Source organism: Gymnodinialimonas sp. JB5-7, from assembly GCF_055693405.1.
In genome coordinates, this window is the sequence record NZ_JBVFUX010000012.1 from 2,857,646 (window position 1) to 2,915,316 (window position 57,671).

Consider the following 57,671-nt stretch of genomic DNA (forward strand, 5'->3'; position numbering starts at 1 on the left):
CCATGCTCGACGGCTGGTTCCGCGGCAAGCGCGCAGGCTCCGGAACAAGCATCTGGGAAGGGCGCCGTCTGCTTGCAAAAGGTGAGATAGATTACAATGAATTCATGGAGTTAGCCTGCGCTTCGTCCCCCTCTCTGGGTCACTGTAACACCATGGGCACGGCCTCCACGATGAATGCTCTCGCCGAAACGCTCGGCATGACGTTGCCCGGTGCCGCCGCGATCCCAGCGCCCTTCCGCGAGCGGATGGAGATGGCCTACCTGACAGGCCGCCGCGCCGTTGAAATGGTCGAGGAAGACCTCAAACCTTCCGACATCCTCACCCGCCAAGCCTTTGAAAACGCGATAAAAGTCAACACAGCCATTGGTGGCTCCACCAACGCGCCACCCCATCTGCAAGCCCTCGCGCGCCATGCGGGCGTCGAACTTCATGTCACCGATTGGGAAAAGATCGGCCACAAGCTCCCGCTTCTCGTCAACATGCAACCTGCTGGCGAATATCTCGGCGAAAGCTTCTTCCGCGCTGGCGGCGTCCCGGCCGTGATGGGTGAATTGATGGCCGAAGGCCAGCTGGACGGCTCCGTGATGACGGCGTCTGGCAAACCGCTCAGCGAAGTACTTGGCGAAATTCGCTCGTTGGATCAAGATGTTATCCGCCCCGTCTCCAACCCGATGCGGGAAGAGGCGGGCTTCGCGGTTCTGTCGGGCAACCTCTTCGATAGCGCACTGATGAAGACCTCCGTCATCTCCGAGGATTTCCGCACCCGCTTTCTGAAGGACAACCAATTCGAAGGCCGTGCCATCGTTTTCGAAGGCCCTGAGGATTACCACGACCGCGTCAACGACCCAGAGCTCGCGATCGATGACCGCTCGATCCTGTTCATCCGCGGTGTAGGGTGCGTGGGCTACCCCGGTTCGGCCGAGGTGGTCAACATGCAACCCCCTGATATGCTTATCAAAGAGGGCATCAAACACCTGCCCACGGTTGGCGATGGGCGTCAGTCTGGCACCTCGGAATCCCCGTCAATCCTGAACGCTTCCCCGGAGTCGGTCGTGGGTGGGGGCCTCGCTTACCTGCAAACCGGGGACATGGTCCGCCTTGATCTCAACGAAGGCACTCTCGACGCCCTTGTCCCGGAGGATGAATGGGAGGCGCGGAAAGCCGCTTGGACGCCGCCCGAAATCACGCACCAAACGCCGTGGCAAGAGCTCTACCGGAAGCATGTTGGCCAATTGGCCGATGGCGGATGCCTCGAACTGGCGACGGCTTACCAGCGGATCGCCAAGGACTTGCCACGGGACAATCACTGACCAAAGGTCCAACAACAGGCCCTTGTCTTCCATTGGTCCAAAATACCTTCGGGGGGGCTGCGGTACGCAGCGGGGGGCGAGACAGCCCCCTCACCATCCGCCTGCATCGCGCGCCGCTTGGGTTTTCGCCGCAAATTTCCCTTGGAAATTTGCCACCGGCGATTTGCGAAGCAAAGCGCAACCCCTCAGATCCGGGACAGAGCAACCTCAAGGTCTCCGAAGCCGGTAAAGCGGCGTTCAAAAGCCAACCCCAGGGCCTCTGCATGGGCTTTGGCCTTCTCGGTCAACGCGGGGTCGTCCACCTGCGCCTGATAGACCAGTTTCTCGTAATTACCGAAGTACATGTCCTGCAGTTCCGGGAACCTGTCCAACCCGAGGGGCTTTGTGACGAAAGGCATCGAATTGCTTCACCAGAAAGTCGGTCAAATAGAACGCCGTCATCTCATCGCGGGCCTCAAACGCCTGATTCCCCTCGAAGAAGCTGTAACAATGCGGGCCTTCGAGCATCTCGACCCCCAGCTCCGCACAGCGCGCCTGTAACAATCCGCCGGTCCCGCAATCGGCATAGAGGACATAGACCTGCGCATATGCACCCTTGCGTGCGCGGACCGCAGATCCGACCGCATCTGGGATCTGGTCCGGGGTGTTGTGCAATTTCGCGGGCAAGCAATGCAGATCAAGGTGATCCCAGCCGTTTAATTCTTTTAAAGCAATCACTTCGTGGGCCAGTGCGCCGCACGCCAGCAGAAGGATCTGCCCCTTGTTGGGTGCGTCCATGCCAAGCTCGACCAGTTTTTCGTCATCCACGTGCATTGAAACACCTTCTCACAGGCCCGTGCGCTCACGGGGCCGTCAATTGAGCGGAGCCGCATTCGCGGAGATGGTCCCCGCAGAGATCACTCACGGCGACACCGCCACCGACACTATAGAAAAGGGACCCGACAAAATGGCAACTGCAACCACAAATCCAGCCTCGGCCGCGCTGCCGCGCATCAACCTTGATACGATTGTCCTGATCGCTCTGGCAGGGTCCGCAGGGACGATGGCCTTTGACATCTGGGGCAAGACCATTGCACCGCTGCTTGGCCTTGGCGGGCTGGCGCCTGTGGGCCTCGCCCGCGGCTTTCTGGGTGCGCTTGGCCTGCCCAATGGTGCGCCTTATGGCAACCTGATGCACCTGTTCCTGGTCGGCGTGATCGCCTACCCGGTCGGGTGGCTGTTCATCGCGCGTCCGCTCTTCAACAAGGTCGTCCCGGGCCTGCATTGGACCATCGCTTCGGCCCTTTACGGTGCAGCACTTTGGGTCTTTGCCATCGGCTTCATCGCATGGTTCGCCGGAAACCCTGCGTTCCTTGGTTTTGCACGCATCACCTGGGTCGCCCTGGCCGGTCACGTCTTGTACGGCGTCGTTGCGGCGGCCACCATCGTCTACATGGAAAAGCGCACATCATAAATCTGGTATCGTAGTGAGTATCGGCGGGCCGCAAACGTGCGGCCCGCCTTGTTTTTACAGGGCTAGAGCTTGCGCACGAAGCTGTAGGACACGAGGCTCAGCATCGCGCCCACGCCCAATGGGGCGGCCATCGCCCAGAAGCCATTGCCCCAGGCCAGAGCCAGCCACAGAAGCAGGCCGGAGCCTGCAAGCGCCACAAAGAAAAGCCCGAAAAGGATGCGGAATTGGATGCTCATATCTGGTCGTCCTCAAGTTGTTGTCGAGGCGCGAAATGGAGCGATTTTTAGGGGCGCCAAGCGCGGCGGATTAACGCGGGCGTGTAAGGCGGGGCGCAAGGACAGCCAATCCGATGCCACATAGGATCACGACGCCAAAAAGGGCTTCCGCCCCGGAGATACGTTCACCGAGAATGACGGCGGCTGTCACAATGCCGATCACGGGGATACCGAGGGCAAATGGCGTGACCTGGGCGGCCGGGTGACGCGACAGAAGGGCGCCCCAGATCGAATAGCCGATGATGGTGGAGGCGATGGCGACGTAAAGGACAGCGCCCCATCCGGCAGGGCTCAGCATGGTTAGGGTGGCAAGAGGGTTGGGGCCCTCAACAACAGTCGATAGGCCAAGCATCGGCAGCGGTGGGATCAAACTGGCCCAGACAAAGAGGGCCAGCATATTCACGCCGGGCAATCGGCGCAGGATCAGGTTGCCGCACGCCCAGGACAGCGCCCCGCACAATACCAGTGTCAGGCCCCAAGCCGTGATGTTCCCGCCACCGTTTAGGGCAAAGCCTGCAACTCCAGCGCAGGCCAGCGCGATGCCCGCGGCTTGCAGGATTGTGACGCGCTCTCCGTACACAAGTGCTGCCAGTAGGATGGTCAGGGGCGCCTGGCTTTGCAGCAGGAGCGAGGCAAGCCCCGCAGATGCATCTGCGCGCATGGCCGAGAACAGGAAGGCGAATTGGCCCATGTTCAGAAGCGCGCCAACGCCGATGATGGCAAGCCATGATGCGGGGCGTTTGAAGACAAGGATCAAGGGGATGAGGATCGCGAACCGCAGGCCGACGAAAAGAAGTGGTGGCAATTCCTCAAGCGCCAGCTTCATCGCCGTGAAGTTCGTGCCCCACACGATTATCACGACCATTGCCAACAGGATGTCGCGCGGGGGCATCATGGGGTGTCGAGGCTTCCCGTAAACATCGCCAGCCGTTCCCCGGAACGCTCCCATCCCAGGCTCGTGTAGAACCCTTCGGCCATGTCGGTTGGATCGGCGACCACCCAGATCTCGGTGCAGGCAAGCGTGCGGGCGTGTCCTGAAAGGCTGCGGATTAGGGCTGTGGCAATGCCCCGTCTGCGGAACGGCTCGGCCACGCCAAGCTCATTGATCCACATCTGGGGCGGTTTGTCGGGGTGGTGGTAGTGCATGCCGGAGATCATCCCGACGATCTGCCCATCGATGCGGGAGACGGCCATGTGCAGGCGCGGGTCCGCCAGATAGCTTTGCAACAGCTCGGGCTGCGGCGGGCCATCAAAGACGTCTTCGTGCAAATTGTCGAACAGGGGCGCGTCGTTCGGCCCGGTCAGGATGATCTGCATGTGCGCCCCAAATGAAAAAGCCCGCGCCGGGGATATCCCGCGCGGGCTTCATGTTAGGCGTGGTCCGGCTCAGGCGCCAGCGGCCAGCTGGTTGTGCTTGCGGGCCACGAACTGCTTGGCGGTTTCCACGGCAACCGCGGCATCCCGGCAATAGGCGTCCGCGCCGATGGCTTTGCCGAATTCCTCGTTCAGGGGCGCGCCACCGACAAGGACGATGTAGTCGTCGCGGATGCCCTGTTCGACCATCGTGTCGATCACGACCTTCATGTAGGGCATTGTCGTGGTCAAAAGGGCGGACATTCCCAGGATGTCCGGGCCTTCGGTCTCCAGGGCTTCAAGATAGGCCTCAACTGCGTTGTTGATGCCCAGGTCCACAACCTCGAAGCCTGCGCCCTCCATCATCATCGACACAAGGTTCTTGCCGATGTCGTGGATGTCGCCCTTCACGGTGCCGATCACCATCTTGCCTACCCGCGGCGCGCCGGTTTCGGCCAGCAGGGGCTTCAGAATGGCCATGCCGCCTTTCATGGCGTTGGCGGCCATCAGAACCTCGGGCACGAACAAGATACCGTCGCGGAAGTCGTTTCCGACGATGGTCATGCCACCCACAAGCGCTTCGGTGAGAACGCGGTAAGGCTCCCATCCACGTTCCAGCAGGATGTTTACGCCTTCTTCGATCTCCTCTTTGAGGCCATCGTAGAGGTCATCGAACATCTGGGCGACGAGATCTTCGTCGTTGAGTTCGGACAGGACGATATCGTCTTCTTCGTCAGACATGGGGCTTCTCCATGACGGGTCCATCACGCACGTGGACCGTGGGCTTTTGAGAATTGGTAATCTTTTCCGGACGCTGGACATGGCGAATTGCGACATGGGGCGTCTGCGCCGCGACCTGCCTTGCGGATGTTCTATTTTTGTTCCATGTTTGGGCATGGCATCCCCAAACGCATCCAGGCCTGTTGGCCGCGCCTCGCTCAGCAATGATGTCGGCCGGTTTGAACGGCACGCGCGGGAGGCGGTGGATGACGGGTGGGATATTGTAGAAGAAGTTAGCCCGCTGCGGACGGAGGTGACGGAGGAGGTGCCGCGCTCGGTGATCACCAAGAACACCTCGCCTGACATATCCTTTGATCGCTCGATCAATCCCTATCGCGGGTGCGAACATGGCTGCATCTACTGCTTTGCGCGCCCCACGCACGCCTATCTGGGCCTGTCGCCGGGGCTGGATTTTGAAACGCAACTGATCGCGCGCCCCGATGCGCCGCGCGTGTTGGAGGCGGAGTTGCGGCGCAAAAGCTACCGGTGCGACGTGATCGCTATTGGCACCAACACGGATGCCTACCAACCGATCGAGAAAGAGCGGCGCGTGATGCGCGGCATTCTTGAAGTCTTGCACAGGTTTCGCCACCCGGTCGGGATCGCGACGAAAGGCACTCTGGTTGAACGGGACACCGATATTCTGGCTGAGATGGCGCAGGCAGGGCTGGTGCGTGTGGGCATGTCTGTCACGACCTTGCAAACTGATCTGGCCCGCAAGATGGAGCCACGCGTGCCGTCGCCCGCGCGCCGTCTGCAGGCGATTGAGCGGCTGAGCAAAGCGGGCATTCCGGTGCGCGTGATGGTCTCGCCAATCGTTCCGGGCCTGACAGATCATGAGATCGAGGACATCGTGTCTGCCGCGCGCGATGCGGGTGCTGTTGCGGCCAGCATGATTCCGCTTCGGCTGCCACTTGAGGTCTCGCAGCTTTGGCAAGATTGGCTGGCAGAGCACTATCCGGAGCGGGTTGGCCGGGTCATGTCCAAACTGCGCGATATGCATGGCGGGAAAGACTACGATGCAGAATTCGGCAAGCGGATGCGGGAGAGGGGATTTGGGCCGATCTTCTGCAACAGCGCTTCGCGCGCGCAATCCGGTCGGCGGGCATGGCCGAAAAGCTGCCCGCGCTGCGCACGGACTTGTTCGAGGTTCCGTTGGCCCACGGGGATCAACTCGCGTTGTTCTGAGAGTCGACGCTAGCCATTCTTGCCAGGCGACTTGGACGCAAAGGCAATCAGAAAGAACAGCGCCGTTATCCCGCCGGGGATCAAAACCATCATCGTCAGATCTTCTGAATTGAGGTCCCATGGGGCCAGCGTCGTGCAATTGCTCGAAACGCTCCCGAACGCGCAGGCCATGCTGGCGATGAACTGATACCAGAGATACCAGGCGACAGCGGATATGCAGCCAAGGATGATAAAGACGGTGCGCATTGGGAGGCGAGCTTAGGTCAAGCGCGGGCGCGGCGTCGACCCCGACGCTCTCGCACCGGGCCGCCGCCAGCCTCGGTCCCATCCACATCGGACGAAAAGCCACCAAGTGCCGCCGTAATGGCCTCAAGGCTCGGGCGATCACCGCGCGGTGTTGCTTCAAGGGCGCGGCGCATCTTGGACAAATGCTCAGGTGTGGTGCCGCAGCAACCGCCGATAATGGTCGCGCCGGCGTTGCGGGCGAGGCAAGCATAATGCGCCATCAGCTCGGGCGTGCCGTCATAGTGAATATGGCCATCGACGTATTTCGGAATGCCGGCATTGCCCTTGGCAATGATCGGACGGTCCGTGCCGCTGGCGGCAAAGCCAAGAACGGTGCGCAGAAGATCGGACGCCCCGACACCGCAATTGGCACCGAAGGCGACGGGCTTGTGATCCAGCCGTTCGACCATCGTGGCCATCGCAGCCGAGGTCAGGCCCATCATGGTGCGGCCGGCTGTGTCAAAGCTCATCGTGCCGCAGAATGGCATATCCGCCAGTTTCGCGGCCTCGAGCCGCAGCCTTGTATTCCTCGGGCGCGCTGATCGTTTCGACCCACAGAACATCTGCGCCGCCCGCCTTGAGCCCCTCGGCCTGTTCGTGAAACATCTCAACGGCCAGTTCGTGGGTGAGGGCGCCCATAGGGGCCATGATTTCGCCGGTTGGGTCCCACCGATCCCGCAACGATCACGGGCCGGCGCGCGGCATCTGCAACCTCGCGCCCAATCTCGGCCCCCGCCTTGTTGAGTTCAAAGACGCGATTTTGTGCGTCGTGCAGTTTCAAGCGAGCCGCGGTACCGCCAAAGGTGTTCGTCAAAAAGAGGTCTGAACCGGCATTGACGGCGCCACTTATAGAGCCTGGCGATGCGATCCGGATGGTCGACATTCCACAGTTCTGGCGCATCGCCCGACTGCAGGCCCATGTTGAACAAGGTCGTTCCGGTCGCGCCATCGGCAAGCAGCCAGTCGCGGGTTTGCAGAAGGCGGGAGAGAGGATCGGACATGGAAAGGCCTTGTTGAGCGCGCATGTAGGGCTCGTGTGCCCGCAGGTTGCATTATGAACAAGGCAGAAAATCTGCATGATTTTCATGAGGTAGATTCAATAAAGGCGGGCGCCGTATGGGCCCGCCTTGAAAGGAGGTCGTATCTCGGCGTGAGCGGCGCTTACGCCTCGTCCATCAACTGGGCTTTTGCAACGGACAGCAATGTTTCATATTTTGCGCGCACGTCAGTCTCTGCCAACTTGCCGTCCAGGTCGCCAAGCACCTTGCGCATAACGTCTTCGTGGCCCGCTTCCTCGAAATCGGCCTTGACCACCTCGGCAGCATAGGCGGTGGCGTCATCGCCGGATTTGCCGAGCGCTTCGGCAACCCAAAGGCCCATCAACTTGTTGCGGCGGGCTTCGGCCTTGAATTGCATCTCGGCGTCGTGGGCGAATTTGTTCTCGAAGGCATTTTCGCGTTCATCGAAGGTGGACATGAAAGTCGCTCCATTCAGGATTGTGTCGTTTGCTCAGAGCATATCCCCCCGCGCCAGAGGGCCGCAAGCCGAACCCTGCGCGTGTGCTTGCGACACAAAGCGCGATGACCTATAGCCAGCGCATGATTGCGTGGGCGCACAGGGCCCGCGCCACCTGATGGGACAGCATCCATGGCACGCCGCAAGAAGGTCTACGAAGGTAAGGCCAAGGTCCTCTACGAAGGCCCTGAACCCGGAACTCTGGTGCAGTATTTCAAGGACGATGCCACGGCGTTCAACGCCGAAAAGCGCGACGTGATTGATGGCAAAGGCGTGTTGAACAACCGCCTGAGCGAGTTTTTCATGAACGGGCTGACTGCAATTGGCGTGCCGAACCACTTTATCAAGCGCATCAACATGCGCGAGCAGTTGATCCGCGCCGTTGAGATCATTCCCCTGGAAGTGGTCGTGCGCAATATCGCGGCAGGCTCTATCTGTCCGCGTCTGGGGCTGGAAGAAGGCACGCCCATGCCGCGGCCCATCGTCGAATTCTACTTCAAGAACGACGATCTGGGCGATCCGATTGTCAGCGAAGAGCATATCATCGCCTTTCAATGGGCAAGCCAGCAGGACATGGACGACATGGTCAGTCTGGCTTTGCGCGTGAATGACTTCATGAGCGGGCTGATGTTGGGGGTCGGCATCAAACTGGTCGATTTCAAGATCGAGATCGGCCGCGTCTGGGACGGTGATTTCATGCGTCTGATTGTGGCTGATGAGATCAGCCCGGACAGCTGCCGCCTGTGGGATATCGAGACGGGCCGCAAGCTCGACAAGGATGTGTTCCGCCGTGATCTGGGTGATCTGGCGGATGCCTATACGGAAGTAGCACGGCGTTTGGGTGTCATGCCGCAAGGCCCGTCAGGCGTGTCGAAACCGACGCTCATCAATTGAGGTTCGCGCCCGGCTTTGGGTGTGGGATTTGCATATTTTGGGAACAAAGAGGGCAGGGGCGATGAAAGCAACCGTCACCGTGATGCTGAAACAAGGCGTTCTGGATCCACAGGGCGAGGCGGTGAAATCCGCACTCGGCTCAATGGGATTCGAGGGCGTTGGCGGCGTTCGGCAGGGCAAGCTGATCGAGTTGGATCTGGCCGATGGCACGACCGAAGCGCAAGTGACGGAGATGTGCGAAAAGCTTCTCGCGAACACGGTTATTGAAAGCTACCGGGTGGAGATGGGCGCGTGAAGGCCGCCGTCCTTCAATTCCCGGGCTCCAACTGTGACCGCGACATGGTCGAAGGGTTCCGGCTGGCCGGTTTCGCGGCCGAGACGGTTTGGCACAAAGAAACCGCGCTGCCTCGACGGCGTTGACGTCGTCGGCGTTCCGGGCGGCTTTTCCTATGGCGACTATCTGCGCTGCGGCGCCATTGCCGCGCAATCGCCGATCATGCGTGCGGTGGCGGACTTTGCAGCAAAGGGCGGCCACGTCCTGGGCGTTTGCAACGGTTTCCAGGTTCTGTGCGAAACGCGTCTGTTGCCGGGTGTCTTGATGCGCAATGCCGGGTTGAAATTCGTTTGCCGGGCAGAACCGCTCACGGTCGCCACGACAGACAGCCCGTTCACCTCCGAATATGGACCGGGCCAAAGCGTTACGGTGCCGATCGCCCATCACGATGGGAATTACCAGATCGATGATGAGGGGCTTGCGGCGCTCCGCGCCGAAGATCGCATTGCGTTTACCTATCAGGACAACCCCAATGGCTCGCGCGCGAATATTGCCGGTGTCCTCAGCGCCAATCGCCGCGTCCTTGGCATGATGCCGCATCCCGAGCGCGCGGTTGAAGATACGCAAGGCGGCACCGATGGCGCGCCGCTTTTTGCAGCATTGGCCAGCGCGTTGGTGGCGGCCTGAGTCCATCGGCCTTGAGCGATGGCGCAGTGCAGCCTACGCTTTGCCCATGAGTGTGACGGAGCGTACCCCCGGGCCTCGGGGCCTTTCTCGCTGGCGGCCGTGGTATTTGCGCGGATTGCTGGTGGTTTTTCTGGTCGCGGCCGTCAGTGTCATCTGGATTTCAAATATCTGGCTGACGGAACGGTTCACGGAAACCACGCGCAACCGGGCCGAGCTTCGCCTGGCGATTTACTCCGGATCCGTCCTGTCGGAGATCCAACGCCACCAAGTTGTGCCCTTGCTGCTGAGCCGCGACCCGTCGTTGATCCGTTCGCTGGAAGCGAATGACTACACGAACACGTCGCAGTATCTGATCTCGTATGTCGAAGACATTGGCGCCGCCTCAATCCTGTTGCTGGACCGCGAAGGGCGGGTTGTGGCGGCCACAGACCGTGCCCGCATCGCTGAGCGACGCGATGCAGATCCTTTTTTCGTTGAGGCGACACGCAGTTCCGACACTGTTTTCACCTCAAACGAACCTGAAACAGGGCGGTTTGATTTCACCTTCTCACGCGTGATCGAGAACGGGGATGGCTTGCTTGGGGTCATTCTTGTGGAGATCGACCTTGCGCGCCTCGTTGATCGGTGGCGCGGAACGTCCGAGGCCGTCTTTCTGACCAACAGCACCGGCGAGATCATCTTGTCGACCGAGGCGCGCTGGCGCGGACGGACGGAGACCGAGGCTATGTCTCTGCGCACGCCACCCAACGCAATTCAACGCGCGCTTGAGGCGACGGGAGATTGGGCCTTTGGCGATCCGGGGCCCAACTTCTTTGGCTCTGCCACGATCCGCCTCGAAAGCCGCATTCCATTCCGCGGTTGGCGGATTGTCAGCTACACCGCCTATACCAGTGTGCGGGAGCGGGTGAATGGGGTCCTGGCGCTGGAAATCATGGGATTCGCCCTGCTGCTGGCGGGCGGTTTCTATGTTCTGAGCCGCCGTGCCCGGATGCAAAGCGCTGTTCTGGCACGGGAATCGGCGGAACTGCGCCGCCTCAATGCAAGGCTACAGCGGGAAATTGCCGAGCGTCAGAGGGTCGAACGGACCCTGGAGGAGGCCGAACAGAGCCTTCAGCAGAGCCAGAAGCTGGCCGCGTTGGGTGAGATGTCAGCCGCCGTCAGCCACGAGCTGAATCAACCGCTTGCCGCAATGAAGACTTACCTTGCTGGAGCACGGCTGTTGCTTCAGCGCAAACGGACGGAAGAGGCGGCCTCCAGCTTCCAGCGGATCGACGACCTGATCGAGCGTATGGGCGCGATCACCAGACAGCTGAAAAGCTATGCCAGAAAGGGTGGAGACGCGCTTGAACCAGTCGATATGCGCGATGCGCTTGAAGGGCGCGCTGACCATGATGGAGCCGCAACTCAGAACCGATACGATCGAGATCACGCAGAGCCTGCCGCGCAAGCCCGCGATGGTGATGGCCGACCGGTTGCGGTTGGAGCAGGTGATCATCAACCTTTTGCGCAATGCGTTGGACGCGATGAAGGGGTCCGAGCGACGGGAATTGGACCTGATGATCGTGGAAGGAGATGAGGTCATGTTGTCGGTCCGCGACAGCGGAGACGGTATTGACGATCTGGAGGCTTTGTTCGAGCCATTCTACACGACGAAGCAACCCGGCGAGGGGGTTGGCCTTGGACTGGCGATCTCTTCTGGGATTGTGAAAGACCTTGGCGGACGGCTGAGCGCGCGCAATTCCGAGCGCGCCGGCGCGGTCTTTGAAGTGCGCCTCCCGGCATTGACCGAGGGGCAGGGCGGCCAGACGGCTGCTGAGTGAGTTGAAGATGCCTGCGCCCCTGCACGCTTGGGGCGCGGATTACCAATTCCCGCATGCGCACAGCGAACGGGACACCAACAAAGGATCTGCGGCATGAAGATCGCGATTGTAGATGATGAGCAGGATATGCGGCAGTCGATCAGCCAGTGGCTGGCGCTGTCGGGGTTTGACACGGAAACCTATGCCAGCGCCGAAGATGCGCTGAAGGGCATAGGCTCGGATTTTCCCGGCGTTGTTGTCACCGACGTCAAGATGCCGGGTATGGATGGGATGGCGTTCCTGAAGCGCCTTATGGGGGTCGATAGTGGTATTCCTGTGATCCTGATCACCGGCCATGGCGATGTGCCTATGGCGGTGGAGGCGATGCGGATCGGCGCCTATGATTTCCTGGAGAAGCCCTTCAACCCCGATCGGATGACGGACCTTGCCAAGCGGGCTGGGCAGCAGCGGCGTCTGACGCTCGACAACCGGGCGCTGCGCAAGGAGCTGAGCGACGGAACCGTTCTGATGCGCAAGCTGATCGGTTCCTCGCCGGTGATGGAGCGGCTGCGGGAGGACATCCTCGATCTGGGGCAGGCCGATGGTCATGTGCTGATTACGGGCGAGACGGGGACAGGCAAGACGCTGGTGGCCCATGCGCTTCACGCCGTGGGGCCGCGCGCGGGCAAGCATTTTGTTGTGCTCTCCTGTGCGGCCCATGAAGAAGAGGAACTTGCGGCCAAGCTTTTTGGCCCGGTGGGCGAAGATCAGGACAAGCCGCTGGTCGAGCAAGCCCGTGGCGGGACGCTGGTGCTGGAGGATATCGAAAGCCTGAGCCAAAGCCTGCAAGCGCGTCTGCTGACCTTTATCAATGATCAGGGCACGCCGGCGGAGACCCGGATCGTCGCCATCTGCAATGCGCCTGAGCCGGACCAATGCGAAGGGTCGCTGAGGCCGGATCTGTTCTACCGCTTGGCCGCGATGCGAATTGATTTGCCGCCCTTGCGCCAGCGCGGCGAAGACATTCTGACGCTGTTCACCCGCTTTGGAGAGCAGTTCAGCGAGGAATATGGGACAGACGCCCCGCAAGTCACCGCGCAAGAGGCAGCTCAGCTGTTGCAGGCGCCCTGGCCCGGCAATGTGCGCCAGCTCGATCAACATCGCTGAACGCGCGATCTTGCAGCAGCGCCGTGGGTCGGGGACGATTGCCTCGCTCCTGATGTCGGACAACACGCAGATTGCGCCGCAAGCGATTGGCGAAGGCAAGCCGCTGAAGGAATATGTGGAGGCGTTCGAGCGGATGCTGATCGACAACACGATGCGGCGACACCGCGGCTCGATTGCGAGCGTGATGGATGAGCTGTGCCTGCCGCGCCGGACGTTGAACGAGAAGATGGCGAAGTACGGGTTGAGCCGGTCGGACTACCTCTGAGCGGGGTCTAAGCGAGACCGTCGGCACATGTTTGCCGACGGTGTATGCTTCTGCATACCATCTCCGAAGATGCTCTGTTACGTCTATTGGCGCACACTTCCGGCGTGCGTCTTCAAGGTGCACGGGCCCTGAACGGCGGCACGCCAGCTTTCTTGGAGTCGACCATGCTCAGCCTGCAATTCCTTGGCGACCCCACCGGTCGCCCGGTTCTCTTTCTGCATCCCGGCAACGCCACTGGTGAGTCGTGGAAGAGATGTTGTGGATCGATTGCCGGGCGTTAAGGCTGTCTGTCCAGATCTTCCGGGCTTCGGCGGCAGCGCACACATTCCGCTCACGAATTTCGAAGACAGCGCCGACCATCTTGCGCGCCTTATGGAAGCGGAGGGATTGGGTCCAATGCCCGTCGTCGGCTATTCGCTCGGGGCGTATACCGGTATGATGCTCGCCCTGCGCCATCCGCATTTGGTGGAACGCGCGCTTTTGACCAGTTTTCAGATCATGCCGCTGAAGGGGCGCTGGTATCTGGTGCCGTTCTTGAATGCCATTTCGCCAATAATGACGACCTTCCGTGCCCGCAAGGCAGCGTTCAGTGGTATGGGCATTGCAGAAGGCGGCTCATGGGCCGTGACGCAGAACGCGCCTTGCAATGCGCGAACTCTACGCAGCATCGGACGCTTAGCCTTCGATTTCGACATTCGCGACCAGATCGGTAATCTGGCGCGTCCCACGCTGGTTCTGGCTGGCGACGAAGAGATGGAGAGCATTCGTGACAGCGTGGTCCTTGTTGCCGAGGCCTCGTCGATGGCCAAAGGGGCTTTTGCGCCAGGCGGGCATGGCTGGCCGGTGCTAGCGGCGGACGTCTTCGTCGACACGATCAATGCCTGGCTTGGAGATGCCCCGCTGCCGGAGGCGCTGGAACCGATCTGATTGCCCCCCCAGGCGTGTGAATAGTTCTGCGATCCGCGGTTTCCCCATTGTCTTTCTGTCGCACCCTCCCTTAATGTGAAGGAACTGGCCGTAAGCCAGCGATCAGTTTCTCTGCACCTTTGTCCCGGTGCCGCGCATATGACGCGACGGGGGAGGGCCGCAGGTCACTTGGTCTGACGCGCGCATCTATATTCTCGCGCCCGTCAGAACCGCACGTAACCGCGCCACTTGGCGCATGAATGGATGGCGAAACACGAATGTTTCAGCTATCGGAGACAGACGCGATGCCCTGCCCAGGTGCACAAACGGACACGCTTTCAGGGCCCTTGGCCCTGTCCGTCCGGACCGGGCCCATCGCGCTATCAGTACAACGCCCAATGAAATTTGCAGCGCCACCGGGGTCCGCCCCGCCGACGCGCGTGTTCGGTGGGCGAGCAAGGATACCATGGCAAAAAAGATGCTCATCGATGCCACCCACGCGGAGGAAACCCGCGTTGTGGTGGCAGACGGCAATCGGGTTGAGGAATTCGACTTTGAGTCGCTGAACAAACGGCAACTCGCAGGCAATATATATCTGGCAAAAGTAACGCGGGTCGAACCCTCGCTTCAGGCGGCTTTTGTGGATTATGGCGGGAACCGGCACGGCTTCCTCGCGTTCTCGGAAATCCATCCTGACTATTACCAAATCCCTGTCGCGGACCGTGAGGCCCTGCTGGCGGAAGAGCGCGCCTATGCCGAGCAGCAGGCGCGCGAGGACGAAGAAGAAGCGCCCAAGCCAAAGCGGCGCCGTCGTCGGCGCAAGCCTGCCGGGACCAAGGCCGAAGAGACTGGCGTTGATGCGGTGACGTCCGAGGCGCCGTCTGGCATGGATGTCGTGGACCTCGACGAAAGTGACGCTGAGGATAACGCGGCTGAGGCGGATGATGCATCGGTTGAAGGCCTGTCTCCGATGGAGCTTGTCGCCGAAACGCCTGTTGAAGAGCCTACCGACGACGCGGGTGCGCCGGATGACGGACACCGAGCAAACGGCCGATGAAGACGGCGCTGACATCGAGGATGACGGCGACGACAGCGATGCGGAAACTGTCGCCGATGACGATGATGAGGAAGAAATCCGCCCGGCGCGCAAGCCGCGGCCGCGCAAGTACAAGATCCAGGAAGTCGTAAAAGTCCGCCAGATCCTGCTGGTGCAGGTCGTCAAGGAAGAGCGTGGCAACAAGGGCGCTGCGCTGACAACCTACCTTTCGCTTGCCGGGCGCTATTGCGTTTTGATGCCAAACACCGCGCGCGGCGGCGGGATCAGCCGCAAGATCACCAACGCATCGGATCGCAAGAAGCTCAAGGAAATCGCTACTGCTTTGGACGTGCCACAGGGCGCGGGCCTTATTGTGCGCACCGCTGGTGCACAGCGCACCAAGACCGAGATCAAGCGCGACTACGAATACCTGCAACGCCAATGGGAGCAGATCCGTGAGCTGACGCTGAAATCGATTGCGCCGGCCCCGATCTACCAGGAAGGCGACCTGATCCACCGCACGATCCGCGACCTCTACAACCGTGATATCGGTGAGGTTCTGGTCGAAGGTGAGGCTGGCTACCGGCACGCCAAGAACTTCATGAAAATGATCATGCCGAGCCACGCGAAGAACGTGAAGCAGCATACCGACCCCATGCCGCTTTTCGCCAAGCACAAGGTCGAAGGCTACCTGGCCGACATGTTCAACCCGACGGTTCAGTTGAAGTCGGGTGGCTACATCGTGATCGGCGTGACCGAAGCGCTTGTGGCGATCGACGTGAACTCTGGTCGGGCCACCAAAGAAGGCTCGATCGAAGAAACCGCGCTGAAAACGAACCTTGAGGCTGCCGAAGAAGTGGCGCGCCAGTTGCGCCTGCGTGACCTCGCGGGTCTGATCGTGATCGACTTCATCGACATGGACGAACGGCGCAACAACAACGCCGTTGAGAAGCGCATCAAGGACAAGCTGAAGACAGATCGCGCGCGTATTCAGGTGGGCCGTATCTCAAGCTTCGGACTGATGGAAATGTCGCGCCAGCGCCTGCGCCCCGGCATGTTGGAGGCCACCACGCAGGCGTGCCATCACTGCCATGGGACCGGCCTTGTGCGTTCAGACGACAGCCTTGCGCTATCGATCCTGCGCCAGTTGGAAGAAGAAGGCACACGCGGACGCTCGAAAGAGGTGCTGTTGACCGCGCCCGTCGGCATCGTGAACTTCCTGTTCAACTTCAAGCGCGAGACGTTGGATGCCATCGAAGCGCGCTCAGGCATGGCGATCCGGATCGAAGCGGACGCTTCGCTGGTGGTGCCGGACTTCAAGATCGAGAAGTTCAAGACGGCCACGCGCAAGATCACGGCAACTGCACCGGTGATCTCGATGGATGCCGCGTTGATGGATGATATCGACGAGGATGCCGAGACGCAGGTTGAGGTCGAGACGCCGGAAGACGAGGACCAGCCCAAGAAGAAGCGCCGTCGGCGTCGCGGTGGCCGTGGGCGTCGCCGGAGCGGTGAAGGAGCCGAGGACGCGCAAAGCGCGGAAGAGGCAGCTGAAGGTCAGACTGAGGAAGCGCCAAGCGCAGAAGACGGCGCGCAGGCCGATCCAGAGGCGGCACCTGAGGCGGCAGAGGGCGAAGAAGACCAACCGAAGAAGCGCCGCCGTTCGCGTCGCGGTGGCCGCGGACGCAAATCGGCAGAAGCCGAGGCAGAGGTTACGCAAGAGCAGTCTGATGCGGATGCAGAGACCCCTGCCGACGAACCGCCCGTTGTCGCGGAGGAAGCAGCGCCGGAGCCGGAGGTCGCTGACGAACCGGAGGCAGAGCCTGTAGCATCGGAGCCCGAACCTACACCCGAGCCCGAGCCAGAACCAATCGCAGAACCTGAGCCCGAACCGGTTGGCGCCGAAGCGGCGCCTGAGCCAGCGCCAGAAGAACCCGCCAAGCCAAAACGGCGCGGCTGGTGGTCGCGCGGCTGATCCAGATAGCAAAAAGGGCGCCCCGGATGGCGCCCTTTTCGTCTTGGGATGCGGGTCAGCTGATTACTGCGCCGTTTCGCGCAAAATGGCGACGATCTCTTGCATGTTTGCCAGCGGCACATAGCCCTGCACCAATTGATCTCCGAACACGAAAGACGGTGTGCCCGTGATCCCCATGCGGGCGGCAAGGTCGCGATTGTAGTTGATCGTGGCTTCCACCAGCGGATCATCAATAGCTGCGAAAATCGCTTCGCTATCAAGGCCCAGATCCGTCGCGAGCCGCGCCAGCGACAACTCGGTCACATCGGCGCGCATGCTGATCAAGCCCTCGTTCATTAGCTCGTAGGCCTGCCCCCCAAGCGCGATGCGCGTGGCAATGGCAAAGCGGCTGGCAAGTTCAGACTGTTCGCCGAGGATGGGGAATTCCTTGGTGATGATCCGGATATTGCCATCGGTCTCGACCAACTCTGTCACCTCCGGATGCGCCCTGCGACAGAAGGAGCAGCGGTAGTCGAGGAACTCGACGATGACGATGTCGCCGTCTGGGTTGCCTCCCACATGATCAAAAGCAGAATTGAACAAGGCGTCTTCGTTTTCAACCACGGCGAGCGCCTGCGCCTCAGCCTCCAATTCGGCCTGGCGCTGTTCTAAAACCCCGAAGGCTTCCATCAGAACCTCCGGATTCTCAAGCAGATAGGCACGAACCTCCTCGCGGAAGATTTCGCGCTCAGCCTCGGACAGGTCGTTCAAATCGGTGGCCATGGCCGGGCCCGCAATCAGAGCTGAAAGAGCCGCGCCCAACAAATACTTTTTCATCAGAAATCTCCGTTGTTCGGATTTGCCATTACCTACCACATCCGCTCGTGCCCGCCACCATTGACGACACCGGCTTGGCCTGTTTTCAACCTGCGCAAGGATGTGAGGTGAAAAATGCGCCATTCAAAACGTGCACTGGTGGATCCGTTCATTGTGATGGACGTGATGGAAGCCGCCAAGAGCTGCAGAAGAAGCCGGACGCCACATTATTCATATGGAAGTGGGCCAGCCCGGATCAGGCGCGCCTGCGGCGGCCCGTGCAAGATTGGCCGCCGAGATGGAAGCGGGACCATTGGGCTATACCGTGGCATTGGGGCGCCCGGATCTTCGCGCGGGCATCGCGGCGCTTTATCAGGAGTGGTATGGCATCGACCTGGATCCATCCCGCGTAGTCCTCACCGCCGGAGCGTCCGGGGCCTTCATTCTTGCCTTCACGGCGCTTTTCGATGCGGGCGCAAAGGTAGCCTTGGGGGAGCCATGCTATCCGTCCTACCGACAGATCCTCTCGGCCCTCTCGCTTGAGCCCGTGGGCCTGCAAACGCATGCTGAATCGCGTTACCAACCAACGCCAGACCATCTGACCGATGATACTTGGCGGGCTGATTGTCGCCAGCCCCGCCAACCCGACTGGAACCATGCTGTTCGAGGGTGAGATGCGCGCTCTGGCAGATGCATGCATATCGCGTGGTATCTCCCTGATTTCCGACGAGATTTACCATGGCTTGCAGTATGAAGGGCGGGCCGTATCGGCGTTGGAAGTGACGGATGATGTCTATGTCATCAACTCGTTCTCCAAATACTTCTCGATGACGGGCTGGCGGTTGGGGTGGATGGTTGTGCCACCCGATCATGTCCGGATCATCGAGCGCCTGGCACAGAACATGTTCATCTGTCCCTCGCACACAGCGCAGGTTGCGGCAATTGGCGCACTATCGCCGGATGGGCGCGCGGAGCTGGACCAGCATCGCGAAACCTATGCAAAGAACCGTACGATCTTGCTGCAAGGCCTTGCGGAAGCGGGGCTGACGAAAACCGCGCCTGCAGATGGCGCGTTTTACGTCTATGCCGATGTGTCGGACTTCACAGATGATGCGCGCGCCTTTGCAGACGAAGTCCTCGACAAGGCCGGGGTTGCGGTGACGCCAGGGCTCGATTTCGACAAGGCCCGCGGGGCAGGCACGCTACGCTTCTCCTATGCGCGGTCGACTGATGATATTGTCGAGGGTGTCGCGCGCTTGATCTCGTTCATGGACGCCCGAAAAGGGTAGGAGGGTCGCGTTGGATAAGCTATAAAGCAGCCAACCAAGAGGGAATATCCCCGTGATCCGAGCAGTCCTGATTATCGCCCTTCTCTGGCTTCCGCTTCCCGTCCTGTCACAAGGATTTGGGGCATTGGCCCGCGCGCTGCCGGACGACAGCCACCTGACCGGCAATCGGCGCGGGGCTGAGTTGGAATTGGCGCTTAGTCAGGCCGTTCCGTTCCGTGTGTTTACCTTGTCCGACCCTATGCGCGTGGTCGTCGATTTCAGAGAGGTCGATTTCGGCGCGTTGCCCGAGGGTTTCAACCGCGCGCGAACCGTAGAAGCGCTCGCCTATGGTGGTGCATCGACCCCGGGTTGGTCGCGGATGGTGTTGACCTTGAATGCGCCCATGTTGCCAGAGATTGCGGCCATGGAAACGGATGATGCCACTGGCGAAGCTGTGGTGCGGCTGTCGCTGCAACCCGTTGAGGAAGAAGCCTTTTTGGCAGCGGCCGGTGCCCCGCCGGGGGTAAGCGGCGTGCTGTTGCCGGTGGTAACCGCCGCGGCCGCTCCAGCCAATGACGACACATTGCTGATTGTTCTCGATCCCGGCCATGGTGGGGTTGATCCAGGTGCTGTTCGAAACGGCTATACCGAAGCGGATCTGATGTTGTCTTTCGCCCGCGAGTTGCGCGAAATCATGCGGCGCACCGGCGATATCGAGGTCGTCATGACCCGCGATGCAGATCTTTTCGTTCCATTACCGACACGGGTGACGGTTGCAAGGGCGGCGGGTGCGGACCTGTTCATTTCCCTCCATGCCGATGCGATAGCCGAGGGGCGTGCGCAAGGAGCAACGGTGTACACATTGGCCGAAGAGGCGACGGATGCCGCGACGGCTGCCCTTGCTGAGCAGCACGACCGGGCCGACCTGTTGCAAGGGATCGATCTGTCGGGAAGCGATGACGAGGTGGTCAGCGTACTTCTTGATCTTGCACGCATCGAGAACGCTCCTCGCAGCCGCGCGTTTGCCGATATTCTGGTCCAAGCCATCGACACGACCGGGTTAGAGTTGCATGCCCGTCCGCGGGGCGAGGGGGCCTTTTCGGTCCTAAAAGCGGCTGATTTTCCAGCGGCCTTGCTGGAAGTTGGTTTCTTGAGCGATGGCGGCGATCTTCAGAACATTCTGGACCCAAGCTGGCGGGCCCGGATGCAGGCCGCAATCACCGGTGCAGTGGTGGCTTGGGCACAAGCCGATGCTGCGGCAGACGCCCTCAGGCGCCAGTAAATTCGGCCAACCAAACCGAATGACCGTTCAGAGCGGCATCGTCGGGGCGGAACCAACACTCCGTAAAGCCATGCTGTTTAAGCAACGTGCGATAGGCCGTAGGGGCGAGGCTCATGTGGTAGACCTCGGACGAGCCGACCGTTCCCCAGACCTCGCCATGGCTCGGGGCCGGAGGTGAAAAGCAGACGCGTCCCGGGCTTGGCATGGGCTGCAAAGATCGGAAACATTGCCCGCTGATCCGCTTCGCTCAGATGAAAAAAACTGTTGAACGCCAATATGATATCGAAAGCCTGATCTAACCCGAGGCCGCGCATGTCCGCACAAATCGCGCGGGCCGAAGGGACCCGATCTCTCAGCTCCGTAATCATCGAATTTGCGCCATCTACGCCGGTTACATGATCACCACGCCGTACAAACCATTCCGCAATCGGCTGGCCAGACCCGCAGCCAAGGTCCAACACCTCCAAACCTGGATCGCGTCCGGCCACGCAGGCCTCAAGCAACGGCCGCTCCCACAGCGATGTGTCGCGGCGTTCGGCCCAAACCGATGCCTCGCGCTCATAGGTGGTCAAAATGTGATCCGGTTTGCTTCGCATTTCCCCGTAATAACACGGCAAATTCCCGCCGTCGTGTTTTGACCGCCCCTCGCGCGCGCGTATACAGATGCAAGACTTGGGGACGACGAGCATAACATGCGATTCATAATCGGTATTTTCGGCGCGATTTTCAGCGCGATTACTTTGGGTTTGGTCTTTGCAGCGCTTGGCGTGGGCGGGCTGATCTTCATGTATTCGCGCGGCTTGCCAGACCATGAAACACTGGCGAACTACACGCCGCCGACCATCAGCCGGATTTACTCGCGCCAAGGCATGATCGTGGATGAGTTCGCATCCGAACGGCGGCTTTTCACGCCTGCCGATGAGATCCCGGATTTGGTGGCTTATGCCTTTGTTTCGGCGGAAGATCGCAACTTCTACAACCATGCCGGGTATGATCCGCGCGCCATCGCGGCGGCTTTCGTCGAAGCGATCCGGTCGCGGGGTCGCGACGTGCGCGGCGCCTCGACCATCACACAGCAGGTGATGAAGAACTTCTTGCTCGATGGCTCGCGGACCGTTGAGCGGAAGGTGCGCGAAATCATTCTGGCGGCCCGGATTGAACGCACATTGTCGAAGGACCGCATCCTTGAGCTCTACCTCAATGAGATTTTCCTGGGCCAGAACTCCTATGGCGTGACGGCAGCAGCGCAGACTTATTTCAATGCGACGCTGGAAGATTTGACGCTGGAACAAGTGGCCTATTTGGCAGCACTGCCGCAGGCCCCATCGCGGTTTCATCCGGTCAACGACTACGAGCGCGCGATCAGCCGGCGCAACTACGTGCTGCGCGAGATGTACGAGAATGGCTATATCTCTGAGCAAGAGATGGAGGAGGCGCAGGCCACCGCATTGGAAACGGTGCAGGGTGGCCATATCGAAGCCTTCCGCCTGTCCCGTCCGCCACGCAACTATTTCACCGACGAAATCCGCCGACAGTTGAGCGCTGAATACGGCGCAGATGAGTTCTTCTCCGGTGGCTATGCCGTTCGGTCGACCATGGACGAGAGCCTTCAGGAGGTCGCCGAGTCTGCGTTGCGTCGTGCGTTGGAACGCTATGATCGTAATCTGGGCACGTGGCGCGGGGCGTACACGACGATTGACGCGGCTGATCTTGGCGCGGGCGATGAAGCCACTTGGCGCGCAGCCTTGGCCGATGCCGATATCCCCCGCGATATTGACGGCTGGTTTGCCGCCGTGGTGCTGGAGGTCGGAGACAGTTCCGCCCGGATTGGGATCGAAGGCGTCGAAGAAGACGAAGACGGCCACTTCATCCCGGCAGAAGATGTCCAATGGGCCCGGCCGTTGCGTGAAGACGGCTCGCGCGGGAACACCGCGCGCGTGGCGGGCGATTTGCTCAGCGTTGGTGACGTTGTGCATGTCCGCCGGATGACGCGTGATAGCGACGGCTCGTTCATTCGCTGGACCCTGCGCCAAATTCCGGAAGTGCAGGGCGGGTTCATGGCCATGGACGTCCATACGGGGCGCGTTCTGGCGATGCAGGGTGGGTTCAGCTACCAGCATTCGTCGTTTAACCGGGCGACCCAAGCGACACGACAGCCCGGTTCGTCGTTCAAGCCCTTCGTCTACGCGGCGGCATTGGATTCGGGCTACAGCCCCAACACCATCGTCATCGATGCGCCGATTGAGGTGCGCACAGGGGAAGGGATCTGGCGGCCACAGAACGCCTCGAACCAATTCTATGGCCCATCGCCCTTGCGCACAGGGATCGAACGGTCGCGGAACCTGATGACCGTCCGTCTGGCGCAGGAAGTCGGGATGGACACCATCGCGCGTTATGCGGAACGGTTCGGCGTCTACGATGAGATGCAGCCGTTCCTCGCCAATTCTCTTGGCTCGCAGGAAACCACGCTGTTCCGCATGGTGGCTGCCTACGCGATGTTTGCCAATGGCGGCGAACGGGTGGAACCAACGCTCGTGGACCGCATTCAGAACCGCTATGGCGAAACGGTGTACCGCCACGACCAACGTCTTTGCCCGGACTGCGAATTGGCCTCGTTGGAGCCCGGCGTGGCGCCGCGGATCGTGTCGACGCGGGAACGGGTGATGGACCCAATCACCGCTTACCAGCTGACCTCTATGATGCGTGGCGTGGTGCAGCGTGGCACGGCGTCGAGCACGGTGAATCTGCCAGTGCCTACGGCGGGCAAGACGGGCACGACCAACGAGGCGCGCGATGTCTGGTTTGTGGGCTTCACATCGAACATCGCGGCGGGTTGTTACATCGGATATGACCAGCCGGAACCGTTGGGACGCGGCGCGTCGGGCGGCGGCATGTGCGGCCCGGTTTTCCAGCGCTTCATGCTTGAAGCGATTGAGGAATATGGCGGGGGCGACTTCCCTGTGCCGGAAGGCGGTCAGTTCTTCCCTATCGACCGCTATTCAGGGGCGCGTCTGCCCGCAGGCTCGTCCGGTGATCACGTCGTCTACGAGACTCTTCCGCGAAGGTGAAGAGCCATATCAAGGCTTGCTGTCCGTGATCGATGGCGGGTGGGCGATGTCGTCTGATATTCCGATCTTCTCCCGTCCTGGCGATTCAGGTGGCGGTGGCGGTCAGGGCGTTCTTGTAGAGACGTCTGACGGAGACACAGCACGTGTCCCCACGGCAACCGGCTTTGGCACCCTCAGCTCAGGCGGGCTTTACTGACCCAGCACATGATTGCAGAGCCGTCGTTGGCTCTGCATCCGCAATGCGGCAACCCGCTTGAGGGCCGCCGGGTGATCCACTACATCTGCGACACACCTATCCTGAAAGCCCTTATCCATGCGCGCCGAGACCCAAGCCAATATCGAAAAGATCCAGAATTCTCTGACCCTGCTGGGTCAGCGTATGGATATCGAGACGGCGCCCCATCGCCTTGAGGAATTCAACGCGATGGTGGAGGACCCGAACCTGTGGAACGATCAGGAAAAAGCGCAAAAGCTGATGCGCGATCGTCAGGTCCTGGTCGACAAGCTCAAGACCTACGAGGCCATCAAGCAGGGTGTTGAGGATAACGCAGAGCTGATCGAACTGGGTGAGATGGAAGGCGATGACGAGGTCGTCGCAGAGGCGGAAGCCGCGATTGCCGCGCTGGTTGAAGAGGCCGCCGCGAAGGAGCTTGAGGCGCTTCTTGATGGCGAGGCCGATGCCAATGATACGTTTCTTGAGATCAACTCAGGCGCTGGCGGCACGGAAAGCTGTGATTGGGCCAGCATGTTGGCGCGGATGTACACGCGGTGGGCCGAGAAGCAGGGATATGATGTCGACCTGCAAAGCTTTAGCCCCGGTGAAGAGGCCGGCATCAAATCAGCCGTCTACAAGATCAGTGGCCACAACGCGTACGGCTGGATGAAATCGGAATCCGGCGTGCATCGTCTTGTGCGGATCAGCCCATTCGACAGCGCCGCGAAGCGCCACACGTCGTTCACGTCCGTAAAAGTGTATCCTGTCGTTGACGACAATATCGAGATCGAGGTGAACCCAAGCGACATTCGCATCGATACCTATCGCTCCTCCGGCGCGGGCGGTCAGCACGTCAACACGACCGACTCGGCTGTGCGGATCACACACCATCCCACGGGTATCGTCGTGACCTCGTCCGAGAAGTCCCAGCACCAGAACCGCGACATCGCCATGAAGGCGCTCAAGTCGCGGCTCTACCAGATGGAGTTGGACAAACGTTCGGCGCTGGTGAACGAAGTCCACGAGGCCGCCGGTGACGCCGGATGGGGCAATCAGATCCGGTCCTACGTGTTGCAGCCCTACCAGATGGTGAAGGACCTGCGGACGTCCTACGAGACGTCGGACACCCAAGGCGTCTTGGACGGAAACCTCGATGGCTTGATGGCATCCGTCCTGGCCCATGGCGTATCGGGCAAGGGCCGGGCAGAGGCGCAAAGCGAAGACTAACTTCTGGCCGCATCGCCTGTGGCCAAGCCTGGGTTTTTGCATTTTCATGGAACAAAGATAGGCAGGGAGGGCCTGGAATGGCGGAGCTGTGGGCGCTTGGCGCTGGTGATCTGGCACGTTTGATCGCGAAGCGCGATCTGTCCCCTGTTGAGCTGATGCGCGAGACCCTTGCCCGGATTGACGCGGTAAACAGCGACGTAAACGCAATCGTGTCTTTGCGCGACCGCGAGGCCCTGATGGGCGAAGCGCGCCTTGCAGAGGCTATGCCACCCAAGGGGTGGCTGCATGGCATCCCAGTGGCGATCAAGGATTTGGTGGCCACCAAGGGGCTACGCTCCACGTCTGGCTCCCCGTTATTTGCGGACAACGTCCCGGATGAAGATGATGGTCTGGCGCGCCGCATGAAGGCTGCAGGTGCGCTTGTGATTGGCAAGACCAACGTGCCGCAGTTCGGACTGGGCTCACACTCGACCAATCCGGTTTTTGGGGTGACGAGAAATCCGTTCGATCTTTCCCTTACAGCTGGCGGCTCATCAGGCGGGGCAGGGGCCGCGTTGGCGACTGGCATGCTAAGCGTCGCCGACGGCTCGGACATGATGGGCAGTCTCCGCAACCCAGCAGCGTGGAATGACGTGTACGGCTTACGCCCAAGTGTCGGCCTGGTACCGGGTGAACCCGGCGAAAAGGCGTTGCTGCACCGGCTGTCGACCCATGGCCCCATGGCCCGAACCGTCGATGACTTAGAGGCCTTGCTTGGCACACTGTCAGACGGGCGTCATTGTCCTTTAAACGCCGAATTGCGTGCTCCGAAGATTGGGTGGTTGGCCGATTGTGGCGGCGCCTATCCCATGGAGCAGGGGTTGCTCGACGCGGGCGCTGCCACTTTGGAGCGCGTGGGGTTAGATCTTGGTTGGAAGATCGACGCCGTTTCCTTGCCCGCCCCGGTGGAAATGATTTGGGACAATTGGACCACGCTGCGATCTTTCGTTGTGGCGATGGAACTGGGCGGGCATTGGCGTTTGCACGAGGAGCGGAGCCAGTTGAACGCCCAAGCAATCTGGGAAATCGAACGCGGCTTTGCGATGACGGGCGACGCGGTCGAAGCGGCGCTGGAGCAGCGCCGGACCTGGCTGGCGATCTTGTCCGAGCTTTTCTCGCGATACGATGCCTTGATGCTCCCCTCGACGCAGATATGGCCGTTTCCGGCTGAATGGGATTGGCCCCGATCGATTGCGGGGCAGGACATGGATACCTATCACCGATGGATGGAGGTCGTCGTGCCAGCAAGCCTTGCCGGAGTGCCGGCCCTCGCCTTGCCGGCGGGCCATCACGCAGACACGGGTTTGCCCCACGGGCTTCAGATGTTGGGTCCCCACGGAGCGGACGCGAAGCTGCTTGCACTCGGTCGCGCTTGGGAGCGCGCGGTTGGCTCGCGAGCCTGCCATGATCCGCGCCGTTTTGCACGCAAGGGTTGAACACGCTACACTGTTCGCGGGAGGAACATGCGCCATGTCAGATATGACAAGCCATCCGGTGGGCGAGGGCGCCCCGTCCATTCGCGACATGCAGGTCCCTGATCTTTGGCCAGTGCTGCGCGCGGGCGCAGAGGATTTTCGTCGAAAACCTGCATTCGGCCTGTTCTTCGCCGCCGTCTATGTGGTTGGCGGTTGGACGATCTATTGGATGTTGTTTCAGGCGCATCTTGAATGGCTGGCTATCCCGCTAACATTCGGGTTCCCCCTGATCGGGCCGTTTCTGGCTGTGGGCCTCTACGAGGTGTCCCGGCGCCTCGAAGCGGGACTTGAGGATTGGAAAGCAGCGGACATCTTCGCCGTTGTTTGGCGTCAGAGGCTCCGGCAATTGCCCACGATGGCGTGGGTGATCATCGTCTACTTTCTGTTTTGGTCCTTCTTCGCTCATATGCTGTTTGCGCTGTTTCTGGGCCCGTCGGCCCTGACCAATGTCACCACATCATATGCCTATCTTCTGGAACCGGAGGGGCTTTCCATGTTGCTGGTTGGCGCCGCATTTGGGGCAGTCTTCGCCTTCGTGCTGTTCACGTTGACCGTGGTATCGCTGCCGCTGTTGCTGGACCGCGAAGTTGATTTCGTGACGGCAATGATCACATCCGTAGCGGTGGTTCGACAAAACCCTAGGGCGATGTTGGTCTGGGCCTTTACGATCGCCGCCCTGACGTTTTTGGCCATGGTGCCGGGGTTACTTGGCTTGATGGTTGTTCTCCCGGTCCTCGGCCATGCCTCTTGGCACCTCTACCGCTCGGTCACTGTGACAGGGGAAGACGATCCCGCGGTTGTAGCTACGACCTGACATAAAAAAACCGGGCGCTTGGCCCGGTTCTTTCGAATTCATATCCGCTTCGGTTCAGCTGTCGGACTTTGCCGAAGGCTGAGGAACTGGGCCGGCTGCGGCCGGGCGCGGGATTGATGGCGAAGAGGGGGCCTCAGCGACAGACGACGACGCGCTGCCGCCGGTGGTGATCGGCGTGCGTGGCGCTGCGTTGTTTGCACCCGTCGACAGCGGATCTTCCGCACGCTGAACGGAGCCTTCGAAATGCGCACCAGACTCGATTGCGATCGTCTTGTGGATGATGTCCCCTTCGACGCGCGCGGTCGAGGTCAGGCGCACCTTAAGGCCACGCACACGTCCGACAACGCGGCCCGTGACAACGATATCGTCGGCAACGATCTCACCCTCTATGTTGGCGCTCTCGCCAACTGTAAGAAGATGTGCGCGGATGTCGCCCTGAACGGTGCCTTCCACTTGGATATCACCCGTCGTGCGCAGATTGCCCACGATGGTCAGGTCGGACGACAGCATGGATGGCTGAGGTTTCGACTTGGCGCCAGATGCTGCGGATGTGGATTTGTTCATGGTGTCTCCAGAAGTCGTGCCCGCCGCGGGGCTTTCACCGTCGGAACCATCGGACGCGCCGCCCTGCTTGGGTCCGGGTTCGTTGATCTTGGATTTAGAAAACATTGCGTCCTGCCCTTATGAACGTCATCGGATTTACGCGTGTCCCATCGCGATGCACTTCGTAGTGCAGATGCACGCCCGTGCTCCGACCGGTGGTTCCCATATCACCGATAAGTTCGCCACGCGAGACCCTTTCCCCTTCGCTGACCCGCAGTCTGCTCATGTGGGCGTAGCGCGTCATGAAACCGTTGCTGTGCCTGATTTCAACTGTAAGTCCGTAGCCATTTTGACGGCCAGCGAATTCGACAACGCCTGCGCCACCGGCAACAATTGGCGTACCGCGCGCGCCCGCGAAATCGAGGCCGTTGTGCATACGGGTGCCGCCGTTGATCGGGTCACGTCGCGGGCCGAAGCCCGAAGTCTGGCGATAACTACCGTTGACCGGGTTGCCGAACGGCAAACGTTCAGCCGCAATGCGCCAAAGGTTAATTTCGTCAAGCTCCTGCAACAGCTGGTTGGCACGATCCGACAAGGGGTCCGGGCCGCTGCCGGACGTCGAGATAATTGGTGTCAGAGGCCCGCCCTGGCCGGAATATCCACGACGCACGCTTTCAATCAGGTCATCGGTATCAAGCCCGGCAGCGCTGAACATTTCATCAAGCGGTTCCATCGAGACGGCGACGGCTTCTTCCAATTGGCGGAAAACGCGGTTTTGACGTTCTTCCGTCAGGGCCGCTTCGAAATTCAGTCGGTTGATCTCGTCAACGGCCTGCGCCATCAACGAGTGCCCTTCGTCGCGTTCACCAGCCGTCAGCTCAAGCGCTTCGCTGAGGAAGGCGAGCGTTTGCTGCAGTTCCCATTCCCGTTCCGCAGCGGTCTGCACCGTGCCGGTATTGGCCTGAAGCTCATTCTGGAAGGCGGCGGCGGCGATGCGCGCCTCGTCGCGTTCATCGATGGTCCGGCGCAATGTGGCCTGGATGACGTCAACGGCCGTCTCCAACTCGCGACGCCGCTCCTCGGAATCGAGAAGGCGGGTCTGCATTTCCGAAACCTGGTCCATCGCCAGCGCGAAGCGGTCTTGCGCGGCCGCAGCCGCCGCCGCCCGGGCATCGCGTTCCAATGCCATGGCATTCAGCCGGTCCTGGAACATCGCCTGCTCGCGCTGCGCGAGGTCGCGGGCATTGCCCGCAGAGATGGTATCAATAAGAAATATGGAGGTCACAATGACCGTCCAGCCAACGAACACGGCAGATCCAAGGATCATGCTGGCCTGGGTGACGGGACGCAGCCTGATAAAGCGCGTTCCTTCTTCCGATTTCAGGAAGAGCCGTTGTTCTGGCAAATGCCGTTCAAGCGCCGCATTCACGCGACTCAAAAGCCGAGATGTCACTGTCCTTACGCCTCGCTTCCCCTTGTGTTTATCCGCGCCACCGTCTTGTCCCCAGTGGCGGCTGCGGCGTGCTTGGGGATAAGCTACGCCGCCTTTCATGCCAACATAGTAATCTTAATGTGTGGAAAAGGCACCAAAAAAGCGCGCAAATCTGGCGGAAATCCGCCGATCGCTCAGGCGTTCTTCTAGCAGAGCGAAAAATCAACCAGCCAATGGCCAGTAGAAGTCGGGCGGCAGGCCTGCCTCGGCACGTTTTTCTTCGTTGAACGGCGGCTTCAGAGCGCCGTGGAAATAGCGCCCGACAAGGCCGTGAAAGGCTTCTTTCGGATCAATGTCATGGCGTCCACACAGGAAGTGGAACCATTTCGACCCATAGGCGACATGGTGGACCTCTTCCGCATAGATGACCTTCAAGGCGTCGACTGCCTGAACCGCCGCTGGATCATCTTTCGCCTTCTGGAAGGTCGCGATCATCGACGGCGTCACATCCAACCCGCGCGCCTCCAGAACCATGGGCACAACCGCCAAGCGCCCCATGAGATCGTCCGCCGTATCTTCCGCTGCGCGCCACATCCCTGCATGGGCGGGCATCGCGCCATATTGGCTGCCCATGGCGTTGAGGCAATCGGCCATCAAGTTGAAATGCTTAGATTCTTCGTCTGCGGCCTTCACCCAGTCGTCAAAGAAACCGATGGGCATCGGGGTCGCGCTGAAACGCGCGATGATGTCCCAGTGAAGGTCCACGGCATTCAACTCGATATGTGCCACCGCATGCAGGATCGCCATGCGCCCGGCGGCGGAGCCCGGTTTGCGGCGCGGGACATCGCGGGGGTCCAGTAGCTCAGGCGCATCAGGGCGCGCGGGCTGATCCGGTGGCGACGCTGTACCAATATCTGGCACCTCACCGGCCACCCGGGCAGCCTGCCACTGTGCCGCGTAGTCCCGAGACAACGCGGTCTTTTCCCGCGCGCCTGCGGTACGCAAGACATCGTCGGCCATTTGGGCAAGAGGTTTCATAGGCTTCGTCTCTGCTTTGTTGCCGCGTCGGTCAAGGAGGCAGGCGGGACTTCTAGACGCCCCGCCATCGATCAAAGCGCTCTTGCAGCTTCCAACACAGCCTCGGCATGTCCTGGCACCTTCACCTTGCGCCAGACCTGCACAACACTGCCTGTCCCATCGATCAGGAACGTCGCTCGCTCGATCCCCATGGATTTCTTGCCGTACATGTTTTTCTCAACCCAAACGCTGTATTGCTCACACACATCGCTTTCCGCGTCTGAGGCCAGTGCGACACCCAATTCGTGCTTCGCGATGAATTTCTCATGCTTGGCGACGGTGTCTTTGGAAATTCCGATGACTTGCGTGTTTGCAGCATCGAACTCTGCCCCAAGTCCGGTAAAGGCGATTGCTTCTTTTGTGCAGCCCGGTGTGTCATCGCGTGGGTAGAAATAGAGGACCACATTCTTTGGGCGCAGGGACGACAGACTGATTGAGCCCCCGCCGTCGCGTGGAAGGTCGAAATCTGGGGCGGTGTCACCAACAACGGGCATGGGCGTATCCTTTTTTCTGCGCGGCACTGGTGCCGGTCGGAATTGCAAGCTAGGCGGTTTGCAGACAGATTAAAGGGTAACTCAACAACGGATGGTAGGGCCGCGCGCGCGGATGGAGCAGACCGAAGCCACCCAACCCAAGAACCTCAGGCCACGGCGGCGGTTATGGCTCCGCGCGCTGTTTGTGGCTTTGTTCGTGTTGCTGTTGCCGATCGGGGCACTCTGGCTTCGATTATTTGTGGCGCCGATGGCGCTGCCGGACAGCATTCAAAGCCGGATTGAAGCGCGCATCAACGATGCGATGACGATTGGCGATGTGAGCGTCGGTGATATGGTGCTTGCCCTGCCACAAGGGGCGCGCGCCAGCATTCGAGTTTCGGGACGTTGCCGTCACCACGCCGGAAGGGGAGTTGCGCGCAGCCTTTCCCGGTTTGCGCGTCCGTGTCGCGCCCGGCCCGCTGCTGGCTGGCCAGATGCGTGTGCGCCGGATCGTCGTCACAGATGCAGGGCTCAACCTGCGTCGCAGCGCGGACGGGCAGCTCGATCTGGATTTTGGCGGCGCGGCAGACACTGAGGCGGCTGGTGCCGGGTCTGGTGACAGTGAGCATTGTCGACACATTGTCGCGCCTTGATCAAATGTTCTCAGCGCCCGTTTTTTCCCAACTGCAGGAAGTGCGCGGCGAGGGGATGGAGGTCAGTCTGACCGATGATCTGGTCGGTCGTGACCTGAGGCTGCACGAAGCCGTTATGCGATTGGAGCGGCAACGAGGGAGCCTTGCCCTTTCGGTCGGGGGTCGGTTGGCCGGTAGCCGCGATGCAGTCATTGATATTGCGCTGATCCGCAACGCGCGTGCAGGCGAAACCGAAGTTTCGATGGAATTTGAAAATCTTGCAGCCCGCGACCTCGCGGCCAGCAGTCCTGCGCTTGGCTGGCTTGATCTGATGCGGGCCCCCATCGAAGGGGCGCTTTCTGCAACGATGGCCGATGATGGGACGCTCGGCGCGGTCGACGGCCAGCTGCAGATCGCAGCGGGCGTGTTGAGCTTGCCGGGGCAGGAAGAGCCGACGCCATTCGACGCGATGACAGCGCGGATCACCTATGACCCTGCGGCGCGCCGGGCCATCCTTCAGGATGTTATGCTGGCCTCCCAACAGCTGTCCTTCACCGGCAGTGGCCATGCGGATGTCGCACCGGATGGTTCGCACTACACGGGGCAGTTCACGCTCAGCAACATTGCCGCCGATCCGGACGGGCTGTTTGACGCTCCGCTCGATATCGACGGCGCCGCCATAGATCTCCGACTGTCGCTTGGCGAAACGGTCGTGGCCGAGATTGGCCGGGCCGTTGTCTATGATGGCGATCTACGCGCGATGGTTGATGGCACCCTAACCGCGGCGCCCGAAGGGCTGAGCCTTGCACTCAACGCGCAGCTCGCCGAAGCCGATCTTGAGACGATCCTTGCCTATTGGCCGCGTCAGGCCATCCCCAACACCCGTTGGTGGGTCACGGAGCGGATGATCGCAGGCCGCACTGAAGGGGTGGATTTCGCCTTTCGTCGCACGCCAGAGACCGCCGATCGGCTTGAATTGTCCTTCGATTTTCTTGCGGCCGATATTCGCGCCTTGCCCGCCGGTCCGCCCATTCGGGATGCATCTGGTTTCCTGAGTTTGCAGGATACGCGCCTTGTCGTGGGCCTCGATGCGGGCACTGTCTTTGCGGAAGAGCAGGCGGGCGGCGCGGGACTAGCCGGCTCACACATGGTGATCGAGGATGTTTCGGTCCCAGGCCCCCTTGCCGCGTTCGATCTTTCTATCGCGGGCGATTTGACGGATGTGATGCACGTTCTCGCCGGGCCGCCGTTCGCCGTGCTCGAAACCAGTGGGTACGCCGCGGAAGAGATTGGAACTGGGCAAATCAGTGCCCGCGTTCAACTGGCCACGCATCTTGTGGAGCGTGATGCCGATGCTGGCCTGGACGGGCTTGATATCGATGTCGATGGGGTTGTGACCGGCTTCCGCGCGACTGAGCTGGTCCCCGACCGCACGCTTGTTTCGGATCGCATGACCATACGGATGAATCCCGAAGAGCTTGCGATTGGGGGTCGTGCCGCCCTCGATGGAGTGCCGGTCAGTGGGCAATGGTCCGTCCGGTTGGCGGCAGACGCTGATCCCGGCAGTCTGGTCCAGGCGCGCGCAACGTTGAACAGGCAGTCGCTTGCGGCCTTTGGCGTGGCGCTTCCCGATTGGCTGATGTCAGGGCAGGGGGCGGCTGACCTAACGGTCTTCTTGCGGGCCAACGGGGCCGCAACGATGCAAGTCCGCTCCGATCTGGACGGCATTGGTTTGGCGATCCCACCTCTCGCGTGGCGATTGTCAGAAGGACAGACCGGCACCTTCAGCGCCGACATTCGCTTGGGCGGCAATCCGGAGGTGCGCCAGATCGCGCTGCAAGGTGCGGGTCTTACCATGGATGGCGCGATCAGTTTCACCGATGATGGCTTCCTCAACCGCTTGTCCGCCGGGCAGTTTCGGCTCGGCAGCTGGCTGGATGTACGCGGCGGTCTGATCGGGCGTGGTGCGCAGGCGCCTGCGATTGAGATTTCGGGCGGCACGCTGGATTTTCGCACGATGCCGTCACTAGCCAGCACTGGCGGTTCTTCGAGCGGAGATATCGGTCCCCTCGATATCTCGCTCGACCGGATGCAGATCACGGCTGGCATTGCGTTAACCGGGCTGCGCGCGGACCTGAACGGCGCCACAATGAGTGGCGATTTCAGGGGCGTGTGAACGACGCTGTAGCAGTGAACGGTCAACTTGTGCCAAGTCCGAACGGGCCGTCTGTCCGGATGCAATCCGCGGATGGCGGGGCCGTTTTGCGGGCGGCCAATATCATCACAAACATTCACGGCGGCCCGTTCGACCTGATCCTTGCGGCGCGTCCAGAGCAAGGGCAATACGACGGGCAACTCACCATCGACAGCCCGCGCTTGCGTGACGCGCCTGTCATGGCGGAGATCCTAAACCTTATCTCTGTCGTCGGTTTGCTTGAGCAACTTGGTGGCGAGGGCATCAACATGGGCGAGGTCAATGCCCGCTTCCGTGTGACCCCAGACCAAATTACCGTAACCGAAGGCGCCGCCGTCGGCCCCGCCATGGGGATTTCGATGGACGGCGTCTACGACGTTGCATCCGAACGGTACGAGATGCAGGGCGTCGTATCACCTTTCTACATCGTGAATGGTCTGTTTGGCGCGCTCTTCGCGCCACGACGTGAGGGGCTTTTCGGGTTCAACTACCGCGTCATCGGGAATGCCGACGATACGCGCGTTTCTGTCAATCCGCTCTCGATCCTGACGCCTGGTATCTTCCGAGAGATTTTCCGCGCCCCGCCTCCTGACTTCAGTGAGTAAGCCTGCATGAAACTGGACGATTTCGATTTCGATCTACCCGAACGGCTGATCGCCACGCGCCCCGCCCAACCCAGGTCGTCGGCGAAACTGCTGTTGGCAGAGGGCGCGACGATTGCGGACAAGGTTGTGACCGACCTTCCAGACATTCTGCGACCTGGCGACAGACTGATCCTGAATGACACCCGCGTCATCCCTGCGCGCCTGACGGGGAACGCCCACGAATGACGGCCGCGGATGAGGTGCGCGCCAAGATCGAAGTCACGTTGCTGGAACCGCAAGCCGATGGCAGCTGGAGCGCCCTTGGCAAGCCCATGCGCAAACTCAAAATCGGCGAGAAAATCATATTCAGCAATGAATTGGAGGCGATTGTTCATGCGATGGATGAAGGTCTTCACCTTCGCTTCAATCTGAAGGGCGAAGATTTTGACGCGGCGTTGAACGCCGCCGGCGCCATGCCTTTGCCGCCATATATTGCCGGCAAACGGGCCCCGGATGAACGGGACAAGGATGACTATCAGACAATCTGGGCCAAGCGCGCTGGCGCAGTCGCAGCGCCAACGGCAAGCTTGCATTTTGATGAGGCCTTGATGGATGCCGTCCGTGCGCGCGGCGTTGATGTGACGTTTGTCACATTGCACGTCGGCGCGGGAACCTTCCTGCCGGTCAAGGTCGACGATGTCACCACCCACAAGATGCATGCCGAATGGGGCGAGGTACGCGAAAAGGCAGCGGCTGAGATGAATGCTACCCGCGCGGCCGGTGGGCGGATCATTCCGGTCGGCACGACGGCCTTGCGGCTTATCGAAAGTGCCGCGCTGGATGACGGGACAATGCAGGCATTCGAAGGCACGACCGAGATTTTCATCTACCCCGGCTACCAGTGGAAGATAACCGACGCGCTGATGACGAACTTCCACCTGCCCAAATCGACCCTGCTGATGCTGGTCGCAGCCTTAATGGGGCAAGACACGATCCGGTCCGTTTACGACCACGCTGTCGCAAACGATTATCGCTTTTTCTCCTACGGCGACGCTTCCTTGCTAATCCCGTCGCGAATCTGACAGACGCGCGGTCTCGGCCCGTGGCACACGGGGCGCTTCACTTGGCCAACACGGGAGGCCCAGATGTTCACAGTTATCCGCACGGCCTGGGCACTCCTTCTTGGGATGTTTCTTTTGCAGATCGGCAATGGTCTGCAAGGCACCTTGATGGGTGTGCGCGGCGCGATCGAGGGGTTTTCGACTTTTGAGCTGTCGCTGATCGGCTCCGCGTATTTCGTGGGGTTCTTGGGCGGTTCACGCATGGCGCCCAAGTTCATTTCATCGGTTGGCCACGTACGGGTCTTTGCCGCGCTGGGGTCTTTTATCTCCGCGATTGTGATCACCTATCCCATCGTGACCGAGGCCTGGGCTTGGATGCTTTTGCGCGTTGGGTTGGGGTTCTGTCTGTCCGGCGTTTACGTCACAGCGGAAAGCTGGCTGAACAACTCGGCCACAAACGAGACCCGCGGACAATCACTGTCTGCTTATATGCTGATGCAAATGATGGGCCTGGTGGCGGGACAGGGTATATTGGCGGCGGGCGATCCGTCTGGCTGGATCCTGTTCATCATCCCTTCGATCCTCGTGTCACTCAGTTTCGCACCCATTTTGCTGTCTGCTGTGCCGACCCCGGCCATTGAGGCCACGCGCCCCATGTCGCTGAGGCAGGTCTACGATGCCTCGCCATTCGCAGTTGTCGGTATGTTGTTCATGGGTGGGGTTTTCGCCGGGCAATTCGCAATGGCCCCGGTCTATGCAACCGAAGTGGGGCTGAGCCTCGGGCAGTTGTCGGTGTTTATCTCGTCGTTTTTTGTTGGCGCAATCGTGCTTCAATATCCAATTGGGTGGATGTCAGACCGGATGGACCGACGCTCATTGATCATTGGGGCCGCGGCCATCGGGGCCGGGGTGGCCTTGGCCGGTGTCTTTCTGGCCGACAGCTATCTTGCGCTTCTTGTCATAGCCGCACTTTCGGGCGGCTTGGCACAACCTCTTTACGCATTGCTGCTGGCATATCTGAACGACTACCTCGCCGTGGAAGATATGCCGGCAGCCTCCGGTGGCATGCTTTTTGTCAATGGCATTGGGGCTATCTCTGGACCGCCCATCATGGGCCTTTTGATGGGTCAGATCGGCCCGGGCGGATTTTGGCTTTTCCTTGCCTTCGTGCTTGGTGGTGTGGCTGTCTACGGCGTCTACCGTATGACGCAGCGCCAGTCGGCCTATGTCGAAGAAGACAATTACGATAGTGTTCCCTACGCCAATATTATGCCCGGCGCTGCGTCTGCAGTGGCAGTTGAAACGGCGCAGGAGCTCTACATCGAAGCCGCAGAAGAAATGGCTGAAGGTGGCGGAGACGAAACCGAAGAGGAGACACATCTGTGACCAGCGCGAGCGACGTTGTTGCCTTTTGGCAGGGCGCTGGCCCGGAAAAGTGGTATGCGAAAGACGAGGCGTTCGATCAAAGCATCCGGGATCAGTTCGGCGGAGCCTGGCAGGCAGCTCAGGGCGGTGGTCTGCGAGACTGGGCCGTTGATGCCGAGGGCGCCCTTGGCCTAGTGATCCTTCTCGATCAGTTTCCGCGCAACATGTTTCGCGATGATCCGCGCGCATATGAAACAGATGCCGCTGCGCTGGACGTGTCCGGCCAGATGATCGCAAACGGCTGGGATCGCCAGATCGCAGAGCCGATGCGCCAATTCGTCTACATGCCCTTCATGCATTCCGAGGAGATGGCCCATCAGGACATCTGTATCGACCTCATGGAAAACCGGATGGAAGAAGGAAACAATGCCCTCCACGCTCGGGTTCACCGCGAGATTATTGCGCGCTTTGGCCGGTTCCCTTATCGCAACGGTCCGTTGGATCGGGATATGACGCCGGAAGAACAAGCCTTCATTGATGATGGCGGCTATGGCGCAATCCTGCGCGAGATTGAAGGCGCAGAGAAATAGGCATGTTCCGCACGGCTTTGCCGACTAAGCGGTCCCAAAGCCGAACAAGCCTTGCACTGGGCGCAACCCGGCCTGCGACCTAGCGTCAATTGTCGTGCCATCTGAGATAGTTTAACGTTGAACAAACGCTTCAAAATGGATTTGCCGGAAGGAACGACCCAATGGCTGCACAGAATTTCGACGTTATTGTGATCGGCGCAGGACCCGGCGGCTATGTGGCCGCGATCCGTGCCAGTCAGTTGGGGCTCAAGACGGCCATTGTTGAGCGGGAGCATATGGGCGGCATCTGCCTGAACTGGGGCTGCATCCCGACCAAAGCCATGCTGCGGTCGTCGGAAGTGTTTCACCTGATGCACCGGGCCAAGGAATTCGGCCTGAAAGCGGATGGCATTGGCTACGATCTGAATGCCGTGGTCGATCGCTCGCGCAAGGTGGCCAAGCAGTTGTCGGGCGGCGTCGCGCACCTGATGAAGAAGAACAAAGTCACGACCATCATGGGCGAGGCGACAATCCCCGCCAAAGGCAAGGTCTCGGTCAAGACCGACAAGGGCACCGAGGAGCTGACCGCCAAGAACATCATCTTGGCCACCGGCGCGCGGGCGCGCGAATTGCCGGGGCTGGAGGCTGATGGCAAGCGTGTGTGGACCTACAAGGCCGCGCTGACGCCGCCGCATATGCCGAAGAAGCTGCTGGTGATTGGATCAGGTGCCATCGGCATCGAGTTTGCCAGCTTCTACAACACGCTAGGGGCGGACACGACTGTGGTGGAAGTCATGGACCGGGTGTTGCCGGTTGAGGATGAAGAAATCTCCGCCTTCGCCAAGAAGTCGTTTGAGAAGCAGGGGATGAAGATCCTGCAAAAGGCGATGGTCAAAAAGCTCGATCGCGCGGCGGACAAGGTGACAGCCCATATCGAGATTGGCGGGAAGGTTGAAACGCAGGAGTTCGACACCGTGATCTCGGCTGTTGGGATCGTTGGCAACGTGGAGAACCTTGGTCTTGAGGCGTTGGGGGTGAAGATCGACAGGACGCACGTCGTCACGGATCAATTCTGCCGCACGGGTGTTGAGGGGCTTTATGCCATCGGTGATATCGCGGGCGCGCCTTGGTTGGCGCACAAGGCCAGCCATGAGGGTGTGATGGTGGCGGAGTTGATTTCCGGCAAGAACAATGTCCATCCGATCAAGCCGGAGAGCATTGCGGGCTGTACGTATTGTCATCCTCAGGTGGCCTCGGTTGGACTTAGCGAAGCGAAAGCCAAGGAGAAAGGCTACAAGGTCAAGGTCGGGCGCTTCCCGTTCATCGGAAACGGCAAGGCCATCGCTTTGGGTGAGCCGGAGGGGATGATCAAGACGGTCTTCGACGAGAAAACCGGCGAGCTATTGGGCGCGCATATGATCGGTGCCGAGGTGACGGAACTGATCCAGGGCTATGTCGTCGGCCAGAAGCTGGAGACCACGGAAGAGGACCTGATGGAGACGGTCTTCCCGCACCCGACGCTGAGCGAAATGATGCATGAAAGCGTACTCGACGCCTATGACCGGGTGATCCATATCTGAACCAAATCCCCCCTTATCACGCGTGATAAGGGGGGTCATGTGTTTGGAAAATAACGAAAAACGGGTTATAGTATAAGAATGAAAAAGGGCGCTGCGGGAATGCAGCGCCCGTTTCTCGTTTTGCGCAGATCGCCCTTACTGCACCGTGAGCGGCACCGAGGCGATGGGCGTGTTGTCCTGGCTGAGGAAGTACTGGATCACGTAGCTGCCCGGTGTCTCGGGCAGGGTAAGGGACATCGGGTTCCCGGCCTCGACATATTCATAGACCTGCCACTGCCCGCCATCCGTGGCCCCGGTAGGGCCGATGCCGATGAAATCGCGGGCATATCCCGGGCCGGTCCACGCAACTTCGATGGTCGACCCAGCCGCAGCCGATGCCGGGGCCGTAAGCGTGGCGGTGGCCGCGCTGACCTGGATGGTGGCCACAGCGACCTCGACATTATCCTGGCCAAGGAAGTACGTGACCTCATAGGTGCCGGGGCGCGGTGGGACTTGAAGGCGCAGCGGGTTGCCGCTTTCGGTCCGTTCGTAATTCTCCCACTGGCGACCGTCGGTGGCACCAGCAGCACCGATGCCGATGAAGTCCCGCTCATAATCCGGACCCGTCCAACCGATCTCGATGGTTTCGCCTGCCACCGCAGTTGCAGGCACGGTCAGGCTGGCCTCGACCGGCGTCACCGTGACCGCGGCGGAGGCAATGCTGACATTGTCTTGGCCGAGGAAGTACTGGACCACGTAGCTGCCGGGTGTGGGCGGCACTTGCAAACGCAGTGGGTTGCCTTCGGTCGTACGTTCGTAGTTTTCCCACTGACCACCACCGGTCGCGCCGGGGAGTCCGATGCCGATGAAATCGCGGTCATAATCTGGCCCGGTCCAACCAATCTCAATCGTTTGCCCTGCCACTGCCGTTGCCGGCACGGTCAAGCTGGCCTGGACCGGCGTGACGGTTAGCGATGCAGAGGTCAGGACGGAATTGTCCTGTCCCAGGAAATACTGAACCAGATAGGTGCCCGGTTCAGTCGGAACCAAAAGACGGACGGGATTGCCCTCGCTGGTGCGTTCGTAATTCTCCCACTGGTCGCCACCGGTCGCCCCTTCGCGGCCAATGCCGATAAAATCGCGATCAGCATCTGGGCCAACCCAGCCGACTTCAATCGTGGTACCCGCAGTTGCAGTTGCAGGAAGGGTCAGACCAGCTTCGCTTTCGGCGACGACAAGCTCGGACACGGCCAGCGGCGTGCGGTCCTGCCCCTCGATATACTCGATCAGGTAGGTGCCAGGTTCGGTCGGAACCTGAAGGCGAGACGGGTTGCCCCGGTTGGTGCGGACGCTTTCCTCAAAGCGATGATAGCCCTCACTGTAGGGACGACGGATGGCAATGAAGTCATTGTCATAGTCCGGGCCGGTCCAACCAATCTCGATGGTGTCGCCCACATTCGCGTTCGCGGGTGCGGTGATCGTGGCCGAGACGGCATTGATGACGATTTGCGAAACGGCCAAGGCCGTGCGGTCCTGCCCTTCGATATATTCGATCACATAGGTGCCCGGTTCGGATGGCATGAGCAGCCGTGCCGGGTTGCCGCGGTCGACTGCGATGGTGTTGACGAAGCGGTGGTAGCCCTCGCTATCCGGCGCACGAACGGAGATGAAGTCACCGTCATATTCCGGGCCAGTGAAGCCGATCTCGAGCCTTTGCCCGGCGGCGGCCGAGGCGGGTGCCGTGATTGTGGCCGAAACGGCGGCGATCACGATTTCTGAGGCGGCCAGCGCGGTTCGATCCTGCCCTTCGATATATTCGATCAGGTAGGTGCCAGGCTCAGACGGCATGTCGAGGCGGGCCGGGTTGCCCCGGTCGACGGCCACGGTGTTGACGAAGCGATGATATCCTTCGCTGTCTGGCGCGCGGACAGAGATGAAGTCACCATCATATTCGGGTCCGGTGAAGCCGATTTCGAGCGTTTGCCCGGCGGCGGCTGAGGCAGGTGCCGTGATCGTGGCCGAAACGGCTGAGATCACGATTTCCGATGCGGCCAGCGCTGTGCGATCCTGCCCCTCGATATACTCGATCAGGTACGTGCCCGGTTCCGTCGGCATGTCCAGCCGAGCGGGGTTTCCGCGATCGACCGCGACCGTGTTGACGAAGCGATGATATCCTTCGCTGTCGGGCGCGCGGACAGCGATGAAATCGCCGCGATATTCCGGCCCTGTAAAGCCGATCTCAATGGTTTCGCCAGCCGAGGCCGAGGGCTGTGCGGTGATTGTTGCGGCGACAGGCGTGACCTCGATATTCGCAGTCAGCCAGAGGGATGCGATCTTCGTTCAGAATGTATTCGATCACATAGGTACCGGGGGTGACGGGCATCAGCAGGTCCACCGGGTTGCCCGTATCCACGCGGGTGGAATTGGCGAACCGGTGATAGCCTTCGGCATCAGGCGCGCGAATGCCGATGAAGTCATATTGTTGTTCCGGCCCGGACCAGCCGACCTCGATCCGTGATCCAGCGGGCGCGGATTGCGGTGCGGTGACGGTGGCCTGCACCTCTGCCACGAGAATCGGGCGGGTGGCCATGACGCGCTCATCAACGCGCAGGACGTAGTGCAGTTCATATTCGCCCGGTTCGGTGGGCGCCGTCAGCTCGCGCGGGCTTTCGGCGTTAACCCCGAGTGAGCCGCCGCTGGAACGGAGCGCGCGTTCGCCAACGGGAACGATGGCGATGCGGTCCTGCTGGTAGCCCGGTCCTGTCCATGCCACGTCGAAGGGTTCGCCGATGCCGACTTCAGCGGGCGCATCAAGGGTGGTTGGCACATCGGTGATCTCGATCGAGACCGAGCCGATGGGATCCCCGTTACCGCCATTCGGGCGGTAGGTGATGTCGTAGGTGCCGGGCTCTGCGGGCATGCGGAGGGTTTCGAGGGGGCCGGAGATCAGTTCAGTACTGATCAGGAGGTCCGTGTCGGGGTGGCGAATGATCAGGTAATCGCCCTGATCAAACGGGCCTTGAATGCCAACTTCGATATCAGCGGCTACGGCTGCTGTGGCCGGAGCTGTCAGGGTGGCCGTGACGGCGGGTTCGTCGAAGACGACAACAATGTCGCGGGGCTGGTCAACGACGACGAAATCAGCCGTGGCCTCGATTTCCTGCACGGTCCAGTAGCCGGTGACGCGGTATGCGCCGCGGCCAAGCTGGACGGTGGAAGGGTTCGTCGTGGCGATGGTGGGGGCAGGGTCAAGCGGAGTGATCTCCCAGACCACTGGATCAGTGACGGGCAGGCCTCCGACATCGCCGATGCGTGCGATCAGGTTCACGTCGACCATCAAGGCGGGCAGGGGCACGATCACTTGTTGCGGCGTATTGGGCTCGACTGTGAAGCGCGCCTCGTGCGTGGTGCCCTGGCTGACGCGTTCAACGGTCAGCAAGTAGTCACCAGGCAGGAGGGCGACGTTGCCCGCTGGCGCCTGCACGGGGCCAAGCAGAATGGTGCCGGTGGCATCTTGCAGGGTCCAGTTGAGGGGGAGGCCGGCACGGACATGTCGGGCTCAACCCGGGCAGTGAAGGTGATGGAGCTGGTCTCGATAATCGGAGGCATGGCGACGATGATCAGGTCGGTCTGACCTTCGATCACGTCAAAGCCTGCCTGGTAGGTTTGCGGGCCATCGGGCTCTGTCCGGGTGGCTTGGGCGATGTAGCGGCCCGGGAAAAGTTCGACATCAAGGGCAGGGGCCTGAACGCCAGTGCTGAGCACATCGCCGTCTGCACCCAGCAGGGTCCAGGTGACGGGGCGGGTGGGGAGGTTGCCTTGCGGCAGGACCTGCGCCTCGATCCGCATGGGCGTGGGTTGGGCGGCGACGACGACCTGCTCCAACGCGGCAGAAAGTTCAGCTGCGTTGTCGGCGGTCAGGAATTGGCCGCCGGTATTGTCGGCGATGCATTGCATCTGCGCGCGGGCCTCAGGCTCGGACGCAACATCGAAGCCGATGACATGGGCGGTGAACGCAACGCCTGCGGCCTCAAGCTCGGACGCAATGGCGCAGGGGTCGGGGTTACAGTTCTCGATCCCGTCCGAGACCAGGATCACGGTCGCGGCCTCTTCGGTGTGGCGCAGGGATTGCGCGGCTGCGATGACCGCGTCGGTCATGGGCGTGCGGCCACGGGGGTTGATGGAATTCACAGCCTCCAGAATGCGATCCTGGGTGAAGGGCGCTGGTTCGACGATGGTCTCGATATCGCCGCAAGACCCACGTTCCCGATGGCCATAAACCGTTAGACCGAGCGAGACGTCATCTGCCATATCCGCCAACAAATCCGCGATCACGTTGCGCGCGATGACGATCTTGTTCACGCCGTCAATTTGCCCCCACATGGAGCCGGAGCCGTCGAGCACGAGGATCGTGTTTGGGCGATCGATCGATTGGGCCAAAGCAGCCAGGGGCAGCATTACAATCGTCAAAAGGGCGAGGACAAAGGCGCGCATCATCAAATTTCCATCTCAGACAATAGGGGCAGAAGATCGGGCAGAATCCGACCGTTAACCCTCACGCTAACGTGTTCCGGGCGATCCGCAAAGACTGGTTTTCCCGACTTTTTCCGCGTCATTGACGCCCCCTTTGAAACAGATCATGCCTTTTACCTATGCCAACCGTAAGCACCCCTTGGCCGCTCATAGCGGCGCTTTACGTGGCCGGCCTTCTGGCGGGGGCGCAATTTTCGAAAGTATCGCTGACGCTTGAAGGACTTGCAGGCGTTTATCCCGGTTGGCCCGTGGCCTTTGCCGTATCAGGCGTCGCGGTGGTGGGTATTCTGTTCGGTGTCATGGCAGGCGGGATCACGGCCAGTGTCGGGCCACGACGCGCGATCCTTTGGGCGTTGGCGGCCTCGGCCATCGTGGGCGGGCTTGGCGCGATCCTTCCGCCCTTTCCCATTTTCATGATCCTGCGTGTTATGGAGGGCGCAGGCCATCTGATCCTTGTTGTTGCAGTCCCAACCCTGATGGCGGCCCTGTCGGCCGACAGGGACCGGGCCATGGTGATGGGGCTATGGGCAACGTTCTTCGGCGTCGGATTTGCCTTGGCTGCGCTTCTGATCGGAGAGAGCGTTCACCTCGCCTATGCAACCCACGCAGCTATGGCGGCGATCCTTTTTGCGACACTTTGGGTGATGCTGCCCAAGGGCGTCGTCGCGGTGCGTCGCGCGATGCCGCGCCTTTCGGACCATCTGTTGATTTACACCAACCCGCGGTTGTTCGCGCCGGGACTGGGCCATGGTATTTACGCCGGTCTGTTCCTGGCGCTGATCACCTTCTTGCCAGAAATTCTTGGCGCGCTTTGGCTTGCGCCGATCCTGCCACTCGCGGGTATCGCGGGCTCTTTTGCGGCGGGACTGCTTGCTCGATGGATTTCACCCGGAACGCTGGTCTGGACCATGTTTCTGGCCATGGCAGCCTTGTTTGCCCTCACGATGGTGGCAGGAGATGCTGCACCTTATGTACTGATCGTGGCCATGGCCGTCAGTGGCGTCGTTGCGGGCGCGGGATTTGCAGCCGTGCCATGGTTGAACGCGGCCGACGATGATCGCGCCCTTGCCAACGGCGCGCTTGCCCAACTGGGGAACATCGGCACCTTCAGCGGGACCCCGATTTTTGCGGCGCTCGCCGTCGGCGCTTATTTCCCGGTGGCGATTTCTGTCTGCCTATTGGCAGCGCTTGTCACCGGACTTGCCTATACACGTGCACGTTCTTGAAACGTTCTTCTTTTTTGGTTGGAGACTCGGGACCTCTCCCCTATGTCTTAAGCGTTGGTGAATGGGGGCCCTGATGCCAGAGCTGAAGCAGATCGAAGTCCGCGGCGCGCGCGAGCACAACCTGAAGAACATCGACCTTGATATCCCGCGCGACCAGCTGGTGGTGGTGACGGGGCTTTCAGGGTCGGGCAAATCCTCGCTCGCGTTTGATACGATCTACGCCGAAGGTCAGCGGCGCTACGTTGAATCGCTCAGCGCTTATGCCCGACAATTCCTTGATATGATGGAGAAACCTGATGTCGATCATATTGCGGGTCTAAGCCCCGCGATTTCGATAGAGCAGAAAACGACGTCAAAGAACCCACGGTCCACCGTGGGCACTGTGACCGAAATTTACGACTATATGCGTCTTCTTTTTGCGCGCGTCGGCACACCGTACAGCCCCACCACTGGCAAGCCGATTGAGGCGCAGCAGGTTCAAGACATGGTCGACCGGGTGATGGCGATGGAGGAGGGGACGCGCGCCTATCTGTTGGCCCCCATCGTACGAGACCGAAAGGGCGAGTATCGCAAAGAATTTCTGGAACTGCGCAAGCAAGGCTTTCAACGGGTCAAAGTTGATGGCGAGTTCCACGATCTGGATAGCCCACCGACTTTGGACAAGAAATTCCGCCATGACATCGACGTGGTCGTAGACCGGATTGTCGTGCGTGAAGGGACGGAGACGCGTTTGGCGGACTCGTTCCGCACCGCGCTGGATCTGGCGGACGGCATCGCCATACTGGAGACAGCGCCGAAGGAAGGTGATCCGGAGCGCTTCACCTTTTCCGAGAATTTCGCCTGTCCGGAGAGCGGTTTCACGATCCCGGAGATCGAACCGCGCTTGTTTTCGTTCAACGCGCCGTTTGGGGCCTGCCCGGCCTGCGATGGCCTGGGGCATGAGCTGTATTTCGATCCGGGTCTGATGGTGCCGGATGTAACGTTGTCGCTGGAAGACGGAGCGATTGCGCCGTGGCGGAAGGGGAAATCGCCGTACTTCGTGCAGACGATTGAGGCGATAGCGAAGCACTACGGATTTGACGCCAAGACGCCTTGGAAGAAGTTGCCCGAGGCGATTCAGAACGTGTTCCTGCGCGGGTCGGGCGAGGAAGAGATCAAGTTTCGCTACGACGAAGGCGGGCGCGTTTACCAGGTTGAGCGTACGTTTGAGGGCGTGATCCCGAATATGGAACGCCGGTACCGTGAGACGGATAGCGCGTGGATCCGGGAGGAATTCGAGCGGTTCCAGAACAATCGCCCCTGTGGCGTTTGTGACGGTTATCGCCTGCGGCAGGAAGCGTTGGCGGTGAAGATTGGCAAGCCGGACGCGCTGCGCCATGTCGGGCAGGTGGTGCAGATGTCGATTGCCGAGGCGCTTGCCTGGTGTGAGACGGTGCCCGACGCCTTGACGGTCCAGAAAAATGAGATCGCGCGGGCGATCTTGAAGGAGATCCGGGAGCGCTTGGGGTTCCTGAATAACGTGGGGCTTCAATATCTTACGCTGAGCCGGAATGCCGGGACATTGTCAGGCGGCGAGTCACAGCGGATCAGATTGGCCAGTCGCAGATTGGCTCTGGACTGACAGGTGTGCTCTATGTCCTCGACGAGCCGTCGATTGGCTTGCACCAACGCGACAATGACCGCTTGCTGACGACGCTCAAGAACCTGCGCGACCAGGGCAATACGGTGATCGTCGTCGAGCATGACGAAGAGGCGATCCGCGAGGCGGATTACGTGTTCGATATCGGCCCCGGTGCAGGTGTGCATGGCGGTGAGATTGTCGCGCAGGGAACTGTGGAGGAATTGATTGCCACGCAAGGCTCCGTCACCGGTGACTACCTGGCCGGGCGGCGCGAGATTGCGGTGCCGAGCGAACGGCGCAAGGGCAACAAGAAGAAGGTCAGCGTGGTCAAAGCGACCGGCAACAACTTGCAGAACGTCACGGCGGACTTCCCGTTGGGCAAGTTTGTCTGCGTGACGGGGGTATCCGGTGGCGGCAAGTCGACGTTAACGATCGAGACTCTGTTCAAGACGGCGTCCATGAAGCTAAACGGGGCGCGGCAGACGCCCGCTCCGTGTGAGACGATCAAGGGGTCTGGAACACCTCGATAAGGTGATCGACATCGACCAGCGCCCCATTGGGCGGACGCCGCGGTCGAACCCGGCGACATACACGGGGGCCTTCACGCCCATTCGCGATTGGTTTGCGGGTCTGCCCGAGGCGAAGGCGCGGGGCTACAAGCCGGGGCGGTTCTCGTTCAACGTGAAAGGCGGGCGGTGCGAGGCCTGTCAGGGCGATGGTGTCATCAAGATAGAAATGCACTTCCTGCCGGACGTCTATGTGCAATGCGAGACCTGCAAGGGGGCGCGCTATAATCGTGAGACTTTGGAAATTCAGTTCAAAGGCAAAAGCATAGCCGACGTTCTCGATATGACGGTTGAAGATGCGCAGACCTTCTTCAAGGCCGTGCCGAGCATCCGTGAGAAGATGGATGCGCTGATGCGGGTGGGTCTGGGCTACATCAAAGTGGGCCAACAGGCGACGACCTTGTCAGGTGGTGAGGCGCAGCGAGTAAAGCTGTCGAAAGAGCTGGCGAAACGATCGACCGGGCGCACGCTCTATATCCTTGATGAGCCGACAACGGGGCTGCATTTTGAGGATGTGCGCAAGCTGTTGGAGGTGCTCCACGAGCTGGTGGATCAGGGCAACACGGTGGTGGTGATTGAACACAACCTCGATGTGGTTAAGACCGCTGATCATATCATCGACATTGGCCCCGAGGGCGGTGATGGCGGCGGTATGATCGTGGCCGAAGGGACGCCGGAACAGGTGGCCGAGGTCGCGGAAAGCCATACGGGACACTACCTTGCCCCGATGCTCAAGCCGCGCAAACACGCTGCTGAATAGACATGCTGCGCGCATTGGGTCAGGCCTGCCTGTCGCCGCTCCGACATCCGGGTGCAGCTTTTCTGGCGAGTGTTTTACTGATCGGATTGCCCTTGGCGTTGGTGATCGGCGTGGGCCTGATCGGCCACCTGACCCTTGCCGCTACAACCTTCTTTGATCCCGAAACGCGGGGTGACCCACTCCTGATCCAGCACATTGTTTGGTTTTTCGGACATCCTGAGACGATGCGGCTGGTTCTGGCGGTTAAGGTGCTGGTTCTGGGTCCGCTTACCTATGCCATCTGGTGGCGCGCTTTGTCCGGCATCGGCCAGAAGCTCACGCTGGCCGCTATCGGGCGGGTCGCTGGGTGGCTTTGGCTGGCCCTGTCGGTCTTGTTGTTTAACGCGGCCTATTTTGCTCTGGTGCCGGTCGCTGATCCCATGGCCGACGCTTTTGTTCGAGCGGCCGTTGTTGCTGGTGTTTTGGTCCTTCTGGCGCGCTTTCAACCTCGAATGTCTCAAGCCATGGCCGAACCGGGAGCGGTGCTGCCCGGGTGGCGCAAGGCGTTGGCGATGGCGGTTCTGATCCTGTTCGTGGGCTTGATCGCCCAAATTTTGGGGCTGTTGGCCTGGGTGGGCGTGACGGCCTTGGGAAGTGCCGCGTTCGGCACGCCGGAACCCGGTGTGCCAAGGTGGGTCTTGGCGATTTTGCTGCTGGATTGGCAGACGGTCTTCATGCTGCTGGCTTTTGCCTATACCGCGCTGGTGGCCACGGCGTTTCTGCGCGCGCAGAGCGTTCAGGCGACCCCATAGCACATCAGGCGCCAGTGATGGCGGAGCGCGGGGTAGAAGATCAGCACGAAGCCGAAAGTGAAAAACGCGGCAAACATCAGAGGGACCCAGAGGATCGACAAGACGACGCCGACCGCGCCGGACACCTTGTTCGCTGTGATAGCGCGCATGAAACGGTGCAGCCAGGAATTCAGCAACTGACCGCCATCCAGCGGCAAGACAGGGATCAGGTTGAACAGCGCTAGGAACAGGTTGAGGTTAGCAAACATCTCCAACCCGACTTCCATACGGGACGGCGGGGTAGGTGGCTGAATTGAAAAGCCGCTGACGTCGATGGGTGCAGGCGCCGACGGCTCGAACAACGGGGCGGCCAATGTCGCGACGGCCCAGAGGACGAGGTTCACCATTGGCCCGGCGATGGCAATGAATTCCTGTTGGCGGGGTGTGACGGAGCCTGTGAACTCACAAAAGCCGCCACCACCGAACAGCACAACGCGCGTTACCGGCACGCCCTGCACAACGCAGGCCGCAGCATGCCCAAGCTCGTGCAGCAGGATCGCCACGACAATCATGGAAAACGCGAGCGCGCCGGCCGAGAGGCTGCGATCCATGTAGAGGAGCCCGAACAGCACGGCGAGGATGATGATGCTGACGTCGAATTGGATTGGGATGCGCCAGGGGCCGGGGAGTGTGAAAAGTGGTGTGTCGCCCAAGCCCTTGACCTTTCCGATCTAAATCGGGCGCAGGCCCTCTTCGGCGAAGATGCCATTGGCGTAGGGGCGCGGCAAGTCGAGGGCCGGGACCAGCGCGTGCAGTTCAGCGACTTCGCTATCATCGACATGGCCGTCGGCCTTGGCCACCGCGATGGCGGAGCGCATCACAAGCTCTTTGCCGGTGTCATTGAGGCCCGGTGCCACGGCGCGCAAGTAGTCGGCGATGGAGGAGGTGTCGGCGCGCGCCGCCTCAAGCTCGGCCGCAATGTCACCTTCGCTGATCTCGCGCTTGGCGATGTTGGAGAAAGCCTGGGTGATCTGCGTGATCTCGGCCTCGTCAATATCGCCATCGGCGAGCGCCATTTTGAACATCACGCGTTTGGCGGCGACAGAGAAGGCGGCTTCAAATTCGGCGCGCGCACGCTCTGGGTCCATTTGCAGGACCCGTTCGTTGTAGGTCGCCTTGCAGGTGTTGCATTCGACATATTCACCAAGCTTGCCCATCGGGAAGATCGGAATGAAGAAGAAGGTGAACCAGCGTTTGACCTCTTGCAGGGTGTAGTTGTGGCGTGTGCTGCAATCAGGGCAGTAAAACTCCCCTTCGCCAGCGGCAGATGTGCGGCCTTTGGTGCCCCAGATGAGGATCATGCGTCGTCTCCTGTAACGTGTGTCCGGTCGTGCCGGTACCGTTGCAGGCGCAAGGGACTTTGGGAAGGCGGGTTATCCTGCCGTCACCGGCAAGGCCTGGAGCCCGTGAAAATGGTAGATGTCGGCGTAATGTGACGGGGCTGCGGCGCGAAGCTGTGGGCAGCGGGAAAACAGCGTCGGCAGTGCGATGCCGAGTTCGAGGCGGGCAAGGGGCGCGCCGACGCAGAAATGCAGGCCCGCGCCGAAGGCGAGGTTCGCAGGACCCTGCCGCGCCGGGTCAAAGGATGTGGGGTCAGGGTAGACGCTGGGATCGTGGTTGGCTGCGGCCAGCAAAAGACCCACTTGATCCCCGCGCTGGAAGGTATGGCCCTCATAGGTCACATCTTCATAGGCAAAGCGGGTGAACATGTGGAGCGGCGGGTCGATGCGCAGCATTTCCTCGACGAACGGAGCAGGCTCGGCAGAGGGAAGATGGCCGTCGCGAAGGCAGAGGCGGATCGCGTTGCCGAGGGAATGAACCGTCGCCTCGTGTCCGGCATTCAGAAGCAGGATGCAGGTTGAGATCAACTCGTCGGTGGACAGTTTTTCGCCATTTTCTTCGGCGGTGATGAGGGCAGAGATCAGATCATCGGCAGGGCTTTGGCGTTTCCGGTCGATGTAGTCCCGGAGGAAAGTCACGAACTCTTCCGTTGCTTGCACGGCGGCGTCTTCATCGGCGTGGGTGCGCCCGGCCTGATACATCATGACCATGGCGTTCGACCATTTGAGAAGCTCATCTGCCATGCCCTCTGGCACGCCCAGAAGGCGGGCGATGATGATGACTGGGATCGGGCGGCAGAACGTTTCCAGCAGGTCGTGTTCGCCGGAGGGGAAACGATCAATCAGGTCGTGCGTAAGTTGGGTGATCTCCGGCGCGAGGGCCTTGATGCGGCGGGAGGTGAAGGCGTGCAGGACGAGGCGGCGCAGGCGGGTGTGGCGGGGCGGTTCAAGCTCCAGCATGGAATGGGCTTCGACGGCGTAGAAGGGTTTGAGGTGGTCGGGGATGGGGAGCTGTTCGACGGGTTCCCGGCCAAAGCGGCGATCGCGGAGGATGGCGTTGGTGAGGTCGTGTCTTGTGGTGCAGATCAGGTCGTAGTCAGCCCAATGGAAGAGCGGCCCGGCAGTGCGGGCGCGGGCGTAGAACGGGTAGGGGTTCTGGACGAACCTGGGTTCTGTCGGCGGCTGGTGAAGGGTCTGCAGTGGCAAGGTCAGATGCCTCCGGCGGGCATTTTCATGGAACCAAGATGGGCGGGGCGCACCCAGAACTGGTCACGCGCGCCTGGAGCGGGCCGGGCGCGCGCGTTAACCTTAATGGGCGGTGAATAGGGCGGAGGTCAATCCGCCCCGCGCACCGGGATGGAGGCATCTGGCGCGGGCGGTGCGATGCGTTGGACCAGGAAGATCACCGCCGCGGTGCCCACACCGATGAGGTCGGTGATGATGCCACCCTCGATCATAAGGAGCGCCGCAATTATCAACGCTGCGCGCAAGAACCAGGCGGGTCGTGTGCCCAGGAACCACCCCTGGATGCCGGATGACAGCAAGAAGATCCCGAAGATCGCCGTGACGCCCGCGCGGACGAGGTTGTACCAGGCAGGGGCCTCATGGACCATTTCGCCGGCCACTTCGACGATTGGGCCCTGCATCAACAGCGCGCCGTTGTAGAAGAACATGAAGGGCACGATGAAGGCGGCGATGCCGATCTTGAAAGAGGCGACCGAGGTCTCCATCGGGTTGGCGCCTGATATGCCCGCTGCTGCATAGGAGGCCAGCGCCACGGGGGGCGTGATGGCCGAGACAACCGCGAAGTAGAAGACGAAGAAGTGGGCAGTGAGCGTCGGGATGCCCAGTTGCACGAGGCCGGGCGCCACGACTGAGGCGGCCACCGCGTAGGCGGCGGTTGTTGGCATACCCATCCCAAGCAGGATCGCGATGCACATGGCGAAGAATAGGGCCAGAAGCTGGCTGACGCCTGCGAGGTCCAAAAGCACCGCGGAGAAGCGTGCGCCGACGCCTGTCAAGCTGATGACGCCCACGATGATACCCGCGCACGCGCAGACCGAGATGATCTGGATCGACATGGTACCCGCGAGCTCGAATGCCTTGATGATGGATTTTACGCCCATGCGGTAAGGAGTGAACCAGGATACCACGGCAGCGGCGGCGGTGGCCAAGGTGCCCGCTCGGATCACAGAATAACCCATGAAGAGGGCAGCGATCAGGATGATGATCGGCAGGAACAGGAAAACCCGGCGGGCCATCTCGTTGAGCTTGGGCAATTCATCTTCACGCATGCCGCGCATGCCGAGTTTGGCGGCTTCGAAGTCGACCATGAAGTAGATCGACGCGAAGTAGAGGATCGCGGGGATGATCGCGGCAATGGCGATGTCTTGGTACGGGATGCCGGTGATCTCGGCCATGATGAAGGCGCCCGCGCCCATGATCGGCGGCATGATTTGCCCGCCGGTGGAGGCGGCGGCCTCAATCGCGCCTGCGGTTTTCTTTTGGTAGCCAACTTTCTTCATCAGCGGGATCGTAAGCGAGCCTGTGGCCACCACGTTGCCTGCGGACGTGCCGTTGATCATGCCCATCAGACCGGAGGCGAAGATCGCCACCTTGGCCGGACCGCCGCGTGCTCGACCGGCAGCGGCGAAGGCGAAATTCACGAAGTAGTCGCCGACCTTTGAGGCCTGAAGAAAGGCTGCGAAGATGATGAACAGGATGATGTAGGTCGACGACACCGCCGTCGTTGGCCCAAGGATACCGGCGTCGGTATAGAGGAAGCCGAAGAAGCGTTGCCAGCTATACGCGCTCTCGATGGCGAGGATGCCGGGTAAGAGGTGTGCCGTGAAGGTGTAGACGAGGAAGATGCCGGTGATGATGACAAGGGCCAGACCGGCCACGCGGCGTGTAAGCTCCATGATCATGGCAGCGCCTGCGGTGGCGGCAAAGGCCACGCCGATGGGCACGTTCGGGGTGCCGACAGAATTGCGGGCCGCCGTGTCAAAGATCGGTATCAGGTAGAAAGCGATGACGGCGGCGCAGAGGCCGAGGACGAGGTCAGAGGTAGCGATCACGCCACGCTGGCGCCGTTCCACCCAACCCAGCACCAACGCACCGAAGGTCGACACCATCAGCGGCAGGCCGAAATGCCAAATCTCGCGCTGGTAGATGCCGAGATAGGCAGAATAGAGGTCATTGGCGAAGGCCTCGCTGGTCGGCGGGGCCGAGACCCAGACAATGCGGCCGCCAATCTCAACCGCCGCGTCCGATTGGATCAGGCCGATGAAACCCGTAACGGTGTAGGCCGCGTAAAGCGCGGGCAAGGCCAGCAGGGCTGCGACAAGGGACAAGGCGCGGGTGTCGCGTGCGGGCGCAGCAGGGCTTTGGGCGAAGGTGTGCGCAGAGAAAAGCGCAAAGCCGAGCGCAAGGGCGCCCGCGATATGGATGATGCGGAAATTCCACGTTTCAAGCGGGAATGTGGGCAGGAAGAAGAGGCGGTCAGACCAAGTGCGCTGAATGTCGCGCGCAGAGCGGCTTGCCTCGGACGCGGCATCATTCGCGGCCTCAAGGGCTGCGAGGTTGGCGGCGATTTCGTCAGCATTGTCCGCCGTGGCAGAAACCTCTTCCGCTAGCGCCAGAAGGCGACGGTTCGAGGTGCCCTCGAAACTCTCTCCCGCAGGGCCGAGGGAGGCGAGGACAGTCTGGAATGCCGTGCCAACTTCGCGCTCGGCCAAGGTGGTCTGGATGCTGGCGGGGGTCGCGATCATCCCACTGATCGACCAGCCGTTCAGGGCCGCCATGTGGAAAGCGGCGTAGAAGAAGGCAAGGCCTGCCATGGTGATGAGAAGCCAGCCAGAGAAAAGGCGGCGGTTGGATTCGATCGGTTCCTCATCCACGCCCTCGGCCAGAACGGGGCCATCAAGTTGGTCGTCAGCAGGCGTATTCGCGGTCTGGTCGGTCATGGAGGGAATCCGTCAGGAAAAAGGGGCGCGCAATTGAGCGCGGAAAGGGGCGGGCCAATCGCTGGCCCACCCGCATTATCAGAGGCTTAGCCGCCGTGGATCATGTCGGCGGGAATGTCCGCGCCAGCATTTTCGATGAACCATTGGGCCGCACCGGGGTGCCACATCAGAACGCCGTTCTTGTCCCAGTTTTCGGGCAAGGTGGAGCGTGCTGCGCCGTGGATGTTCATCATCCGCTCATTGTCGGACATGATGATGTCGACGACCGAATAGACGAAGCTGTCGGGCAGTTCGCAATTGGCGATGGCGAAGTTCCACATGGAAACGGACTGCGCGTCCTCGGTCAGCGTCTCATACGTGCCGGCCGGGATGGTGAAGGGCGACACGGGGAAGCTCTCCATGATCAGAGCCTGCTCTTCTTCGGTGAAGGCGATGAAGTTGATGTCGGTCTGCACTTCCAGCTGGCTGACGGCTGGTGTTGGAACACCAGCGGCGAACGCGATCACGTCCAGCAGGCCATCCTGCACCTGACCACCAAGGTCGGTCCAGTTGCCGTTGCGACGGTCAAATTCGATGCCGAGTGTTTCCATCATGCGCGGGAAGTAGGTGTCCGAGGTGGACCCTGCAGGGCCGAAGCCGATGCGCGCGCCATCCGGAATGTCGGAGATCGCTTCGATGCCGGAGGATTCCAGAACCGTGATTGCAAACGGCGTCTGGTACATCGGGAACATCGCGCAGGCGCCGGTCATCTGGACGCCGGGGGCGACAGGGTTGGTGCCTTGCAGCGATTCCGCCGCCGGGCCCATTGTGGTCATGCCGAACTGTGCCTCGCCGGTGTGCACCAGCGCCATGTTCTGCATGGGGCCACCGGTGATCTCACCCGCGCCGGAAATGCCGAGCTCTTCCGCCACAAGGTTAGCCCAACCGGAACCATAGGCGAAGTAGGTGCCGCCCTGACCTGCGGTGCCAAGCGTGAAGCTTTCCGGCCAGCCGGTGCGGTCGATGTGGCCGTCAGCAAAAGCGGACGTGGACACAAGGGCAGTGGAGAGCGCAAGCGCGCCCAGTTTCGTGAAAGTCATGGATGTCTCCCTGGTTAACGCGCGCCGGCTCCCCACCGGGCGCTTGGGCGAAGGGATGAGGGGTGGGGGAAAGGCAAACAACAGCCACGGCCCGATGTTTGCGCTAACGCTGTGACGGCAATGCCGCAATTGGGTGGGTTTCGACCCAAATCGCATATCGGCATGGGTGGAAAGCGACCCATTGGCCCAATCGCAGCGGGCTGAGAGGTCAGCTTGCGCGGTTGGGGCGGAAGCTTTGCAGATCCAAATCGTGCTTTTGCATCTTCTCGTAGAGCGCCTTGCGGCTGATGCCCAACGCCTCGTAGGTGGCTTTCGCGGAGCCTCCATTGGCGCTGAGCGCGGCTGCAATCAGGTCACGCTCATGGGCGGCCATCCGGTCGGCCAACTTGCCTGTGGCGGTGCGTTCGCCGGCATTTCCGTCAAGGCCCAAAATGGCCCGCTCCGCTGCATTGCGAAGCTCGCGCACATTGCCGGGCCAATCCCGCGCGGCAATTTCGGCCAGCGCCTCGGGCGAGATGGACGGCACAGGGCGGTTATGGCGAGCGGAGGCCTGGCTTAGCAGGATTTGGTACAGGCCCGGGATATCTTCGCGCCGTTCTGCAAGCGTCGGCATCTGAACCGTTACAACGTTGAGCCTGTAGAACAGGTCATCGCGGAAACTGCCCGCCGCGACGGCGTCTGACAAAGCGTGTTTCGATGCGGCAATAACCCGAAGATCAAGAGCCACCGCTTCGTTGGTGCCAAGCGGCGTGATCGCGCGGTCTTGCAGGGCGGTCAGCAGTTTTCCCTGAACGGGCAGGGGCAAGCTGTCGATCTGGTCGAGAAATAGCGTGCCGCCCCTTGCATGTTCGAACTTGCCATAGCGCTCGCGTGTGGCGCCCGGGAAGGCACCGGGGGCATGGCCGAAAAGTTCGCTGTCGATCAGGGCTTCGGGTAGGGCGGCGCAGTTGATGGCCACGAAGGGACGGGCTGCTCGATCCGACGTTGCATGTATTGCGCGGGCAGCGACCTCTTTTCCGGTGCCCGTTGCCCCCTCGATCAAGACATCCGTATCGGCGCTTGCAACCGCGCGCAAACGGGCGCGCAGCGATGACATGACGGCAGAACGCCCGTTGAGGCGATTTGTGATCGGATCATTCAGCTGCGCGTCACCGCGCAGCGCGCGCACCTCCATTGTCAGCGCGCGCTTGTCCAAAGCGCGGCGGACGATGTCCACCAAACGCGCGGGATTGTAGGGCTTTTCGATGAAATCGTAGGCCCCTGCCTGAAGCGAGCTGACGGCCAGGTCCACGTCTCCGTGCCCTGTGACCAGAATGACGGGCAGGTCCGGGTCGCGGTCCAGCGCCGCGCGCATCAGCTGGGTGCCGTCCATCTGCGGCATACGGATGTCGGTAACGAGAATGCCGGGAAAGTCGCGTGAGATTTGGTCAAGTGCTTCACTTGCGGACGCGCACAATCGGGCGGGCAGATCAGCCAAGGCCAGCGTCTGCTCAGCCGCCCTGCGCAGGTCAGGCTCGTCATCCACGAAAAGAACGGTGCCTTGGGTCATTGCGCGGCCACCTCGGCAGGCGCAGGATCCGCGGCCTCAAGAATTATGCGAAAAACAGCGCCACCCTGCGGATGATTGCTGGCCGCAAGCTGCCCGCCAAAATCGCGCACGATATTGTAGGATATCGACAAACCGAGCCCGAGTCCCTGACCGGGATCTTTGGTGGTAAAGAAGGGGTCGAAAGCCTGTTCCAAAGCATCTTCCGACAAGCCGGGGCCAAAATCGCGCACCGCGATCTTTGGATCGTCACCCCCTGTCAGCGCGATCTCGATCCTTTGGTTTTCCATGTGTTCCATCGCATCCAGCGCATTGCCGAGCAGGTTTACGACGACCTGTTGCAAACGAACAGGACCGCCGCGCGCCCATATCTCGTCCGGCGGACGGTCGTAGTGTAGGTCGACGGCACGCAAACGGGGCTGCATCAATTCAATCGCGTCATCGACCACGGATTTCAGCGAAACCGGACCGGTGCGGTCCTGCGGGCGACGCGCGAAGTTGCGCAGATGCTTTGAGATGGAGGCCATGCGATCGGCCATACCCGAAATACGATTGATGTTTTCGCGGGCCTCGGATGATCGTCCGCGATCCAGAAATGTTCCCGCATTCTCGGCATAAGCTTTAACTGCAGCCAGCGGTTGGTTGAATTCGTGACTGAGGGCCGCAGACATGGAGCCAAGGGCGGCGAGCTTGCCCGCTTGCACAAGTTCCTTCTGCGTCGCGCGCAGCCTGTCTTCGGTCGCGCGCCGCTCCTCAACTTCGGATTTCAGGGCAGCGGTCCGTTCAGTGACGCGCGCCTCCAACAACGCGGCCAGGGATTGCTCTGCCGCCAGCCGTTCCATCAGGCGCGCCCGGCGCCCAAGAACGGAAGCAAGGATCAGTCCCGCAATCACAATCACCAACCCCAAAAGCGAAACGGTCGTCCAGGCTTGCTGGGTTGCCGGGCCGGTTGGGGTCAGAATGGACACGCGCCAACCGGCAGCCGCGATCAGCGCGGTTTGGTTGACGAACGTTTCATCGCCAACCTCTAAAAGTTCCAGACCGAACCCGAGATCGGGGTCCAACGACTCTGTCCTCAGCGAAAGCGGGCGCAGACGCTCCGCCGGATATTGCCGTGTCAGCGCAATCTCCTCGAGGGCAGCGTCTGGCAGGGGGGCAATCGTGCGGAAATGCCATTCCGGTCTGTCTGACAGAAAGATGACGTTGTTGATGTCCGTCACCATGATGGTAGAGGCGCTTTCTGCCCAGGCCTCTTCAAATCCGTCGAGGCTGAGTTTCACGGCGACCACACCAATGATCTGGGTGTTGTCGATCACGGGGGCGGCGAAGAAATAGCCGCGTTGCCCCGAAGTTGTGCCCAACGCGTGGAACC

Annotated in this window: 38 protein-coding genes and 12 pseudogenes (2 of these 50 running past the window's edge); 26 read left to right on the forward strand and 24 right to left on the reverse strand. The window is 60.9% G+C overall.

Annotation, left to right across the window (positions count from 1 at the left end; translation table 11 throughout):
* Positions 1-1,310, forward strand: a pseudogene (locus ACZ1HK_RS23415) (IlvD/Edd family dehydratase) (it extends 461 nt beyond the left edge of the window).
* Between the two features lie 185 nt (positions 1,311-1,495).
* On the opposite strand, the pseudogene ACZ1HK_RS23420 reads toward ACZ1HK_RS23415, so the two are convergent.
* A pseudogene (locus ACZ1HK_RS23420) lies at positions 1,496-2,123 on the reverse strand (DUF1638 domain-containing protein).
* 133 nt (positions 2,124-2,256) lie between these two features.
* On the opposite strand from ACZ1HK_RS23420, the gene ACZ1HK_RS23425 reads away from it, so the two are divergent.
* Positions 2,257-2,763, forward strand: coding sequence for a hypothetical protein (locus tag ACZ1HK_RS23425; RefSeq protein WP_472630719.1), 507 nt, complete (start codon positions 2,257-2,259; stop codon positions 2,761-2,763).
* Between the two features lie 62 nt (positions 2,764-2,825).
* Here ACZ1HK_RS23425 and ACZ1HK_RS23430 read toward each other — a convergent pair whose 3' ends face one another.
* From ACZ1HK_RS23430 to ACZ1HK_RS23445, 4 genes are all read right to left on the reverse strand, one after another.
* The gene (locus tag ACZ1HK_RS23430) at positions 2,826-2,999 is read right to left on the reverse strand and encodes a hypothetical protein (protein ID WP_472630720.1); all 174 of its coding nucleotides are present in this window, start codon (positions 2,997-2,999) and stop codon (positions 2,826-2,828) included.
* A gap of 70 nt (positions 3,000-3,069) precedes the next feature.
* Positions 3,070-3,933, reverse strand: coding sequence for an EamA family transporter (locus ACZ1HK_RS23435; protein WP_472630721.1), 864 nt, complete (start codon positions 3,931-3,933; stop codon positions 3,070-3,072).
* Positions 3,930-4,355, reverse strand: a complete 426-nt coding sequence (locus ACZ1HK_RS23440) for a GNAT family N-acetyltransferase (RefSeq protein WP_472630722.1) — start codon at positions 4,353-4,355, stop codon at positions 3,930-3,932. Before ACZ1HK_RS23440 ends, ACZ1HK_RS23435 begins: the two co-directional genes overlap by 4 nt.
* A 69-nt stretch (positions 4,356-4,424) precedes the next feature.
* On the reverse strand, positions 4,425-5,132 hold the full coding sequence (locus ACZ1HK_RS23445) for a corrinoid protein (RefSeq protein ID WP_472630723.1): 708 nt from the start codon (positions 5,130-5,132) through the stop codon (positions 4,425-4,427).
* Positions 5,133-5,286: 154 nt separating this feature from the next.
* Here ACZ1HK_RS23445 and ACZ1HK_RS23450 point away from each other — a divergent pair.
* Positions 5,287-6,359, forward strand: a pseudogene (locus tag ACZ1HK_RS23450) (PA0069 family radical SAM protein).
* Positions 6,360-6,368: 9 nt separating this feature from the next.
* On the opposite strand, the gene ACZ1HK_RS23455 reads toward ACZ1HK_RS23450, so the two are convergent.
* The 3 genes and pseudogenes from ACZ1HK_RS23455 to ACZ1HK_RS23465 form a co-directional block, all read right to left on the reverse strand.
* The gene (locus ACZ1HK_RS23455) at positions 6,369-6,605 is read right to left on the reverse strand and encodes a hypothetical protein (RefSeq protein ID WP_472630724.1); all 237 of its coding nucleotides are present in this window, start codon (positions 6,603-6,605) and stop codon (positions 6,369-6,371) included.
* A 17-nt stretch (positions 6,606-6,622) separates the two neighbouring features.
* Positions 6,623-7,645: pseudogene (bmt, locus tag ACZ1HK_RS23460) on the reverse strand (betaine--homocysteine S-methyltransferase).
* Between the two features lie 160 nt (positions 7,646-7,805).
* The gene (locus ACZ1HK_RS23465) at positions 7,806-8,120 is read right to left on the reverse strand and encodes a DUF1476 domain-containing protein (protein WP_472630725.1); all 315 of its coding nucleotides are present in this window, start codon (positions 8,118-8,120) and stop codon (positions 7,806-7,808) included.
* A 171-nt stretch (positions 8,121-8,291) separates the two neighbouring features.
* On the opposite strand from ACZ1HK_RS23465, the gene purC reads away from it, so the two are divergent.
* From purC to ACZ1HK_RS23500, 7 genes and pseudogenes are all read left to right on the forward strand, one after another.
* Positions 8,292-9,053: a phosphoribosylaminoimidazolesuccinocarboxamide synthase gene (gene purC / locus ACZ1HK_RS23470; protein WP_472630726.1), complete on the forward strand. Its 762-nt coding sequence runs from the start codon at positions 8,292-8,294 to the stop codon at positions 9,051-9,053.
* A 61-nt stretch (positions 9,054-9,114) separates the two neighbouring features.
* Positions 9,115-9,348 (forward strand): phosphoribosylformylglycinamidine synthase subunit PurS, encoded by a 234-nt coding sequence (gene purS, locus ACZ1HK_RS23475; RefSeq protein WP_472630727.1) that lies wholly within the window; start codon positions 9,115-9,117, stop codon positions 9,346-9,348.
* A pseudogene (gene purQ, locus ACZ1HK_RS23480) lies at positions 9,345-10,014 on the forward strand (phosphoribosylformylglycinamidine synthase subunit PurQ). The gene purS and the pseudogene purQ overlap by 4 nt, the downstream one beginning before the upstream one ends.
* Positions 10,015-10,060: 46 nt before the next feature.
* Positions 10,061-11,834: pseudogene (locus tag ACZ1HK_RS23485) on the forward strand (sensor histidine kinase).
* A gap of 93 nt (positions 11,835-11,927) precedes the next feature.
* Positions 11,928-13,245 (forward strand): annotated as a pseudogene (locus ACZ1HK_RS23490) (sigma-54-dependent transcriptional regulator).
* A 258-nt stretch (positions 13,246-13,503) separates the two neighbouring features.
* Entirely contained in the window at positions 13,504-14,172 is a 669-nt protein-coding gene (locus ACZ1HK_RS23495; protein WP_472630728.1) for an alpha/beta fold hydrolase, read from the forward strand.
* 445 nt (positions 14,173-14,617) lie between these two features.
* Positions 14,618-17,162: pseudogene (locus ACZ1HK_RS23500) on the forward strand (Rne/Rng family ribonuclease).
* A gap of 63 nt (positions 17,163-17,225) precedes the next feature.
* Here ACZ1HK_RS23500 and ACZ1HK_RS23505 read toward each other — a convergent pair.
* Complete coding sequence (locus tag ACZ1HK_RS23505; RefSeq protein WP_472630729.1) at positions 17,226-17,978, reverse strand: DsbA family protein; 753 nt, start codon at positions 17,976-17,978, stop codon at positions 17,226-17,228.
* Between the two features lie 114 nt (positions 17,979-18,092).
* Between ACZ1HK_RS23505 and ACZ1HK_RS23510 the strand changes: the two are divergent.
* Positions 18,093-19,246 (forward strand): annotated as a pseudogene (locus tag ACZ1HK_RS23510) (aminotransferase class I/II-fold pyridoxal phosphate-dependent enzyme).
* A 52-nt stretch (positions 19,247-19,298) separates the two neighbouring features.
* Complete coding sequence (locus ACZ1HK_RS23515; RefSeq protein WP_472630730.1) at positions 19,299-20,507, forward strand: N-acetylmuramoyl-L-alanine amidase; 1,209 nt, start codon at positions 19,299-19,301, stop codon at positions 20,505-20,507.
* 77 nt (positions 20,508-20,584) lie between these two features.
* On the opposite strand, the gene ACZ1HK_RS23520 is transcribed toward ACZ1HK_RS23515, so the two are convergent.
* Positions 20,585-21,079 carry a class I SAM-dependent methyltransferase gene (locus ACZ1HK_RS23520; protein ID WP_472630731.1) on the reverse strand — a complete coding sequence of 165 codons (495 nt, stop codon included), beginning with the start codon at positions 21,077-21,079 and terminating at the stop codon, positions 20,585-20,587.
* Positions 21,080-21,199: 120 nt separating this feature from the next.
* On the opposite strand from ACZ1HK_RS23520, the pseudogene ACZ1HK_RS23525 reads away from it, so the two are divergent.
* The 4 genes and pseudogenes from ACZ1HK_RS23525 (at position 21,200) to ACZ1HK_RS23540 (ending at position 27,344) form a co-directional block, all read left to right on the forward strand.
* Positions 21,200-23,771 (forward strand): annotated as a pseudogene (locus ACZ1HK_RS23525) (penicillin-binding protein 1A).
* A gap of 117 nt (positions 23,772-23,888) precedes the next feature.
* Entirely contained in the window at positions 23,889-25,016 is a 1,128-nt protein-coding gene (prfB, locus tag ACZ1HK_RS23530) for a peptide chain release factor 2 (RefSeq protein WP_472630732.1), read from the forward strand.
* Between the two features lie 77 nt (positions 25,017-25,093).
* Complete coding sequence (locus ACZ1HK_RS23535) at positions 25,094-26,491, forward strand: amidase (RefSeq protein WP_472630733.1); 1,398 nt, start codon at positions 25,094-25,096, stop codon at positions 26,489-26,491.
* 34 nt (positions 26,492-26,525) lie between these two features.
* Positions 26,526-27,344: a DUF2189 domain-containing protein gene (locus ACZ1HK_RS23540; RefSeq protein ID WP_472630734.1), complete on the forward strand. Its 819-nt coding sequence runs from the start codon at positions 26,526-26,528 to the stop codon at positions 27,342-27,344.
* A 54-nt stretch (positions 27,345-27,398) separates the two neighbouring features.
* On the opposite strand, the gene ACZ1HK_RS23545 is transcribed toward ACZ1HK_RS23540, so the two are convergent.
* The 4 genes from ACZ1HK_RS23545 to ACZ1HK_RS23560 all read right to left on the reverse strand — a co-directional run bounded on the left by ACZ1HK_RS23545 (position 27,399) and on the right by ACZ1HK_RS23560 (position 30,890).
* Positions 27,399-28,013, reverse strand: coding sequence for a bactofilin family protein (locus ACZ1HK_RS23545; protein WP_472630735.1), 615 nt, complete (start codon positions 28,011-28,013; stop codon positions 27,399-27,401).
* Complete coding sequence (locus ACZ1HK_RS23550; protein ID WP_472630736.1) at positions 28,003-29,340, reverse strand: DUF5930 domain-containing protein; 1,338 nt, start codon at positions 29,338-29,340, stop codon at positions 28,003-28,005. The genes ACZ1HK_RS23545 and ACZ1HK_RS23550 overlap by 11 nt, the downstream gene beginning before the upstream one ends.
* Before the next feature lie 201 nt (positions 29,341-29,541).
* Positions 29,542-30,357: a ferritin-like domain-containing protein gene (locus ACZ1HK_RS23555; protein WP_472630737.1), complete on the reverse strand. Its 816-nt coding sequence runs from the start codon at positions 30,355-30,357 to the stop codon at positions 29,542-29,544.
* 71 nt (positions 30,358-30,428) lie between these two features.
* Positions 30,429-30,890 carry a peroxiredoxin gene (locus ACZ1HK_RS23560; protein WP_472630738.1) on the reverse strand — a complete coding sequence of 154 codons (462 nt, stop codon included), beginning with the start codon at positions 30,888-30,890 and terminating at the stop codon, positions 30,429-30,431.
* A 338-nt stretch (positions 30,891-31,228) separates the two neighbouring features.
* Between ACZ1HK_RS23560 and ACZ1HK_RS23565 the strand changes: the two genes are divergently transcribed.
* The 7 genes and pseudogenes from ACZ1HK_RS23565 (at position 31,229) to lpdA (ending at position 38,854) form a co-directional block, all read left to right on the forward strand.
* A complete protein-coding gene (locus ACZ1HK_RS23565; RefSeq protein WP_472630739.1) occupies positions 31,229-31,522 on the forward strand; it encodes a hypothetical protein in 294 nt (97 codons plus the stop codon).
* On the forward strand, positions 31,485-33,677 hold the full coding sequence (locus tag ACZ1HK_RS23570) for a YhdP family protein (protein ID WP_472630740.1): 2,193 nt from the start codon (positions 31,485-31,487) through the stop codon (positions 33,675-33,677). The genes ACZ1HK_RS23565 and ACZ1HK_RS23570 overlap by 38 nt, the downstream gene beginning before the upstream one ends.
* Entirely contained in the window at positions 33,674-34,300 is a 627-nt protein-coding gene (locus ACZ1HK_RS23575; protein ID WP_472630741.1) for a hypothetical protein, read from the forward strand. The genes ACZ1HK_RS23570 and ACZ1HK_RS23575 overlap by 4 nt, the downstream gene beginning before the upstream one ends.
* Positions 34,301-34,306: 6 nt before the next feature.
* Positions 34,307-35,361: pseudogene (gene queA, locus ACZ1HK_RS23580) on the forward strand (tRNA preQ1(34) S-adenosylmethionine ribosyltransferase-isomerase QueA).
* 63 nt (positions 35,362-35,424) lie between these two features.
* Entirely contained in the window at positions 35,425-36,726 is a 1,302-nt protein-coding gene (locus ACZ1HK_RS23585) for an MFS transporter (protein WP_472630742.1), read from the forward strand.
* Positions 36,723-37,295, forward strand: coding sequence for a DUF924 family protein (locus tag ACZ1HK_RS23590; RefSeq protein WP_472630743.1), 573 nt, complete (start codon positions 36,723-36,725; stop codon positions 37,293-37,295). The genes ACZ1HK_RS23585 and ACZ1HK_RS23590 overlap by 4 nt, the downstream gene beginning before the upstream one ends.
* Positions 37,296-37,456: 161 nt before the next feature.
* Positions 37,457-38,854 (forward strand): dihydrolipoyl dehydrogenase, encoded by a 1,398-nt coding sequence (lpdA, locus tag ACZ1HK_RS23595; protein WP_472630744.1) that lies wholly within the window; start codon positions 37,457-37,459, stop codon positions 38,852-38,854.
* Between the two features lie 135 nt (positions 38,855-38,989).
* Here lpdA and ACZ1HK_RS23600 read toward each other — a convergent pair whose 3' ends face one another.
* The 3 genes from ACZ1HK_RS23600 to ACZ1HK_RS23610 form a co-directional block, all read right to left on the reverse strand.
* Complete coding sequence (locus tag ACZ1HK_RS23600; RefSeq protein ID WP_472630745.1) at positions 38,990-40,948, reverse strand: hypothetical protein; 1,959 nt, start codon at positions 40,946-40,948, stop codon at positions 38,990-38,992.
* A 124-nt stretch (positions 40,949-41,072) separates the two neighbouring features.
* Positions 41,073-42,272, reverse strand: a complete 1,200-nt coding sequence (locus ACZ1HK_RS23605) for a hypothetical protein (RefSeq protein WP_472630746.1) — start codon at positions 42,270-42,272, stop codon at positions 41,073-41,075.
* Positions 42,266-43,330 carry a vWA domain-containing protein gene (locus ACZ1HK_RS23610; protein ID WP_472630747.1) on the reverse strand — a complete coding sequence of 355 codons (1,065 nt, stop codon included), beginning with the start codon at positions 43,328-43,330 and terminating at the stop codon, positions 42,266-42,268. The genes ACZ1HK_RS23605 and ACZ1HK_RS23610 overlap by 7 nt, the downstream gene beginning before the upstream one ends.
* A gap of 200 nt (positions 43,331-43,530) precedes the next feature.
* Here ACZ1HK_RS23610 and ACZ1HK_RS23615 point away from each other — a divergent pair, with 200 nt between their 5' ends.
* The 3 genes and pseudogenes from ACZ1HK_RS23615 to ACZ1HK_RS23625 all read left to right on the forward strand — a co-directional run bounded on the left by ACZ1HK_RS23615 (position 43,531) and on the right by ACZ1HK_RS23625 (position 48,330).
* Positions 43,531-44,592, forward strand: coding sequence for an MFS transporter (locus tag ACZ1HK_RS23615; RefSeq protein WP_472630748.1), 1,062 nt, complete (start codon positions 43,531-43,533; stop codon positions 44,590-44,592).
* A gap of 73 nt (positions 44,593-44,665) precedes the next feature.
* Positions 44,666-47,539, forward strand: a pseudogene (gene uvrA, locus ACZ1HK_RS23620) (excinuclease ABC subunit UvrA).
* Positions 47,540-47,541: 2 nt separating this feature from the next.
* Entirely contained in the window at positions 47,542-48,330 is a 789-nt protein-coding gene (locus tag ACZ1HK_RS23625; RefSeq protein WP_472630749.1) for a hypothetical protein, read from the forward strand.
* On the opposite strand, the gene ACZ1HK_RS23630 is transcribed toward ACZ1HK_RS23625, so the two are convergent.
* From ACZ1HK_RS23630 to ACZ1HK_RS23660, 7 genes are all read right to left on the reverse strand, one after another.
* Positions 48,315-49,022, reverse strand: coding sequence for a M50 family metallopeptidase (locus ACZ1HK_RS23630; protein ID WP_472630750.1), 708 nt, complete (start codon positions 49,020-49,022; stop codon positions 48,315-48,317). The two genes, ACZ1HK_RS23625 and ACZ1HK_RS23630, sit on opposite strands and share 16 nt — an antisense overlap.
* An 18-nt stretch (positions 49,023-49,040) precedes the next feature.
* Positions 49,041-49,670, reverse strand: a complete 630-nt coding sequence (locus ACZ1HK_RS23635) for a tellurite resistance TerB family protein (RefSeq protein WP_472630751.1) — start codon at positions 49,668-49,670, stop codon at positions 49,041-49,043.
* A 72-nt stretch (positions 49,671-49,742) separates the two neighbouring features.
* A complete protein-coding gene (locus ACZ1HK_RS23640; RefSeq protein ID WP_472630923.1) occupies positions 49,743-50,909 on the reverse strand; it encodes a cytochrome P450 in 1,167 nt (388 codons plus the stop codon).
* Positions 50,910-51,043: 134 nt separating this feature from the next.
* A complete protein-coding gene (locus tag ACZ1HK_RS23645) occupies positions 51,044-53,674 on the reverse strand; it encodes a TRAP transporter permease (RefSeq protein WP_472630752.1) in 2,631 nt (876 codons plus the stop codon).
* A gap of 86 nt (positions 53,675-53,760) precedes the next feature.
* Positions 53,761-54,753 carry a TAXI family TRAP transporter solute-binding subunit gene (locus tag ACZ1HK_RS23650; RefSeq protein WP_472630753.1) on the reverse strand — a complete coding sequence of 331 codons (993 nt, stop codon included), beginning with the start codon at positions 54,751-54,753 and terminating at the stop codon, positions 53,761-53,763.
* Positions 54,754-54,961: 208 nt separating this feature from the next.
* Positions 54,962-56,302 (reverse strand): sigma-54-dependent transcriptional regulator, encoded by a 1,341-nt coding sequence (locus ACZ1HK_RS23655; protein WP_472630754.1) that lies wholly within the window; start codon positions 56,300-56,302, stop codon positions 54,962-54,964.
* Positions 56,299-57,671 carry the 3' portion of a sensor histidine kinase gene (locus tag ACZ1HK_RS23660; RefSeq protein ID WP_472630755.1) on the reverse strand. The gene runs 448 nt beyond the window's last position, so the window shows 1,373 of its 1,821 coding nt (coding positions 449-1,821); its start codon lies beyond the right edge, outside the window; it ends in the stop codon at positions 56,299-56,301. The genes ACZ1HK_RS23655 and ACZ1HK_RS23660 overlap by 4 nt, the downstream gene beginning before the upstream one ends.

Bases quoted from the DNA above. Each gene is read 5' to 3' on its own strand.
- ACZ1HK_RS23425 (WP_472630719.1), top strand. From the start codon at position 2,257: ATGGCAACTGCAACCACAAATCCAGCCTCGGCCGCGCTGCCGCGCATC.
- ACZ1HK_RS23430 (WP_472630720.1), bottom strand. From the start codon at position 2,999: ATGAGCATCCAATTCCGCATCCTTTTCGGGCTTTTCTTTGTGGCGCTT.
- ACZ1HK_RS23435 (WP_472630721.1), bottom strand. From the start codon at position 3,933: ATGATGCCCCCGCGCGACATCCTGTTGGCAATGGTCGTGATAATCGTG.
- ACZ1HK_RS23440 (WP_472630722.1), bottom strand. From the start codon at position 4,355: ATGCAGATCATCCTGACCGGGCCGAACGACGCGCCCCTGTTCGACAAT.
- ACZ1HK_RS23445 (WP_472630723.1), bottom strand. From the start codon at position 5,132: ATGTCTGACGAAGAAGACGATATCGTCCTGTCCGAACTCAACGACGAA.
- ACZ1HK_RS23455 (WP_472630724.1), bottom strand. From the start codon at position 6,605: ATGCGCACCGTCTTTATCATCCTTGGCTGCATATCCGCTGTCGCCTGG.
- ACZ1HK_RS23465 (WP_472630725.1), bottom strand. From the start codon at position 8,120: ATGTCCACCTTCGATGAACGCGAAAATGCCTTCGAGAACAAATTCGCC.
- purC (WP_472630726.1), top strand. From the start codon at position 8,292: ATGGCACGCCGCAAGAAGGTCTACGAAGGTAAGGCCAAGGTCCTCTAC.
- purS (WP_472630727.1), top strand. From the start codon at position 9,115: ATGAAAGCAACCGTCACCGTGATGCTGAAACAAGGCGTTCTGGATCCA.
- ACZ1HK_RS23505 (WP_472630729.1), bottom strand. From the start codon at position 17,978: ATGAAAAAGTATTTGTTGGGCGCGGCTCTTTCAGCTCTGATTGCGGGC.
- prfB (WP_472630732.1), top strand. From the start codon at position 23,889: ATGCGCGCCGAGACCCAAGCCAATATCGAAAAGATCCAGAATTCTCTG.
- ACZ1HK_RS23535 (WP_472630733.1), top strand. From the start codon at position 25,094: ATGGCGGAGCTGTGGGCGCTTGGCGCTGGTGATCTGGCACGTTTGATC.
- ACZ1HK_RS23540 (WP_472630734.1), top strand. From the start codon at position 26,526: ATGTCAGATATGACAAGCCATCCGGTGGGCGAGGGCGCCCCGTCCATT.
- ACZ1HK_RS23545 (WP_472630735.1), bottom strand. From the start codon at position 28,013: ATGTTTTCTAAATCCAAGATCAACGAACCCGGACCCAAGCAGGGCGGC.
- ACZ1HK_RS23555 (WP_472630737.1), bottom strand. From the start codon at position 30,357: ATGAAACCTCTTGCCCAAATGGCCGACGATGTCTTGCGTACCGCAGGC.
- ACZ1HK_RS23560 (WP_472630738.1), bottom strand. From the start codon at position 30,890: ATGCCCGTTGTTGGTGACACCGCCCCAGATTTCGACCTTCCACGCGAC.
- ACZ1HK_RS23585 (WP_472630742.1), top strand. From the start codon at position 35,425: ATGTTCACAGTTATCCGCACGGCCTGGGCACTCCTTCTTGGGATGTTT.
- lpdA (WP_472630744.1), top strand. From the start codon at position 37,457: ATGGCTGCACAGAATTTCGACGTTATTGTGATCGGCGCAGGACCCGGC.
- ACZ1HK_RS23600 (WP_472630745.1), bottom strand. From the start codon at position 40,948: ATGCCGACGGAACCGGGCACGTACCTGATCGAGTATATCGAGGGGCAG.
- ACZ1HK_RS23610 (WP_472630747.1), bottom strand. From the start codon at position 43,330: ATGATGCGCGCCTTTGTCCTCGCCCTTTTGACGATTGTAATGCTGCCC.
- ACZ1HK_RS23625 (WP_472630749.1), top strand. From the start codon at position 47,542: ATGCTGCGCGCATTGGGTCAGGCCTGCCTGTCGCCGCTCCGACATCCG.
- ACZ1HK_RS23635 (WP_472630751.1), bottom strand. From the start codon at position 49,670: ATGATCCTCATCTGGGGCACCAAAGGCCGCACATCTGCCGCTGGCGAA.
- ACZ1HK_RS23645 (WP_472630752.1), bottom strand. From the start codon at position 53,674: ATGACCGACCAGACCGCGAATACGCCTGCTGACGACCAACTTGATGGC.
- ACZ1HK_RS23650 (WP_472630753.1), bottom strand. From the start codon at position 54,753: ATGACTTTCACGAAACTGGGCGCGCTTGCGCTCTCCACTGCCCTTGTG.
- ACZ1HK_RS23655 (WP_472630754.1), bottom strand. From the start codon at position 56,302: ATGACCCAAGGCACCGTTCTTTTCGTGGATGACGAGCCTGACCTGCGC.